Below are 54,336 nucleotides of genomic sequence, written 5' to 3' on the forward strand. Positions count from 1 at the left end.
CGTCGCTGCGCTCCTTCGGTTTCCCTCGCTCGACGCCGAGGCGCCCCAACGCGGCCACTGCCCCGCATCAACTCACAGCAACTTCAATCGTATGATCGCTGGGACGGGCTGCTTGCTTAGGCTTCGTGGGACACCGTTTTTTCAGAACCGAAGATCTTGCAGGGCTGCAATTTTGGTCGCCTACGGGCGCGACCAAAATCGCTATCGGACTGGCCCATGAGAAGGGTTGGCTCGGCTGCCACATCGTGCGCGAGTAAAGAGGGATCGCGCGGCTGTCGACATGAGATGTCAACCTGCCGGCCTCTGAGGACGGTCAAGCAATCAGGGCGCAGCGCCAGCACGCAATGAACCTTGGGCTGGCGCCACGGGATGCGCAGATAATCAGGCCGTTGCGCCGGACTGGTCCAGCAAGGTCTTCAACTCGCCGTTTTCGTTCATCTCGGTCATGATGTCCGAGCCACCGATGAATTCGCCGCTGACGTACAGCTGCGGGATGGTGGGCCAGTTGGAGTATTCCTTGATGCCCTGGCGGACTTCGTCATCCTCGAGCACGTTGACGGTGATCAGCTTCTTGACGCCACAGCCTTTCAGGATCTGAATGGCGCGACCGGAAAAGCCACATTGGGGAAACTGGGCCGTGCCCTTCATGAACAACACCACGGGGTGCTGGGTTACGGTGTCGCGGATGAATTCTTGTACGTCGCTCATGGTGATCTCACAAACATGTAAAACGGATGGATTGCCCCACGTCCTGAATACTGTGCCGCAAAACGATGTGGCGTGGGCTTTGGCCTCAGGGGATAGCTGGAAAGAAGTGGTACCTCATCGCAGCCCCTGATGCTGGCGCGGGGTTTCTCGAAAATTCGGATAAATCCATTATAGAGACCCGCCAGAAATTCGCTCGATTCCCGAAAGGTCGCGCAGACTGGTGACGTTCTTGAAGCCGGCATCCATCAGCAATTGCCGCACGGCCTGCGCCTGGTCCCAGCCGTGCTCCATCCACAGCTCGCCCCCCGGACGCAACCGGTCGACTGCGCCGTTCACGATGGTGGTCAAATCACGCAGGCCGTTGGCGCCGTCTGTCAATGCGCCACGAGGCTCAAACCGCAGATCGCCCTGCCCCAGGTGTTCGTCATCACGGGAAATATACGGCGGGTTGGAGACGATCAAGTCGTAGCGGGCGCGGGGCGGCAAGGCCTCATACCAACTGCCTTGCGCGAAGTCCACGCGCGCGGTCAAACGCGCGGCATTGCGCACGGCCATCTGCAACGCAGTCGCGCTGATATCCGTGGCAGTGACTGTGGCTTGCGGTGCTCCGAGCGCGATGGACACGGCAATCACGCCGCTGCCTGTGCCTAAATCCAGCACGGCGGATTCGGGACGATCGGCGAGCCAGGCCAGGGCCGTCTCAACCAATAGCTCCGTTTCTGGCCGTGGAATCAGCACGTCCGGCGTCACCGCGAAATCGTGTCCCATGAATTCGCGATGCCCCACCAGATATGCCATGGGTTCGCCAGCGAGCCGTCGCGTGACGAGAGTCTGATATTGCTGAGCCTGCCAGGACTCGATCGGATCGGTGTCGTGCGCCAGCATCCACGCGCGCGGTTTATGCAGCACGTGCTCGAGCAGCATGCGCACCTCCAGCCGCGGCAAGCGCGCGTCCCGCAACAGGGTTTGCAGGATGGGGCGGCTCACGTTAAACCTCGTCTCCCAGCGCCGCCAACAACTCGGCCTGGTGTTCGGCGATGAGTGTGCCGGTTAATTCTTCCAAATCGCCTTCCATGATTTGCTGCAGCTTGTACAACGTCAGGTTGATGCGGTGATCGGTCACACGACCTTGTGGGAAATTGTACGTGCGAATGCGCTCGGAACGATCTCCCGAGCCCACCAGGCTCTTGCGCTCTGCGGCCTCTTTGCTTTGGCGTTCACGCAATTCACGGTCTTTCAGGCGCGCGGCCAGTACCTGCATGGCCTTGTCTTTGTTGCGATGCTGCGAGCGGTCATCCTGACACTCCACTACCAGGCCCGTCGGCAAGTGCGTGATGCGCACGGCAGAATCGGTCTTGTTGATGTGCTGCCCACCAGCGCCGCTGGCGCGGAACGTGTCGATACGTAGATCAGAGGGATTGATGATGATCTCGCCCATCTCATCGGCCTCCGGCATCACCGCCACGGTGCATGCCGAGGTATGAATGCGGCCTTGGGCCTCGGTGGCGGGCACGCGTTGCACGCGATGCGCCCCCGACTCGAATTTCAGCCGTCCGTAGGCACCATCGCCGTCGATGCGTGCGATCACTTCCTTGTAGCCGCCCAGCTCTGAGGGGCTTTCCGACATCAGTTCGACGCGCCAGCCGCGTTGTTCGGCATAGCGTGAATACATGCGCAGCAGATCACCGGAAAATAGCGCGCTCTCGTCACCGCCCGTGCCCGCGCGGATTTCCAGGAACAAGCTGCGGCCGTCGTTGGGGTCACGCGGCAGCAGCAGCAACTGCAGCTCGCTTTCCAGGACTTCCAGACGATCCTTGGCCGTTTTGATTTCTTCCTCGGCCATGGACTTCAGGTCGGGATCGCTCAGCATGTCCTGCGCGGTCGCCAGATCGTCTTCCGTCCGTGCAAACTGCCCAAATGCCGATGCAACAGGCTCGAGCTCTGCGCGCTCGCGCGATAGTTTGCGAAAGCGTTCCATATCGGCAGCGGTTTCGGGTTCGGCCAACAGTGCGTCCACCTCGATGAGGCGGTGAGACAACTGTTCCAGCCGACTGCGCATGGAAGATTTCATATACGGATACCAAAGGGACAAAAGGGGATTAGCGAAACGCGGGCGCCCGAAAAGCGAACGCCCGCCGAGAGGCGGGCATTGCGGCAGCAGCGCTAACGGCGCGTATCACGACCCGGGAACAGGCGCGGCATCCAGGCGAGCAATTGCTTGCGCTCGTCGCCTTCGCTGCGGTTCAGTGCCGCCAACGGGCCGTGCAAGTATTTCTGAGTGAGGCCGTGTGCCAACTGCTCCAGCACGGCCTCGGGCGACTCGCCACGCGCCAACATGCGGCGGGCGCGGTCGAGCTCTGCGGCGCGCACGTCCTCGGCGGCCTGATGCAGGTCGCGGATCACGGGCACGACTTCGCGCGACTGCATCCAGTGCATAAAGCCCTGGACACGCGTTTCGATGATGGCCTCGGCTTGTACCACCGCAGCACGGCGGGCATCGGTACCGCTTTGTACCAGGCGGCCCAGGTCATCAACAGAATACAGATACACGTCATCGAGCCGGCCGACTTCGGGCTCGATATCGCGCGGCACCGCCAGATCGATCATCACCATCGGACGGTGACGGCGCTGGCGCGTCGCGCGCTCGACCAGCCCCAGACCCAATATGGGCAGGGAGCTGGCCGTACAGGAAACAATGACGTCGAATTCCGCCAGGCGATCGGGCAGATCGACGAGCTTCATCGTGCTGGCCGAGAATTTTCCGGCCAAGGCCTCGGCGCGCTCTGCCGTACGATTGGCCACCATCATGCTGCGCGGGCGCTGCGCCGCAAAGTGCGTCGCACACAGGTCGATCATCTCGCCTGCGCCGATAAACAGCGTGCGCGCCTGATCCAGATTGCCGAACACGCGTTCGGCCAGTCGCACCGCAGCCGCCGCCATCGATACCGAATGCGCGCCGATCTCGGTCTGCGACCGGACCTCTTTAGCAACGGAGAATGTGCGCTGGAACAGCTGATGCAGCAACGTGCCCAACGAGCCGGCCTCGCCGGCGGCACGCACCGCGTCTTTCATCTGCCCCAGAATCTGCGGCTCGCCCAGCACCATCGAATCGAGCCCGCTGGCCACACGGAACGCATGGCGCACGGCATCGTCCTGCTGGTGGCGATACAAGTGAGGACTGAGCGCCCCCGCCTCGAGGCGGTTATGGTCGGCCAGCCACACGGGCAAGTGCTCGGCTACGTGCGCGTCCGCCGCACAATAGACCTCGGTGCGATTACAGGTCGACAGAATCGCCGCCTCGCGCACCGCCCCGCCAAATGCCGACCGCAGGCCCTCTAATGCCGGCCGCACCAAATCGACGGGCATAGACACCCGTTCGCGCACCGCTACGGGCGCAGACGTGTGATTCAGACCGAACGCAAGAACAGCTACGGACATGGGATACAGAAATAAGCGCCGTCAGGCGGAGCACGACGCATTTGTAACATGAGGTAGATGAAAATTATACAGCCAAGGGTTATCCCTTAGTAAAGCTGATTTACACATGTTTTTTGTCGGTCTGGCACTTTTTTTGGGGATTCGCCTGCACAAGGTCAAAAAATTGTGTATAGTTGCGGACTTCGTTGGCCTGGTAGCTCAGTCGGTAGAGCAGCGGATTGAAAATCCGCGTGTCGGTGGTTCGATTCCGCCCCAGGCCACCAACGAATTCAAAGGGTTACGCAACTGCGTAGCCCTTTTTTATTGCCTAATGTGCGGCGTTTATGTGAGGCGCATCACATATACAGTAGTCGTGAGGCGCAGACTTCTGATAACCGTGGTCTTGCTTTCAACTACCTCGGACGCGCTTTAATCACTGGTGACCAAATCCAGCTTCGGCCGTGAAAGCTAATACGATTTCAGGGGTGGCTCCCTTTCGCAGTAACCTCAAAACCTGTTTCAATCGACCGGTATCGTCTGCTAAATAAGAGTCGGGAACGGAAATCTTGGTTCCGCCATACGTAGGAACGAGAAAACCCTCATCATCACGCTCGATCAATTGACGAGCAGCTTTGAGCTCACCCAGAATTGAATCAATGTGTTCCATGATCGCGCCTTGTTGTAATCGGGCTGTCTAGTGTACGGAAGGTCAGCATGTGCAGCCACTACCAGGGCATAAAAAAGCGCGAGCAGATGGAGAAATATTTCCGGGCTCACGGCATCCCTTTGCCAGCCGATTGGGACATGTGGCCGCGCCGGTATGGTGAGTTTGTGCGCAGACCACCAGAGTGGGATTCTAGCGATGAGGCGGTACCCGAGCGCGAAGTAGAGGTAGGCCGCTGGGGCATGATCCCGCCAGGAACGAAGCCAGACAAACTGGATGAGGCTGGTACGAAAAGTACATTCAATGCTCGATCCGAAACTGCCGATAAGCTCTGGACGTTTCGCGGCGCATGGCAGCGTGGACAACACTGCATCATCCCCGCTGAGGCAATCTACGAACCGGACTGGCGATCAGGCAAAGCTGTGCCGACGCGATTCACGAGAGCCGATGGCGCACCCATGGGCATCGCCGGACTCTGGGACCGATATAAGGATTCGGACGGCAACTGGCGGCTGAGCTACACCATGCTGACAATCAACGCCGACGCTCACCCACTATTCAAGCACTATCACCGCCCAGGCAAAGAAAAACGCATGGTCGTCATCCTGCCAGACGGCGCATATGGTGAATGGCTTGCCGCAGGTCCAGGCGAAACCCGGGATTTCCTGCTGCCCTACCCGGCGGACGCTCTGGTAGCTACGCCCGAACCAATTAAGTGATTTGCTGCTGAAGGGCGACTGCGCCTTCGAGTGAAGCCCTAGAGCCGCGGCACTCTCCGCCACTCCAAAGCTCAAATATCCACCCGCCATTCACGAAGACCCGGCATATGGTCCAGCCACCAGGACCCGACCAATAGTACTCATCGACCTGCTGCCAATCAGTTGCGCTCATTGGTGTCTCGATATTCGTGACGGATCGCCACTGTGGCACCGATTTTATGGCGCTATATACTGTTTATGCAAACAGTGTTTTCAGCCATGCCAGAATCGAAATATCCCCCAATGACTCGCGAGCAGTTGCGCGAAATCATGCAGCGCCGCCTAGGCGACCCAGACATCATGAAGCTGCTGCGTGAGGTCTCGCGATTGCGCGCCCATGCACGCCGGACCCTCTACGTCTACCAACAGTGGATTGTCGTGCGCACCCCTGCGGCTATCTCTTGCGCGGAAAGCCACTTCCGTGAGCTAAAGAAGGAACCATTTGCGCTGGAAGATGATGACGACGAACGGGCAAGATCCCATATTCCTGGGACCAAGTATTTCGTGCCTAAGCAGGTTAAATAGTCCGATCAACACGGGGTAACATGCGATGACCATGATCTACCCCATCCCTGAATCCCTACAAGACTCCCACGACGGCGACGAGTGGGCTATTGCTGCAATCCTGGACGGCCGGGTCGTGGCGCTACGCTATATCTCGGATATAGCGCCCCAGATCGCACTTGAGGCGCAGCCAATCACCGAATGGTTGTACAGCGATCCACTAGAGTTGCGTGAGCTGCAAGCACTGGGGCCAGTCGGCGTCGGGCTCGTTGGACCCGACGGCTTTGAGCTGCAATGGATTCAGGAGCCCGTTAAAAGCTTCAATCTATTGCGTTAAAAGTCCACCAAATAGAAACAAAATAGTACTGATAGAAAAATTACTACTTTATTGCTATTCACTTATCCGCTTTACACAGAGACAGCCACGTCTCGTTGTTGTCGCGGAGAAAGCGCCTCACCGGAGCGGGCGTAGCCTTTATCTGCTCGCTGTCGTCGAACCAGTACAGGTTGGCGTGCTCGCAGTAATCAGCGACGACCCTGACCGGCGGGCTTGCGCACCCAGCGCTCAAGATCAGCAGCGACAGCAGCATCATCCATAGAAGCCGTTTCATTGCGCACCTCTTGAACAATTTGGCGGGCTTCGTCCGCCTGTTTATTGATTTGGGTTTCTCGTTCCTGCCGTTCGATAGCTCGGCCCGTGCTTCGCCCGCGAACATAGACGGCGATCAGCGTCACGATGGCCGCGCCAATGGCAATCAGATAGCCCTTAAATCGCTCAATGATGGCTATCATTGCCACTCTCCCGTACGCATCTGCTTTGACAGCCGCTGCGCCCTGGCTGGAGTCTGACGAGCCCACAGACTGTTGAGCATGCCGTCTGCGGCTTTTGCATAGTCGTGGCGTGCGACCATCGCAAGAGTGTTTTTGAAGCCCAACAGACCATCCACGCCCATTTGAAACGCCATGTTCAACAAAACACCCTTGCGTGCTTCGTCTAGCGCTTCAAACCAGGGCAAACGCTTGCTAACTTCAACTGACACGCGCTTGATGTCATTGGCGAGCAGATAAGCCGCTTCATCAGGCGTTATCCCGCCCCCCTTCCGTTTATCAATCAATCGGCCTATCCCCAAGGTCCAGTATCCGAGGTGGTCCTGATAGGCGTGCAGTACTTCGCCTTCGTCACGACGCAGCTGAGTTGTGAGCTGGTCCTGTAGTGTCATGATCGCCTCCACCGTGACGCATTAATCATCATGTTGAGCAGAATGCAGCCCGCAAACACTGTCGTCGCTACGCTCGGCCACTGACCGAACAAGACTGGCTGCAAGCCGCACGTAACCGAACCGCCCACCATCAACGCATACCGCGCCCTGCGGGCTAGATCATGCTTGCCGACATGCGTGAGTCGGCAAATGCATGACCCGCAAATGGCGATGCAGATCGCCAAATTGATGATGGCCGTGATTTGATTTGTTTCCCAAGTCATTGCGGCCCCCCGCCTATTCGGCGTTCAAACACGCTACCTACGCGGGCAATAATCCAACGGCCTATGCGAGGCCAATCGTCGCCCACGCCCCCAACCAACAAAGCAATAGGGGCCAGCAACCACGACGTATCATCGCCACCGATCCAGCGGCCAACGATATCGGCCAGGCCCGCAGTGATAAGAACCGCCGTAGCATTGAGCCGCAGGAAGTACCAAACGGCTCCGAGCCTGGCCGTAGGGTCGCGCCGCCCTAACGACCACGCAGCCCCCACTGTTGAAGCAATGACAATGACGGCATACGGGCCGATGATCGCCGCCAACGTTGGTCCAAATAGCACCGACGCGACGGCTACAGCAACGTTGACCGGGTCTAAGTTATTCATCCGAATCCCATAAAAAAAGCCCACAAACGTGGGCATGATGAGTTTTTTGAAAGTTCAAACTAGTCGATGAACATTGACTTCATGTGTTTGTTGATACGCGCCAGATGTCCGGCGTTCTGCGGCCGAGAGAGATCAATCGTGGTGTGATAACCGACCGAAAGGAGGAAGCTCTCCAAAGTACCAAAATTCAACTTATTGAATTCATACATGCGGTTTAGTACCGAACCAGGATCTGCAAACGCGGTTGGACTCGAAGAAATCAAAGCTTCGTCCCGAAATAATTTCCCACCGAGATCATTCGAATAAGTGATTACATAGCGAGTAGGTACAGGATTCGACGTAACAGTGTCAGAAACCGGGAATGCTGTACCGTTCGCAATCACCAGCCGACCGGCAGTGTTCACAAGTATGCGGGGGTTGCCGGCAGTGCCGTTCGCCGATGTTAAAAAACCGAGTGTTGACGCTGCGGCACCAGCACGCATCATCACGAAAGCCATCGAGAATTCAGTGGCGGGAAACGGCGATGCACTCACATCGCCTAGCCGCAATACATTCACGCCACTCGGCAAATTGTTGGCTGATGCCAAGATATCAAAACACGGCGCCCCATTAGGGAACGCCCCAATCACAAGCGGGTTATCCACGAGCGCAGTTGGCATGAGTTGGCCTGTGGCTCGATTGATGGGCGACTTCCCATCATTAAAAATATAGCTGGGGTCAATAACTATTCCGAAATCAGGGAATTTTGCGATTGCCTGCGCGTCCGCTGATCTGACCAGTTTTGGCAGATCTGGGTTGTCAGTGACCACGCTCGGATATTGTTGGACTTGCATCATGATTGGTTTACCTTCTTAAATTCAAACGCGAGACAGGGTGACGGTTTCTACGAACGACGGGCAATAGCTACGAAGGCTCCGAAGCTCATCCGAGATGATCACAGTAGTCGGGTCGGTATCACACAGATCACCCGCACCACCGTTCAATACAATGCCCTCAGGCTTGTAATCTCGCGCATAGCGGACAACCAAATCCTCGGGACTTACGCTTTGGGGCAGGGTCAAAATTACGTTCTTGTACTCATCCAACGTAACGACAGGAACGCCAGCGTCCTCTCCCCCAGTCAACACCTTGTATCCGCTCTGCGCGGTGGTCTCAGTCAGCTGCAGAGGAAATCCACTGGCATGCGGAATGCGAATGCGAGTATCAGACTCATACACGGGCTTGCCTGGCATGATGAAGTTGGTCATCGGGCGGCTTAGAACTACGTCAGCCGAGGCGCGACCTAGATAGCAACCCAGTTGCTTGGAACCGATATTGCTCAGATGAGTGCCATCGCTGGCATAGTCGGCACGCGGCAAGTGATACAGCGGAGTAACCAACCTGAAGGTGTTAGGATAATTTCGGGCCAGCCACAAATAGGCCTTAGCAGGGTTACTCGCGTTGCCGGTGGCCCAGTTTTGATAAGTATGCATCGGCGGCGTCCACTTCTGACCAGTAACAGACTTGACGAAGGACACTTGATAAGCGTACAGAGCGAGAAAATAGTTACGCCATACGATCTCATCCATCCCGCCATCAGATTCGCCTTGTCCGTAATGCAGGACGGGAACGATGTACTCTTTCCCCATCTCTTCCGCACGCGCCTTTTGCTGTGTCACGTGATCGCGCCAAACAGCGATCCACGATGAGTTCTCATTTAGCTGCGTAATGCTATAACCGCCATGACCCGCCGTTGATGAGAAAACCGGCAATGCATTAGGGTCGATACCCCAATCTTTGATTTGGACGCTAAAAAAGTTCGCCGCGCCCGAACATGGAGTCTCGCCAGGATCTGGAGATCCGTTCCCAGCGATGTTTGACGTGTTTTCAATCAGCGGAATAGCCGCCTGCGTACCTGTTCCACCACCCGTTCCGCCTGGTCGAGTTGAGCGAGGACCTTGGCCAAACGTCCAATTGGAATATGGCTGATCCGTAGATAGCGGAGGAATCCCTCGGCACCCCATGTATAAGGATTGCCCATATAAGATCTGACCCAACATTTGAGTCAAGGGATTGAGAGGGAATTTGAGGTTCGCCTCAGAGTTTGCAGGTGTGGCCTCGCCCGACCAGTCGCCGACCTGGCTGAAGTTCGCAAAAATGTACTCGTTGCGATCAACAAACACAGACCCCATACCCTCTGTATCGGGGGCATTATGAAATTCATATTGAGTCTCGTCGCCGCTAGAAGCGGAGCCGTTGAACACAAACTCGCCGGACGTGGTTTTGGACTCGATCACGAAATCGGCCGAATCTGTACCCACGTATGCTTTGTCTGTAAAGAACTCCGGTACTGGGTACTCGTTAAAGAATTCGTACTGCTCAACTGGCTCCCCCACTAGAGCGCTATAGGTCTCCAGGGCATAATCCACTTCCTCTCGCGTTGCAGGCTGCGCGGCGGAATAGACCAATTGCCCATTCCTCCATACATAGTCACCGTTTATAGGGTTCTCAACCGTGTGACCTGGATCGTTCGTAACTTTTCCTGGAGTCTCGTCCATCTGCGCAGGAGGGCCTTGCATCGCAGCCAAAAGCTCGGCTTTAGTTGCGCGAAAGATCGTTCGATTTGCCGCAACCGCAGTTCTCGCCGCCTCTTCAGCTGTCTCTACAGCTGCCAATACAGTTCCCGGGTCTGCAAGCCGTTCAATTTCACCGTAGGTTTTTCGCACTCGCCCTAAGCGATCAACCCAATTCGGGTTGACCCGGTCGTTCATTGCGGTGTCGTAATTCTCAGCGTTGTCGAGCAAATCCTTCGGGTTGGTGCTCGGAACGGGGTTCCCAGTGTTATAGGTCGTCATACCGTCGCCCATAAAAAAAGCCCCTCGAAAGGGGCTTGTGTTGATGCAAGTTATCTAATTAATCGGGTGGGAACGCGTCGTCCGATGCGTACTCCCTCCCGTCGTAGTTCTCGGCTTTGACAGATACAGAGTCATTTCCCTTTGGGGAGATGTCGGTGATCCAAGCTGGAAAGCAGAATCTCTCCGACACACCTAGAAAGGCATGTGGCAGCTCCATCGTGAGCGTGACTGTGGGCCAGGGCTGGGGCAGCGGCACGATGACCTCAAAATCGCTATCGCCACGCTCCGCCGGATAAGGCCCAACAAACGTCCCGTCTGGGCGGCGGTACCCAAAGATGTGCGCCTTCCCATCCTCCCAGGTCATTGCGTCATTGAGGACGATCTTTGCTGAACCAGCAGGCGCGGCGCTTACATGGACGATCGGTGACGACTGTCCGAAGCCTGGGATATCGTCGAACAATGGCACATAGCTCTTGTATTCGCTGTTCAGCGCGTCAAGTTCCGTGGAAAAGTTGTAGGTCCATCGCCGGTAACGCAACCGTCTTCGATAACGCATTCCAATACGCCACGCAATCGTGCGGTCAGTCACGCCCTTGACGGTGATCTTTTCCACCTTGAAGAAGTTATCTCCCGGCAGGCCGCAGCGCACGACATCCTTTGCCCAAGTCTTCGAGTTGATAAACTCGACCTCGACCCCATCAGGATCGTTCGGCTGGCGAGACGCGAACTGACGCCTTAGAGGGCTGGTCATGTTCTGCGGCGAGTAGGATTGTTCGAACACCGTCCGAACTCCTTCGCGAATGGGCCTCACTTTCCCATCAGAAATCGTGAACTCGCCCATCCCTGCCTCGACCGCCAACTGAAGCGCCTCCTTCACTGTCGTCTCGTCAAAGACATAGTCCAGTGTTTCACCTCTCGAATACCAAACTGAATGCAGCTGTTGCAGCGCCTCCATATCGATTTGCTCGTCGGTATAGCCGATGGTCGTCAAGATGTACCGAAAGAATGCAGAAATCTGTCGTGTGGCCTGCGGCTCCGTCCAGGTGTTATCCGGGTTGAGCTGCGGCAGCAAGCGCTCTACGACCAGGTTGATTTGGTTTTCAGACTGGGCAGCTATCCGCCCTCCCGAACGCAACGAGACTGACATCGTCGTCCAATCGGGATAAACCGTCCGCGTCGGTATCCGAACCTTCAAGCCGTACCAGGTGCACTGATCGCGCACTTGGTTGTCGATGGCATTGGCAGTGATACGCCGCATCCGACACGACGGACGCATCGGATATGGAAGGTCAATCCGTTCCGTAAAGCCGATCTCGTCTAACGTGGCTTCTGTATAGGTCTTGGTAACGGTTGTCCGCACACCAGTTTCAATGTCGCGATATTGGAACTGAACGCTCACGCTGCGCGAAGAAGTCTTGGCATCGTCCTCTATGTAGGCGAGGCCGTTCTGATAGAAAACGTCATACTCAATTGTTGACGTCTTCTCTTCAGCAGGCGTCGCCACAAACTCGCCCGTCCATTCCCCGTAGGCTGCACCATCGCGATAGCGCACCTTCGCCCCAGCGACAGACAACGGGTCGCCTTCTGTCTGAAAGCGCCCCGGCGCGACTTGAAAAGCGTCTTCGCCTACCGCCGCATATATATTCCGAGATAAGTCGCTCCCAAAACGCAACACCACGGACGGCCCGGGAGGCAGAACGATAGGGTTGCCCGTGCCGACTTGCTCTAAACGAACGGTGTAGATGCCAAGCGTACCGCCCGGCGCTATCGACCGAATGCGGTAGACCTCAACGCTATCTATCGGGCCTAGGCCGATGATCGCATTGGGAGCAAGCAACGTATTCGGCAAATGATGGAACCATCCTGTGATTTCACTGATCTGGTATCCGGGCGCTGACTCTGTAGGCGGCACCGTGATGGTTACTACCTGGTATGGGACAGGGAACTCAACCTGCACATTCGACCCCGGCCCCCAACCACTCGGCCACCCCCCCTCCGTCCGCCGGATGTTGTCCCAGTCAAACACGTAGGCAGCGGGATCAACGTTATCCCGATTCGCGACGTTGGTCGAAAGAACGAGTCCTGGCGTGCCTGAAGAGGTTCCGCCGACTTCCTCAGTCTGGTGCCAATGTTCAGACGCGTAGTCGCCAGACAATTCAACTCCTGGCGGATATATCTGATAGGTCGCATCGTCGCCCAGCGTGTCGAACGGTGTGTCACCTATCTTGACATCCTGCCCATTGACACCATAAAGACCAGGCCCAATACAAACGAGAAACTGCACCCGCTGCGTACGCTGGTTTTCAAAGAATCGATGCGGCGGAACTAAGTAGTCGGGATACCGCTGATGCCTACCCGCTATTTCAGGGACCACCTGACCAAGCTTGGCCTGGTTGGCCTTCGCGTCAACAGTCTCAAGACGCTTACTCTGCTCCGCCGAATTGGAGCCTGAGACGTTCGTCTTCGGAGTAAGCCATCCAAAAACGGCATTGAAAATTTTCCCGATAATGCTGCCGATACTCTTGAACACTCCACCGCGTGGTAGCGCATAGACGCGCACGACCGTTTCCGGCGAAAGCACCTTTTCCCACAAGGCAGGCGGAATCTCTGCATCGTCGATCTTGACAACGACCGGCTGTGAGGTAACGCCTCGCCATTCAATCTTGTTGGCATCCAGGAATCCCGCGAAAGTATCACCGGTCCATTCGTTCGTTTCGAGCACCACTTCGGGCAAGAATGTGGAATACACCTCAATCCGCATAATAGACAACCTTTGTATAGCGCTCTTCGAATTTGCTCGGGCGAGTCAAGCAAGGCCCAGTGCCGATGTCGGTCTCTAGAATCCATTGCATGTTGTCCGCCTCGACAACCAGCCCCACATGCACGCACAACCCTGCCCGCCAGGCGGTAGCGATGGCACCAGGAACTCTTGGTGTGGGCCGTAGACCGTAAGCACCTGCTACCTCTCCACATGCCAACGTGATTTCCTGTAAGGCCCCTGGTTTAGCCGCCGGACACGACGGCAAAAGCGGCTTGTTAAACAGCTCAGCACGCGCATCCCGCGCCATACCCCAACAGTCATACTCATGCGGGCCGCGTCCACCTGCCACGTAACGCGTCAACAGATACCGATTGATCATGTAAACCTAATCCCCGGCGCAGTTTCCGCCGTGTATCTAGGGCGCGGCCACGCCGTGTTCAGAATGTCGTAGTACCCCGCTTCAAATTGCGCCTCGACATCCTCAAAAATGCCACCCCGTATAGTCATAACTGTCGGGGCGCGGGACGGCGCTGACTTATCGCTTTCCAGGTACTCCCGATAAATCAATTTGACTTCTATATCAGCCTCAAGTGCTTGGTCCACATAACGCTGAATGGCTCCGTCTATCGCAGGGACGCCGAAAGTCAGCGTCTGCACGCTCGTGGAGTTCTTAGCTGGCAGGGTGATGCTCAATGAGCCTGCCTCGAACCAAACCATTTCACCGTTAACGCCAAGCAGCTGATCCTCAAAACTGGCGCAGATCCGAATCCATCGCTCTGGCAGCTGTATTTCAAGCGTCGGAATGATGAGTTCGTTCGTAGGCGCGGAGGCGTAGACAACAGATAAGATTGTCATGCTCTAGGCCACTTTTGGTTCATTGCAATATCAAAGATGCTTGCCCCAGTAATGAACTCGGGGAAGTTCCCCCAACCCGGAGGCAACAAAGGACGGCTCCAGACCTCCAATTCAGCCGAGATACGCCACGATGAAAGACCGACAAGTTCCGGCCCCTCGTACACGTCTTTGAAGTGACAGACGGTCGTCACCATCCCTATAGGACTCAACAACTTGAAGTTGAACCAATCCGCACCGTCGTTAATGGAATCTCGATACCATGCTTCAAATGCCGCTGCTTGGTTCTGCCTAAGTATCCAGTACACCGACACGGTGCTCGGTCCAGAGGGAATACGCCTATAGCGTGACCGGCCGGACTGCATCGGCGTGCGCTTGAATGTTTCAGCATGCTTGAACCCGTACCCCTCCCTAAGAGGGAGGGGCAAATCAGCCGGAAAATCAATGTCCGTTGAAATCATCGCCCAACCCTTCTTAATCCATAAGTGCTCTGCATCGCATCAGCTGCATCGCCGCCATTGCGGATGTTCGATACAAAGATTCGTATGACATCCTCACCATCCAGACCCGAAGACTGATCGACTGTCCCTGCGCGCTCCCGATCCTCATTGAGGACCACCGTCACGCCTCGGCCTGAACGGTCCACATTGGAATCAATGCGGCTCAGTACCGAGTCAAGCTTCGCGCTCGTTTCTGCCGTAGTAACGCGCTCGCCCTTCTTCAAAAGCCATGTGCCGGTTTCAGGGACCGCGTCAATACCGTCGTGAGCCATGCCAGCAAGAGACAGCGCCCCCACTGCGGCGGCCAAAGGTGCCGTTGCCGCGATAGCCGTCTCCATAGCAACTGGAGCAAGGGCAGGGCCTACCACCGGTATCGCGGCGGTAGATGCATACGCCGACAGCCCAGCCTGCAATGAGGTAGCAGCTGCATTCGAAGCTAAGGTGCTAGCCGCGCTGGCTTGCGTTGTTCGCCCTACTAAGAGCTGCACTGCTTGATAGACAAGCCATTGCGCGGCCATTTGCGTCAGCGCACCGACAATACTTCGGACCATCGTGGCGCCGATGTTCACAAAAGTGTCACCCAGGGACTGGCCCTCTAATGCCATCGCAGCCAAGTTATTGCCGACAGCGGCTGTCGTGTCGTCGAGCGTTCCAGAAATAAAATCCGCAGCCTGCTGCTGGTAATCAATGGCGGTGTCTCGGTAGTTCTCCCACGCCGATGAGACGCCGTCCAACCAGTTCGCCTGAGCCTCATCTTGCTGTTCGTAGAAATCACGCTGCAAGGCGAGCCGATCTTCAAGAGCCTTACGGAGCACCTCCGTTTCAGCGTCATAAAGGTCCTGGTCGATGTCCCCCCTGTTCAACTGAGACTGGAGATCACTCATCTCACGATTGAATTCTTGCCGGATGGTAAGAATTTCTCTCAACCGTTCCTTGTACTTATCACCCATTCCCGCGCCAGCGAGTTCAAGCTCAAACCCATCACTCGCGGTTTGGTTTCTCTCGTCAAGAGTGGCAGCGTATGAAGCCAACTTGAGCGCGTTCTCGTTCTCGCGCTTGAGCTTCAGCTTTACATCTAGCTCTTGTGCAAGTTGCTTTAAACGCTCCTTCTGCTGCTCATTGATGCCGACCAGCTTTCCGGATTCCAACTCAAAAGCCAGCTTTGCAACCTCGCTGGCATCCTGCTGCCGCTTGCCGGTCGTATTAATTAGCTCGATCTGGCGCTCGTAATCCTTGATCGCTTCAGCTGCCCGCTGCTCGCGGGCTTTGGCCGCACTCGCAGCGGCGCTCTGCGCGGCCTGAGCTGCCGCCTTGGCCTTGGCTTCGCGCTCCCGCTCCTTCTTTTCTTCCTCTGCCTTTTGATCTGCCGTGCGCTGGAGAGCAATCAGCTTCTCCCCCTCGCCATCCTTCAGCCCCTTAACAAGTCCCGCTCCGATGCGCGCCGCTAACCTGTCAGCCTCCGTCCGCTTTCCAGTGAGCAATATCTGCTCATTGATCTTGTCTGACAGCTCCGTAAAAGCCTTGGATGCTGCCACCGCCCCACCGGCAGCGGACGAATCGAAGCCAGCGATGATGGCGGTCAGCTCGACTATGCGATCATTGAGCCTTGCTGCTGCCCCGCTAGCATTGTCAAATTCGCTCTTTGCCTTGATCAGCTTGTCATTCAGACTCTGGAATCGCGAATCGGTATTCGGAATACCAGCCAATTGCGCCGACAGTGAATTAACAGCGTCATTTGCATCAAGCGTCTTAAGCTGAGCCTTCGCCAACTCGTTCCGGATATCAATCAATGCAGCCTGTGCATTGCTCTTGGTGAACCCATCAAACGAGGCGCTCAGGTAGTCAACCTGCTGCCCAAGGTCTTCAGCCTTATCTTTGGACTCACCTGCCGAGGTCGCGAAGTACACCAGCGCTGCGCCAGCCGTGATCGCCGCACCAACAGGCCCGCCAAGAAGTGCCATTGCGCCGGACGCCACCCGCGCAGCAACACCAACAGCCGTGATACCCGCCGCCGCCCTGGTGGTAACGCCAGCCATGGACGCCAAAGCCATCTGATAGCGCACCGATTCCGCGGTGGCCGCGGCGAAACTCACCGCCGATGCTGTTGCTGCTGCGGCCAGGCGTGCGCCGAGGACGACGGCAATCGCCCCAGCTGCTGTAAGAGTCTTATCCCAAGGGATGGACACCAGCGCCCGCACCAGCAAGCCTGCTCCGTCCGCGACTGTGGTGACGAGCGAACTGAAAGCCGCGACGGCCTCAGGGCTCGACAGCTGCTCGTTGAACTCTTCAAGCGCAATCCGAGCCCCATCCAGACTGCCGTCGTCAGCGGTCAGCAGGCCGCTGATCGTATTGCGCAGTCCGTCCAGAGCGCCACCGAACGTAGTACGCGCCGCCTCTGCTGCGCCCCCGTACGTCGCTTCCAACGCCTTTAGGACAATGGCTTGTGCCTCGCTCGCTTTGCCAACCGACTCCAACGAAGCGACAAGTTTCTTCTCGTCCTCAGTAAATCGAAAACCCTGTTTGCTGAGAGAGGCCATCCCCTCAGAAGGCACATCTAGAGCACGGCCAATGGTCTCGGCAGATTGTTGTATCGACATCCCGGTACGAGACGCCATGTCCGCTGCTGCTTTCTGAGCGCGGACGAACTCATTTCCAACGATGTTGGTAAACGCGAGCAGGGCAGTTTGCGCTTGATTAATATCTCCGGCGCTGAAAATGCTCGCGCCCTCAAGCTCTGCCGCCAGTGCGTTCAATTGGTCGCGACTAAATCCGGCTGCCTCACCAGTGGATTTCAGCACCGCCGCAAGCTGTGCCTGCTCACGTTCAGCCTGCTTTGTCTCCTCAATAACTGAACCGAAGATCGTGCCCAGCGATATCCCGGCTATGGTTCCTGCCGCGACGGCAGCGATGGTCGCATACGCTGCTTTGGTTCGTGCTGCGGCTGATTCCGCATCCTTTCCTATCTGGTCGCTCTTGGCCTTGGAGATGCGGCCAGCCCGATCCATTCCGGATTCGAACCCTCCTAGCTTCGCAATCAAATCAAGCGTCAGAGTGCCCAGACTTCGAGAGTTCGACATTTTCAACGCCCAAAAAAAATCCCCGCCGAAGCGGGGTAATGCTTATGCCCATTCCTTCATGGCCTGTTCCAGCGAGATAGCTGGCGCACTCTCATGAGGCATGAAATCGTAGATGGTGTAGCCACCGTTCTTGCTGTGGGAATTGGCGTAAAGCGCCGCAATCGTCGCAGCTGCGCGCTCTACCCTCATGCCTAGGTTCAGGCCTCCCCGCTTAGCCCGGTACTGTCTCCATGTGACAAACTCTCGGTAGCTCAGACGCTCTTTCGCTTCGGCGATTGTGCAACCGCCGATGCCGTTCATTACGAGTTCGCACCAGACCTCTTCCTCTTCGGTGAGGTCTTCAACTTTCCCAGGCCATTCACCTCGCCTATCACAGCAAGAAGCGACGTAGTCAGCTCACCATCCAACGGGCCGCGTTCCGGATCAGCTTCGCCCGTAATATCCCCAACGGTGAAAACAGGCTTTCCATCGGCATCGCAAATGCTCGCTGCAATGCGGCCAGCAACGGCATCCACCTTTCCGGACATCGCCAGCAGGTCGGATACTGCGGCGCTATAACCCAGAGGTCGGACGTAGACGGTAAAGACCAGGTCTTCACCATCCTTATTCCACTTGACCTCTTTTTCAACAGGCTTGCCGGTAAACGCGCCCGCTGTCGCCAAACTCTCTTTGGTCATCAACATGCTTAGGCCACCTTACGAATCCAGGCGGAGCCGCCCGTGCGTTGAAGGGTTGCAGCCGTCGCCACAACAGTGTTTGCCGCGAAGTCGAACGGGAAGTCGGACACGTAAGCGCGGAAAACAAACCAAGTGCGAGTCGCGGGCAGATTGAAATCGTCACCTGCCCCAAGGGTCGCTGTCGCCGCAGCGCCGGTTCCGTCGCCGTCAATAGCAACAGTCGGGGCCGATGTGTACCCGGAACCAGGGTTAGATACAGTGATGCCAGTGATTACGCCGCCTGACACGGTGGCGGTCGCGGTAGCGCCGGTGCCGCCGCCGCCCGAGAGCGTCACCGTCGGCGCGGTCGTATAACCGCTCCCCCCATTCGTCACGGTGATGCCTGAGACGATGCCAGTCGCCATTACAGTCGGCGGCGCTTTGCCATCGGACCAGCCCACAGCCCAGGCCAAATCCTCAACGTTGTCATCCTCAGACAACTGATGCAGGCGGATATGCGACACGTTGCGCGGATCAGCGTTAATGTTCAGCGTCGCCTGCCCAGGCGTACGCAAGCCACGCAGATAGCTGCGAATCTTGTCACTTAGGCACGTGGTTTCGATCTGATCAGCGGGGTTTCCGCCTGGCGAGAACGCTGTTGCGCATTCAATTTCCAAGGCCTCGAACTTAGTCGGGTCCTCAACAGTGGGCGCCAATACATAGATTTGTGTGCCCTGGGTCAAGATGGACATGGTTTCAACTCCAAAGGAACCCGATTCACGGGCAAAAAAAAGCCCCGCGAGGTGCGGGGCATAGGTGAAATAAAGTTGGGTTAGCTATCGAGGCACCCACCACCTAACGTCAAAGCTGACGAAGGCCAAGTCGGTTTCGGTGTCTGTGTCCTCTCCACGCCAAGAGACAATGTGTGCGTGTGGCTCTATGGCATCTCGCAAGGCCTTTGCGGCCTCGCGTGCGTCATCATCGGTGGTCGCGTAGACATCGACCTGCACCAACATGCTGTCAATATCAGGAAGATTTCCAAGGTAGTTTTCGGGGCTACCGCCAGGCACTAGCTGCCAGACTCCATAAGGCGCTGGCGTGCCTTGCGGGACCCTTCCGAAAGGAAAGAGGCGTACGTCCTCACCTAGCACGGCCTGGACAGCGAGAGAGGTCTTTACTGTCGCGTATATGGGCGGATACATCACACCCCCAATTTCTTAACTTCGTTGGTGACTTGCTTATCCAGTTCGGCGGCGACGGCATTAAGCACCTCGTCAACACTGCCCTCACCAGCAGGCCGAATGAACGGCTCAGCACGAACCTTGCTCGTTCCAAGCTCCTTAAGGTGCCAGTGGGGCGTGTTTCCCTTCGGCCCCTCATCAGGATTGCCCCGTGGAATGCGGCCCCTCTTCGTGAGAACACCAACACTGATGATCACGTCTCCAGTACGCCGGGATTCTTTGCTGCGATAGCGCTGGCCGACGTTGTCGGCGATTCTTCGCCCTGTGTCCTTATCGTCAATGCGCAAAGCGTTCTCTTTCGCTCTGCGGCGCAATATCGCAGCTCCCTTGCCAACGGCTTTGCGGCCTGCTGAGCGCCGAATCTTGACGGGCAAGTCCTTCATGTTCTTCAGGGCTTGGTCTAAGCCTGAAAAGCGGTTTTCGGCCATTACGCCCCCTCAAGTTTTATCGCGCACCCCATCTTCACAACGAAGACGCCATTCACGCCGAGCGGTGATATCCGTCTCCGCAGAGACGATCCCAAGTTGGCGACCATCCCAAAGGATGCGCCACTTGGCTAGCTCCAGCCGGTCGACAGGGAACCATCGCAAATTAATGCGCGCCGTGGTTTGTGCTTGCCGTGCATCCGCCGCCATCAGCTCACGGCCAGCGCCGGTCAGAACCTCGGCAGGCACGTCAACCATAGGTTTCCCACCGACGATGGCCACCTCCCAAACCGTGCGAACAGAACCAGTCTCTTCGTTCTTGATATGAACGGGGCGCTCGAATGTGATTCGGTGCCGCAATCGATAAGAAAGCATCACAACCCCGCTGAGCAGCGATAAGGCCGCAATTTGATCTGCGCCGCTCGTCGAAGCTTCTCCGCATCGTCTGGCGAAGCGCCGTAGCTGGCCTGCAACAGGAGGAACACAGCCACCCGCTGACCCGGGGTAACTTCATCTGGGTCAGATACACCAATCAGCGGATCGCCCTCAATAGCCGGACATGCGCCGCTGAAATGGCTGCGCTTCATGAAGCGCAGGGCCTCTTCTTCCGCACCATCCAACAGGTCTTGCAGCTTCTCATCGTCTGAGTCATGGAAGACATCGAGAAACGCCTTAGCTTTGCTCAGGTTGATGACGCTCATGGCTAACCCCTATCGGCCCCGCGTCCTCGGCCTCGTCCTGCGGCCCGCTTGTTTGCCGGGGGCTCGGCCATTTTGTTCTCTGGCGGGTCCTGGCTAGCTCCCGGGTATTTCGCCACACCAAGCTTTACCAGCGCTTCAGCGTAGTAAGTTGGAACATCAGGCTCATCACCGGGCATGAAGCGATCAACTTGATCCGTAATCTTGATTTTCATGGGATCTCCATATACGAAGGGCGGATCAAATCCGCCCTTTCTTGAAAGATGCTGCCGTCGATTACGGAGTCGTGATTACCAACGAGCCCTTAACGAAAGCTTCGGGGCGGTAGATGACCACAATCGTCCGCTCTTCGACGCGGATCGTTGCCAAGTTCTTGACAAAATTGTCCTTGTTCTCAAACGAGATGGAAACGTTCGCATCTTGACGATCCAAGACTTGAGCATGCGTACGGAAGTCTCCGACCAGAGCATTGCCTGCGGCCATCGATTTCGTGGAGACCACATCGCGCCCCCAGAGTCGGCCAGTAGTGGTCGTCTGCGGGTTCGTGAACAGATAGCCCAGCTGCGAGTCTTTCAACAGCTCGATATTGGCCCAGCTAACGGGGTTCAACACCATGCCAGTGGCGAACGCATCTGCCAATTCCACTTGCAACAACATCAGACGCAGGCGGTCAATAGCTTGCTCGTTGGTAACTTCGACGCCAGCTGGCTGTGCATACGGCGTTGCAGCGGTATACAAGCCCAGCATATTGCCCGCAGCGCCCGAGCCGTTAAGGAACTGCTCTTCCTCTTTCAGCTTCAGCAAATAGAGCATCCGGCCTTCGATGTAGCTACGGATGTACGGAACATCGTCGAGCATCTGCAAGGAGATGTCTGTCCAATGGGCGATTGTTGGCACCGTCGCGGTGACGTTTTCAATCTCCACGTTGAACTCGGGCTTCAGTGCGCCTTCAGCCACGATATCCGGACCGCCTGTGTACCCCGTCTCACGCGGGTAGAAGACGACAGGTTTATCGGTACGGCCAGGCATCAGGAGATCGCGCACGACCAGACGCCGGACGGCAGGCTGGACCATGGGCAACTGCTGACCAGGGTAATTCAGAGCCTCACCAGTCGTAGACGACCCGAGCAGCGCCTTACGGCTCATGGGAATGTGAATGCTCTTTCCCTGGCGCGGCGTAGCAAGCAACTGCTTAGATTCAGGATTGTCCTCAAAGAACTTGTCCAGCGCTGCGCCGAGGGTCACATCCTCGCCACGGCCCATGTCCTTCAAGCCTTGGGCGATAACCTGCTCCAGTTCCTTGACCTGCTGTCCCAAGGCGCCCTGCTTCTCCAGCGCCTCATCGACCTTGGCTTTCAATTCTTTGGAGGTGTCTTCGCCGTTGTTCTTCTGGCGCAGGATCTCCGCGCCCATTTCCTTGACTTCTTTGGTGGCCTTGGCAAATTCAGTTGCCAGCGAGGCCAAATCGGAGCCTTGTTCCTCTACGGTGCTCATTTGTTGATCCTTACATTGAATGGAGTCTGAACGCCGCTAGCGCGATGCTCGCGGCCTGTTTCGCCTTTGCGTCGCCGGACTCACTCCGGAGCAACTTCGTCAGGCCGCCGTTGGCGACGGCAGTGGCCTGGGTCTTCGAGAATCCTGCCTCTCGCAGGAATCGCTCAAATTCTTTGATGGTTGGCAGTCCGCCCTCGGACAAGGCAGACTTCACGGCCTCGACCCGAGCAAGATCGTTCATCGGGAACGTCACGGGACTAATCTCGTACAGGTCCAACTCGTGCAGCAGCGAGATGCCCGATTTGCTGTCGTAAGTCTCGCGGATGACGCCATAACCAATCGACAAACCAGTTATTGACCGAGTCTTCATGCCACGATGGGCGATGCGCGCATATGGCGCGTCGTCAATCCAAAGCTCGCCGTTGCCCTTGAGGCCGTGGTCATCCTCCTCTAACTCGGCCCAATGCCCGATTGGCTCATCGGTCTTGTGCTGCCAGAGCATTGGCGTCACACGCCCCATGGACTTCAGCCGCTCGATACTGGCTCCGAACGCACCGCGTTCGACGATATCGTCACCGCCATCCAAGTTTCCGAATACGGAGCCGTAGCCAATGAACGTGCCGACCTCGGTCACATCTTCGGCCTTAAACGCCACGCGTTTATGCCGGAGCACAGGAGATTTTTGATTCATGGTGTTCTCATTGCGATGAAGGCTGTACTACTCGGGAAAGGACTTGCTCCACCTCTGAATCGCCCAGGTCAGGAGCGACCTGACGGATAATGTTTCGCAGCACGTCCTGCGATACGCCGGAGGATTCGGGCTGCACAGAGCCGGAGGCTACTGAGCCGATCATGTTCAGCGGAACCATCGCCGACTGCACTCGGAGTGCTTCTGCGTTTCCACCCATTGGCGGTAGGTTCTCCGCACGCCGCACTTCGTCGCTCGTCATGAGGCCGTTATTGACCATTCGTGCGTAGTACTCGGCCCGAGCCAATGCATTGCCACGCAGAAGGCCCGCGACATTGAACTCAGCGAAGTTCTTTAATTTCTCGGCTGGCGTAAAAAGGTTCTTTCTGATTGACTGCTCAATCTTGCGCAGCCAGGGAGTTAGGCAGTACGCAAGGAATCCGAGATTTTTTTCCTCAAGGCCGGTGCCGTAATTGGACACCTTCTGTCCGTGACCGATGAGACTTGGATCAATACCGAACCATCTGCATATTTCCTCAATGTTGAACATGCGACTTTCGAGCATTTGCGCATCTTCAGGATTGATGGATAGCTGGGCGTACTGCATGCCGCCCTCCAAGACGAAGGCCTGATTTCGACGCGCTCCGCCAGCTCGAAAGTCGTTCATTGAATCGACTAACTTCTTTCGCTCTCCCTCGTCGAGCCACATATCCGGCGGCATCGTAATGACGCCAGCCGCCGACATGCCCGACTCAAAAATGCTACGACTCGCATCATCAGCTGCCATCGCGCCGGAGAAGACGCCCGACCCGTATCGAATCGGCGACAAGCCGAAAATCCCGTCCAAAGTAAATGCGGGGATATGCCACATATCCGCTCTGGAAATCACTCGGCGTTTGCCATTCTCGGTGTATGTGTATTCCGGCTCACCATTCGGGAGCTTTCGGCAGGAAACCATGGACGCCGGAAGCGGGTTCAGGGCCACGATGCGGCCACCAATCCGGAGCTTTTCCGCGTAGCCATTACCTCGCAACATCATCCAAGCAACCATGACCTGCCAAAAGTCAGCGGCGGTCATGTACGCATTGGGTTCGTTATGAAGAAGTTCGTATGCCCAATGCCCCCGAGCCTCTTGCCGAGCGCCGTCACCGAGACGCTCAAATACCCCGAGTGGTAGCGTGGCTATCACCTGGGAGAGCAGCCGGACGCAAGCCATCGCAGCGGACAATCTCAATACAGCATCATCACTCAACGGGCGACCTGTGGCCGAGATTATTTGCCAAGGCTGGTTATAAGAAAAACCATCGCCAGCATCTAATGGGACGTTCGCATGGCGACCAAAAAGCGTCTTTTGGAGAAATCCTGGCCCGGAATCCGCTGTGAGGCCGCTGAAGAAAGCCTTAGATAGAGAGTTAATTTCCACCCTTCATCTCCTTCAGCCCACGGCGCAGAATCTCTGACAGCCACATAAGAAATCCGCCTAGAGATAGGAGAGCCCACCCTGTGCCCCACAGGACATACACGCCAGATACGGTCGCGAGCATGCAAAGCGCGAGAATGAGCGCATATACAGTCAGAACTAATTTCATGCCACCACCGGCTTGTCAAAGAATGAGGATCGGTTTTTGCTTCTGCTGGGCTTCTGGGCCTGAGATAGCCCAACGGCCATGAGCAGAGCAACCATGTCATCGATCTTGTCAGCCGACTTTTTCTTGTTCGGCGACATGTTTAAGTTTTCGTCTCGACGCTCAACGAAGTTCGAGGCACACCAAGTAAGTACAGGATCGCCGCCATGCGCGAACGAGCCAGACACGTAGGCCATTTCAAGCGCGGTCATAGCGGGGTGATACGATTTCCCACCCTGAATGAACTGCACCATTGGCAGGCCAGCTTCGACCAGCCGACTCACTAGGTCTGATGCGTTCCAGCTGTCATACGCAATCGACGAGACCTGAAGTCCCTTGCACAGCGCAATAATGTCCGCGCCAACCACCGCATAATCGGTAACGTCGCCGTCTGTCTGCTTGAGAAATCCCGACTCAACCCAGCTCGCGTACGGCACAGTGCCCCGTTCAGTACGTTGTGCGACCGCGTTTTCAGGCACCCAGCGTAGGCCATAGGTGTAGAGCACACCGTCCACGTTCCAGACAAGTCTAAAAGCGGTCAAATCGGTAGTGCTTGCGAGGTCCAGCCCGCCAGTGCAGGGGTACTTCTTAAGCCAGGACAGGTCTACAGCACCTCCGCACTTCTTCCACTTACCAAGGTCGATCCATCCGCTTGATGTTGAGGCTGGCCGATTCAAACGTTTGATTCGGAACTCGGCCAATTTGGAAGGCATCTGCTTGGCTTCTATCGCCTCCTTCCGAACGGCTGCCATCAAATGGGGGTTGATATCAAGCAGAGGGTTCGCTTTCACCCATTTGCTTTCATCAAACTCATCGTCCTCTTTGTAGCCCTCGGTCTTGTCCTCGTCGTCGAGCGCATATATCAGCGCAAGGTAATGATCTGCCTCGAAAACCCCTAGCAGCAGATTCCTGGCGAACTGGCGAATCTCAGCCCACGGGCCTGGATTCGCATATCCCTCGGTGGTGGTATACAACCACAAAGGATTCGAGCGGGCGCCCGCCGCAGACGTAAGGACGTTTAGAAGATCAGAGGTCTTGTGAGCGTGAATCTCGTCCAGACCGGTGTGCGACGGGTTTAAGCCGTCTTGCGTACTGGCCTTGGCGTGAATCGCCTTAAAACTCCCTCCCGTTTCAAATCTCGTCAGGGCCTTGGCCCAAACTTGCAATCCAAATGCCTCACGCAGAGCCGCCTTCAGCTCAACCATCCGCTTAGCGACCTTGAAGATGATCGCGGCCTGGCCGTAGGTGGTAGCGGCACTCATAATCTGCGCGCCCTCTTCGGGCTCGCAGCACTGGCAATAGAGAAGAATGCCAGCGGATAGCGTGCTTTTCGCGTTCTTGCGCGCTACCGCGAACAGCGCAGACGTAAAGCGCCTGGGCCTGAAGAAGCCGTAATCAGGTATCTCCGTGCCATCGCGCTTGCGGAAGCCGAACAACTGCACAACAAAGAAGATGTGCGACGGGTGCAAAACAAGATTTGGCTGCGGCGTTCCATCCGGATTGACCCACTTACCCTCTACGTGAGGTAGCTTTTCCAGAAAGTCACAAGGGTCATTGGCGTGCCATTCGTCGAAGATGAATGGCGAGTCCTTTCGTTTCGCCCGCTTTAAGTCGTCAAGAAAGCGTTTCGAAGCGAGCCGTATCCACTTACCAAACTTCCTCCGTTTCTTGTCCGCTACCGCAGCCTTCGCATAGTCGATGGCAATTGCCACATAATCACGCGACTCGTCGTTTACCTGGGCGGCCATTTTTGGCGAACTCGTTTGTCGCTGGCACTTCACCAGAGGGCTTAACCTTTCCCTGGGCGACCGGCGTTAGACCAAAGTCGTTTTGATATGCGCGAAGAGCACCGACCATGCTTGCAGTGGGCGCTTCACCAGCGGCGTAGAGTTGTCGAATCTTTCCATGCAGCGCACACATGTGCGCCAACGAGCTAAGGCTTGCCTCTGTTAAAAGTTTGTTTGCGTACAGAATTCGCGCTAAGCGATTCCATTCTTCGACTGCCGCCGGATTGATCAGCCATTCAGGTGCAGGCGGAACGTCATCCACCAAAGGCAGTTCGACGGCGTCCGGGCCGTCCATCCTGCAAGGCTGGTCCGTGCCCGAAACGACCTTGAGGTGGTCAGGTTTACGGGGTCTTGGCATATCGAAAAAACCGTTTTTTTGAATTGCACGCGTAAAAAAAAGGCTGGAGGCGCGGTGTCCGGCAAGAGGGCTCTAGGGTTTGAACCCACCCCTCCCCGCTTCAGGGTCGGACGGTGGGATCACGTCCCGGCGGCGCTGCGCGGCGCTTTGGATACCGCCTGCCGCCTTCACGTTGCGTCTTTGCTTTGTGGCAGTCCCTGTTGATCGCCCGCAGGTTGCTAGGGTCGTCCGTGCCACCACGAGACAGCGGGATGTGGTGATCCACTTCATGTGCAACGAGCACACGGCCAAGCCGTTTGCATTCGTCGCATTGGCATAGCCAGCCATCTCTATTCAGGATCATCAGCCGAAGCCTCCGCCACGGCCTACCGCCTCGCCCTTGTCCATACGATGGGGCAATGGGCTCGTGTCGTGGTGTGCTCTGCCGAACTTTGTGCGTCTTCGGCTTGGTCGGCATCAGCGTGGAGCGCCGCTCAGATACGTAATGCCCAAACCTTGGTCGTCATCATTCAGCTGACCTGCGACGGCGTCGGCTAGGTCGGCTATCGCGTCCGCTTGGCTCACTATCGCTTGTGCCAGTCTGTTCTGGGCCTGCGTGTTCTCCAGCAGTGCCGCTAGGAGTTGTTGAGTTAAAGAGGCTTCGTGCTCGCTCATATGCAAGGTCCGTCCATCGTCGTAGAGTCTCGCGCCTACGTGCGCATCCAAGGCAGGTCATAGCTGAGAGTCCTCAAGTGATCGTGCCGGGTGCCACCAACTGCACGCCGCCCGGCGGCGACGCCCGAACCCCCACACGCCATCCATGACGTGCGGCCCTCGGTAGCAAAGGGAGATTGGTTGCGGCGACAGGGTTCGAACCTGTGACCTCCGGGGCATGAGCCCGGCGCGCTCCCACTGCGCTACGCCGCGAAAATGAAAAGGCCCCGACCGGTTATCCAGTCAGGGCCAATGGGATTCTGCAAAAGAAAAACCCGCCTGTTTTGAGGGCGGGTTTCTGTAGACGGACTAATACACCTTATCCGTTAAGGACGGATATTGCAGGAAAAAACTGCAACCGTCAACATCATTTATTTGATTCGTTGGCTTCGCCCACTAAGCCGCCATTCTGAAGCCGCCTTGTGATTGCTGCGTATGCTTCCTGATGCAGTCCAAGCTTTGAGTCCTCTTCGCTCTTCCCTTGACTTCCAAACAGCCAGCGCTTGATCTTCAGGCTGTGAGCCGTCACCGTGCGCTCGCAAACATCAAACCGCTCTGCTATCTCAGCCAGCGTCACCTTTGCCCCAAGCAAGCGCTGTATCAACGCTGAACGGACGCGCCCATTGGACACGCAACCGGACAACGCAGCACCAGCAGCCAAGGTGGTCAACTGGCTCATCGCAGCCTCCCACTCGGCGTTAGGTTTCCATCCAGAGCAGCAGCTCACCTTGCAACTGCACGGGACTTGCCACGGCCCTACCGAAGCGATCAACACAGCTTTGTGGATAGGCAACAGTTGATCAAGCTCCGCTCGGATCATTCCTGCTTGTCCAGCACCGTCCGTCCCGAAAAGGCCTTTCCCTTCTTGGGAGGATCGCCCTGCCATTGCCCGATTCATTAGGGGCCGGTCGTACTGCTGCATTGAATAGTTCAACGCAAAAGTCAGCGCTGCGTGTGCGCTACGAAAGAGGGGCTCTGCTTCTTGGTGTGCTGCCGCAACACTCGGCACGCGAGAGATAGTCGTGGTATTCATCAGATAATGTCCGGGCTGTAGGTAGTGTTGAACGGGAGCATTTCCCGCATCCATTGCATTGCGGCATCCCAGTCGAGAGTGACGGTGTGACGCCCCCGCACCGGCCAATGCCGAGAATTAACGTGATAAGCATCCAGCATCACGGACTCGCCTCGCGCTCCCGTTTGCCGGTAGATGAGGACGGGTATCCCCTGGTCGCCCGCCTGCGCTTGTGCCTGCCTCCACCACGCGGGCAAGCAAAGCGTGTTGGCATGCTTGCATTCGACAGATATACGGGCGAAAGCGGCGTCATCTGCAACGACATCACTGTCACCCAACGCGTTACGAACTCGTCTGCGCCAAATAGTGCCGGTCGATTCGGTAAGCAAGTTGGCAACCTTGCGTTCGTATGCTGCCCCTTTGTTTCGCTGCATCGCGCTCATGCCTGCGCCCCCCGGCTTTGCATCGCATCGACGGCAGCTTGCGCAAGCTTCACCACTGCGGGCGAGTACCGCCGACCACCTTTGCGCGCCTGCTCAGCCAGCACTCGCCGCGCTCCGCGAGTGGGATCGCGAGCGCTATCGGGGGCCACAGCTCGATTGCTGATTTCCTTGATCGCTTCCGCAGCCTTGGCGTTCGCCCGCTCATCAACCGCAGGAGGCGGCAACGCCTTCGCCGGTGCCGGGATCGGTTCCCACGAGGATCGCGCCAGCTCTTCCGACAATGCTCGCTCCCAACGTGTCTGCATCACTGCATACCCGCAGTTGAGCAAGTCATGGCGCCCGACCCGAACCGCTGCCCAGTACACCGCCGGATGGCTCCAGTTGCCGACCTCGCCACGTTGGCGAGCCGTCATGCCCGCAACCGCGTCGTGAAACGCGTTCTCCGGGATCAGGCCAGGCCGACATGCCTTGATGAACTCGCTGACAGACGGGGGCCAGTCGTACATACGACGGCACGCACGCAGACCCTCGGCAACCTCGTGAGGCGTCAGCCCCTCTTCGTCGAATGCTTCGGCCCATGCCCCCTTCCAGTTCTCGATGCTCTGCATGTCGGGGAAATCCTTAAGCCAGCGCCCCCCGTACGTGCCCGAAAGCCTGTTCCACAGATGGTCGATCAGGGAGATACCCTCAAGCTTCGCCAGCGGCACAGACCAGCCAGCCTGCTTAGATGTCGATTGTGCGACCGTCGTCATGGCCGTTGCCTCCGTGGTTGCGATTGCGATTGACGTACTGCGTCGGGTTGAACTTGCCCGACTGGCTTGCACCCCCAACGAGTCCCGCCCCCTTCGGAACAAACAGGCCTTGCCAGCTCTTGCCGATGGCGTGTTCGATTACATCGGTGGGCGTGTATCCCTGGAGGCGGTATGCAGCCAGGTCTTTCAGCTGCTGTTTTGCAGCCTCTTCGGTCAACGGCTTGCGGAGTTCCACGCGGTGACGTACCCAACGCCCCCACAGGTCTGCATCCAGCCAGTCCGGCAATTCCAAGCTCATCGGGTCGAACCCATGAGGCGAACGCTTGCGTGCGCCTTTGACGGTTCTTGATGGTTCTATGACGGTTATATGCGGGTGCAACCCGTTGCACCCTTTTATGTCGTCATTTGCACCCTTTGCGTCATCAGTTGCACCCTTTATGTCGTGGATTGCACCCTTTTCCGCTGAATTAATGGGTGCAGAATTTGCACCGTTTTCTTGATCTGGATCGGCTGGAGCGAGGGATGCAAAATCTGCACCCTTTATCCAAGCCTCAGAGATACGGTATTCACGACGCTGATTGCGCCCACCATTCCCAGAGTTGACCAAGATCAACCAACCAGCCTTTTCCATGGCACGCAGCTGATACTGCACAGCACGCACGGACTGCCGGGTCTTCTCCGACAGAGACGCGATAGAGGGGTATATCCCCGTCCCTACGTCGTTCGAATGATCAGCGAGTGCCAGCGCAAGCAGCATCTCGCCGCCCCCGTTGGGATAGCGCTTAAACACCATCGTCATGACTTCAACACTCATGCCGACTCTCCATACAAAGATTGATACCCGCTCTCAGCTTGCTCAGGCCATTTGCCCAAGGCGATGATCCGCAGCCGCGTCAGACGCAGAGCAGGCACGAAATAACTCAACTTGATTTCCCGGGATGCCGGGGATTGGTCTATGAACCAGTGACAACCACCACAGCCGAACGCAATAGCCCAGTCATGCGCCTTGATGCCCTTGCCCTTGCCGTCACGCGTACGGTTCGAATGGCACGCCACGGTGGTATCTGTTCCACCCCAGCAGTACACAGGGACCCGCAGCAAGCACTCTTCGCCGTTAGCAAGAGCCAGCAGCTCGGGATTGCGATAAACGGTCTTGGTCGCCCTCTTCCCTTTCCTACGTGCCTTCATCGCGGCACGAGGCGGCTTAATGGCCGTAGCGCGCATCATCGGGGCCTTGGCAGTCAACGGTTTGCCACGCTTGAGCGGCGTGCGTTGCTTCAGTCCGGTTTTGCGGGTCAACGTCATGGCTTGGCCTTTGCCGTCTGCGCACGTCGCCATACAGGCGAACTCAGTCGGCGAGGATGACGCGTAAGCATTCCTGCGCGGGCGTAATCGACCAACAGGGAATCCACCGCGAGGCGAGCAGCCATTTCACGTGTGGTGCTGAACCAGGGATCAACCGCTATAAGCTTGGGCTTGATCACCGAGACCAGAGCGTCAACGTCAACCGTACGCTCAGTGTCGAGGATCATCTGACGAACCTGAGTGATGACCTCCAGAGGCACGCGATAGCCACGGAATACATGCAGGCTAGGCATACGTACCGCTCCACTTGAGAAACGGCTTACGGATGCGGTCATGGAACAGAGCTGCCGCCTGGGCGTTGTGGTCCAGCTCGCTCCGGCTCAAAATACCGCAAGCACGACGTATGTAGTCGGCTGCGTACTCACTCGTTGCCACACCATGAGGGACGGCGCCAGCGCGGGCAATGACCCACTCTTGGAAGCGCTTGTTCGCGCACAACTGGCCCGCCACTCGCGCCAGCGCCGCCCCCTTGCCTACCCCAGGCGCTACACGCGCTCTTACGGGGCTACCTGAACTCGCACGACTCAGCATTGCACCCTCGACGCATTGCGGGCGCCACGGAATGCCAGAACAGCCAAGTCCATAAACAACGTGTAAAGCGCACTGCGTTCGTCAGCGTCAATCTGGCCGTCTGCCATGGCGCTCAACGTCGAAGCGTTCAAGCTCCCAACGGTCATGCCCACCTTGAGCACCTTTTCGTGAATGGCCTTGAGCTCGTCGGCCCAGCCGCCTTCAGGTGGCGGGGGTACGTCCAAACACGTCAAACCATGCTCGACCATGGCGTACGTCTGTGCCCAGCGGTGAGCAGCTTCAACGCCCCCAGCTTTCTGAGACAGCCACTCCGTTAAGAGGTCAGCAATCTCGAAGGTCATGGCCTCACCTTCCTGGCCGTTGAGCTTGGCGCGCAGCGATTCGTAATGAATGGACTTGCCACGGCGCTCACTCAAGAACCGTGCAGCGTCCTTCACGCCTCCAGGCGCATTGCGGACATCGTTGTAAAGGACATCAAGCCAATGATGAGAATGCAGGCGGATGGTCATAAGGCTTACCTTGGTAACTGCGGATATCAGGGTTTCGGGTACACGGCGCTGTCTTTAAGATGCGCAACATGCAAACGAATCAGGAAATGTCTGTTGGTCCGATTTGGATCGCGTTGGGTGGCGGTGGCGATGTCGTGTCACCAGGGATGTGTGCGTCTGCCGCCCGACCCACCGGACAGATGTCCATCGGGTCCACTTGGAACCAACGGCAGATTTCCGTCACAGAGAAAGGACGCGAGGGAATCAGTTGGCACGGATCAGTCATGGCGCAGTCTCCTGATGGGCTGCCGCCGGTGCCGGAATCTCGTTTGGCCGCATTGCATGGAACGCGGTCATCCAGGATCGGGGTATCTCGTTATCAGATACCCATTGAGAAATACGGCCTTTGGTAAGGCCCGTGATTCGCATCACCTCGGCCCGACCGCCCATGATATTGATGACATCGGTAGCGTTCATACGAGGGGAGTTTAGATATTTCTAATCATTAGGTCAAGATTAATCTAAACCATTGTTTAGAAATCTCTTGTTCTAATCGCAGCATGGATAAGCGAATGGATAAGTTTGAGATTCGGCGCAAGCGATTGCGGCAGCTCATTGACGACAAGGCCAACGGGAACAATGCGGAATTTGCCCGCAAGTACGGCTACGAGCGTGCGCAGATATCTCAATATCTCTCGGCCACATACAACCGCGGGCGCACCCCCGGTCAACATGTGGTGGACGAGCTTGAGCGTCGCGTAGGCCTGCCGACCGGATGGTTTGACCAAACAGAAGCGGAGGCCGCCGACCCATGGCCCTTCCCCGCAATTCCAGAAAAGGAAGTGCGCGCTCTCTCTCCTGAAAAGCTGAACGCCCTGCAAGGTGCAATGGCCCTGGCGATTGCCCAGCTCAAACTCGACATCAAGGTTGCGCCCCCGACTCAACCAGCTCAGCCTAGCCATGGTGGTCTGGCCGATCTCGATTCCGCTGCTGATGAGTTCCCAATGAGGATCGATGGCCTACCACCAGCACCATGGGAGCCAGGCGGCGTCACGACCAAGCAAATGGAACGTGAAAGGCGAGTTCAATTCGGCATAGAACTCAGCACCGTCGCTAACGTCACAACCGGTGATCCGGTAGCCGCAAACGAAAAGTTCGAGAAGGTCTTGGAACTGGCTGATGTGCGGCTAGCCGCCGGTGACGGCATCGAAGCGGACAGCGAGTTGGTTACCGGCGCGATTCAGTTCCGACAATCATTTCTTCGCTCCGTCGGCGCCGATCGCGGACGCGGCCGAGTGGTCTACGCCAAAGGCGACAGCATGGATCCGAATATCAAGGATGGCTGGGCACTGCTAGTCGTGCCAGACGACAGCCTAACTATCCACGACCTGGTTCCCAACACCGTTTATGCCATCAACTATGACGGGAAAATGATCGTCAAGGTGATCGACAAGGACAAGCTGACTGGTCAATGGATCGCCAGGTCGGCCAACCGGAAATACCGAGATTTCCCTCTGGAGGCCCAGGGCGTATCGGTGAGAGTGCTGGGCCGGGTCGTATGGGCCGGTGGGCGGCTGCTAGAAGGTGACGCCGCTCGACTTGGGGTTGCTTAGCGTCGCCAATTTCTGACTCATATCATTGCAAGCGCAAATAACCTTCTATATGCACGGCTAAAGCGCAGGAATGCCGAAAAGTGGCGTTAACTCATTGATTTCAAAAACATTTATCTAATTTTCCAACCGAAAAATTAGCGATTAAATAAGATAACCCCTAGAAATCAATGACTTAGACCTTGCTCTCAAAGTCAGCGAGCATTAGCGATTAGATGAGCCTCAGGCCCAAAAGGGGACATATCTGGCGTAACGCTTCGATGTGTTCTCTGGGTCATCCAATTTGATCCATTGTTGTGCTACCGCTTGAGCGATGATCTGTGATACCGAAGCAGACTTCGCTTTACTGTCGTCAAGCCTAAACCGTTCCCTGAGGCTTTGATTGGTCATTTTTTCGTTGCTTACATACCTCAGGCAAGCATGTAAATAGCATGCCCAAACACGATCCGCAGGCTCCATATCTGCAAAATCTTGGTGCGCATACAGAGTCATGGTCGTATGAAAAGGCGTGGCTCGAAACGAAGGTGGCGGCAGCTGATAAAACTCAGTGCTATGGACAACCTTGTCTATGCCGCTACCTTTCTCCTCACAAATCCCCATTCGGCGCATCAGATCGGCCAATCGATCATTTCTGGCCTTGTACTCATCAACGAATCTGTTTGTCGGAATCAATGGCTTGCCAGGGTTTGTAATCTCTATTCGATCAGAATAAATTTCGATGGTGACCGACCCGGACTCTTCAAAATCCTGGTGAACAAGAGCGTTCGCAACCAATTCTCGTATCGCCAGCTCGGGAAACATACGAACTTCATCTCGGAGCGCCTGCCCGATGACCTCATTCATGGGAAGCTGGCTGTTCACGTACGTAATCAAGTTTTCAAATCCGCTCGCATACCCTTTCTGACCGATGATATCCCTCTCGGTTTGCAGTTTGTTTTTTCCCTTGTATTTCACCACTCTGATGGTACGACGCATCAGAGTGTCAAACTCCCTCATATCCTTTGCCAAAAGCAATGCACCTAAGTTCGTAATGCGGTGCATCCCATCACCAACATGACGAATCAACCGCTCGCTCTCTAGTCTTTGCAATACTCCATCCCTAGATGCTGGGAAAGGCAGTTTTAACAAGTCAAAGAAAACCTGGATATCAAGCAGCTTAACTATGTGATCAGAATCAAGGGGATCTGAGGCATCATGCTCTAGAAATCCGGGCCGCCCTTCGCCTAGTATTTTGCGTAGTTGATCCGGGGTCATGGGCTTTAGAGCCTCACCGACTCTCATCAAGTACGCCCCCTCGTACTCCATGGGGTGACCGACAGGTCTCGATGGGATGACAAACGCTACGACTCTCTTGTCATCCAGATAAACTTCAGCCGTTTCAACACGGATACGCAACGTGTCGTGGATCCGTTGCCGAGCCTCACGCAGGTCGCGAAAGGCTTCCGTGCCCACAATAGCTCGGGGATTTTTATCGGTTACCCCGAGAATCAGATGGCCGCCGCCCTCGTTGGCCAAGGCTACGCAGTACTTCATCAACTTCGAATAGTCGAACTGGCTCCGAGCCTCTTTGAATTCGAGTGTTTCATCTTCTCGGGGGCTAGAAATTAGTTTTTGAAGTTGCTCTAGGGTCAACACTTTATTAAGAGCCTTAGGATGAGTTTGCCAATAAACAATAGTTTATCCGGCGTCTCACGCCGTTTCATTTCCGCCGCCCCTTTTTACGATTCAGTCGCTAAAGCAATTCTTGTCGGTAGCCACTTTGTACTTCCCGCACCGCCAGAGCATCCGATTTCCCTGGAAAGTCGCCATTTCGGCTTTAGCCTGAGCATCTGACATGGGCAGTGCTTTGGCCGCAGGCGTACCTCTCTCCCAGAAGTGGGCCACGCACGCCCGCTTACCAGAGCAAAATTTGCTGGCTACGCCTTCCAGATAGCTCGAATCAAGAATCCACGGCTTGGAAACCACAAAGAAGTGGTGTGCCGCCTGACTACTTATCAGTTCTAGGTCTGTTTTCGCTGCCTGGGCGGCGCTTGAGAAGAAAGCAGCCGCAATAGCTGCAATGGTCCAGAACCGCATAGTCCCTCCCGTAACAAATTAATTCTCGATGGTATCCGATTGGCTCGCCCGGATGTTTAGATTTTTATTGACATTAAGTTTAGATATATCTACACTTTTTCTTAACGCAGCAATTCCGCAGAACGGTTTAGGCAACGCCACCCTAGTAACGGAGCTGCAAGCAGTACCCGCTCTTTAACAACCAGCCAAGCGATAGAACAGGCCGATGGCGCACAAGCGTCTCTAGGCACCGGGCGCAACCCTCTACCCCGGAAGCGAAGTTTGCTCAAGACCAGAGGATTTCAACGACCCAGGGGCGGCAAGCACTACTGCTGCGCCCTGCGGCGATTGATGAGCAGTGCATGTCCTGGAGCCGTGATGAACGGGAGTTGTCAGGCGTGCATTGCCCCGGATTCATCCGACTGCACTTTCAACGAGAGTGCAGCCCGATGAACTCATAAGGAAATCAAATGTTCGACGCTAAGCGGTCGATATTCGAAATCATCTACGTGCTGATGTTCGCAATCGGCATCGCCGGATTGGTGGGATGGTTCTTAAATATCGCCAAGATTTTCAAAATCGGATTTGCCGTGGCCGACTGGACCACCTTTGAAGTGGCCCGAATAATCGGCGTCTTTCTTGCCCCGCTAGGGGCTGTGTTGGGCTGGATCTAAGGCTGCACCGCTAGTCACGTGGCAGCTATAGCGAGGGTCAAGCGGAGGGACTATTTCACGTGAACAGGATCGTCCGCTAACACATCCTCGAACTCACCAGATTGTGAAGCAGCAACCGAAAAACGCTTGAACTTCCCAAAAAATTCAACAAGGTCCATTTCAAAGCAAACGGACTGCACCGAGAGTTTGGCACGAGACTTCCTCGCTTCTCCTACGGACGAGGCCGATGCGAAATGCACAGTAACTAACACAAGTCCTGCGGGCCTTACCCGACTTATCTCGCCGCTATAAATCTCCCAACCAACAATCACATCGTCGGCCGCAATCCAACCCTTATCCCGGGCAAATTTGGTCAACGTCAAATCATCATGGTTATCAGCCTGAGCTGTGCCTTTCCAATCGCCGTACTGCGTACCAGCCGCCACTTTTTTTTCGCGAGTCATATTTCCTCCTCCCAGTTGAATGGAGATCTGACTATAGCCAATTCCAGCAGTGATCCAAAGTGCCACAGATTAGACCCTCAGGGCGGCTTCGGAGAGCGGGTCGGCGCTGTTTCGTCACCATCGGAAAAAGTGGCTTTCTCTCTAGATGTGAACTGATCGGGTATTCCAGCCTGCTCTCCGAAGCCGTTCCTCCCACCATCTTGCCCATAACAGGGTTTTCATATGAACAACGACAAAGCACGCCAGCGCATGCTTAAGCTGCTGGCCCTTGCCCGCCGTGGTGAAGGCGGCGAAAGTGATAACGCTCAACGATTCTTGGAATCCATGCTGAAACGGCACGGCATGACGCTGGCCGACCTTGGCGAGGATGATCAGGCTACTGAGTGGATGAAGTTTCCATTCAGAACGGTACAAGACCGCCGGTTGCTCGCCCAAGTTGCGAGCATGGTGCTGCGAACGAATTCACTTCCCTCTCGGGAGTACCGAGGCGAGAAAGCGCTCTGGCTACAGATCACAAAAGCCCAGTTCCTAGAAATCGAGCTTCATTTCCGAGCGTTCAATCGAGACTTGAAGAAAGCATTGGAACTCGCCTTCATCGCGTTCATTAATCGCAACGATATCTTCAGTGGCGTAGCGAGTGACGATAGCTCACCGCCACAGCACTCAATGGAAGACATGGCGGTCGTCGCCGCAATGATGGCGGGAATGCCTCGCACGGCAGTCCATCGTGAATTGACGCATGAAAAGGGAGCCAGGGCATGACGGCTCTCACCACCATTTTGATGTTTCTACTCGCCGCCTTTCTCGTGGCACTCGTGGGCGACTGCCTCACACAGCGTCATGCGGCGAATGATCCTTGGAACCCGACATGAAAACAATCACCGCTATCGCGCCCCCGTGCGCGAATCGAAAACGAATCTCGCCCGCCAAGGTAGTAGATAGGCTGGTGGATTTCATCGCACCAAAGGGCCATGCTGGGCGCGGCAATTGGGACGCCAACGACCGCATACCGCTCGGCGCATGGCTCGGCGCACTGCTGTTCGTCGCCCTCTATCTCGTGGTGCTGCCCTGGCTTGGACGCGGGGCAGGTTTCTGACCATGGACGGTATCGGATTCATCGTCCGGGACATGCTTGGATGGACCCCACCCATACCGCCCCCGACGCCAATCATTCACCCCGAGTTCGCCATACCGGAGCCTCCGCCCAAGGGCGCACCACTCCAAGACGAACACATTGACTACATCACCGCAATGCACGGTGTTCTGCCTGCCCGCGTGCTCGCTGAGCAATTCGACGTGAGCATCACCATCGTCTGCAAAATCTGGAAAGGCCACCCAGGTGCAGGCAGATTTCCTCGCCCCCAAGGACCCAAATGACCCAACCCACAGCCCCCGCATCGTTCCGCACGATGATCGAAGACAAGACGATCAAACGCGCCGATGCGATGAAAGTCCGTTACGCCGATATCCGCGTGAAAGCCGGTTTCAACCTTCGTGACCTTGACGACGAATATGAAGCCGGAATCGAGGAACTGACAGCCTATGTCCTGGCTGGAGGAACCCTCCCTGCCCTGGAAGTCGTGCCAATACCTGATGGTTCCGGTGTCGAGGTCGTAGACGGCCATCGCCGACACGATGCGATTGGCCGCGCCATCGCAGCAGGCGCCCCCATTGAATGGGTATCGATTGTCGGATTCAGCGGCAACGAGCTGGATAGACAGGCCCGCATTTTTACCAGCAACAAGAACGCCCAGCTGCGCCCCCTTGAGGCGGCTAAGGGCTTTAAGCGGTTCCGAGGGATGGGCCTCGACAGCGACGAGATTGCAGCTCTCGTGCATTGCAGCCGTACCCACGTCGAGAACTACTTTGTGCTAGCCGACGCTGAGCCAGACGTTCAAGAGCTCGTGCGGTCGGGGCAGGTCGCCGCCGAGGTGGCCATCGAAGCAGTACGCAAGATGGGCGCGCAGGCTGGCGAGTTTCTCCAGGGCAAAGTCACCCAGGCCAAAGCCGCAGGCAAGTCGAAAGTCACTTCCAGCACTATCCACGGACGGGCACTGCCGAAAAAGGTCGTCGTTCCTCTTGTGTTCCAGGTCGATGCCTTTATTGGCGGTCTGACACCAAACCAGAAAGCGGCGTTGCTCGACCGCCAGGAAGGGCGCGTAGCACCCGAATCCATCCAAGTAGATACGGACCAGCTTCTAGCGCTGCTGTCCGCTCACGGAGCCGTAGAAACCGCCCGCGCCCGACAGGCCGAACGCGACCGCAAGCGCGCAGAAGCTAAGCAACGCTCAACTCAACAAACCATCGATTCTCCCCAGGAGACAGACGAATGAACACCACCGCCATTGAAGGATCAATCGAAGTCGAAATTCAGCCAGACCCGAGAGGTATCTGCATCGGTGTGTGGCAGGGCCAAAACTGCATCTACACCGGCGCTCACGCCCTACCCGCCCCCAACGAAATCGATGCGCGGGACGCAATGCGTTATCGGGCCGTCCGCCTGTCTGTTTCCGATAACAATTCAATGCTGATGATGCAGGCGACCAAGGCCGCAGGAGTCGATGAAACATCGGACATGCCGACAGCCACTCAATTCGACGCCATCGCAGACTATCTCGTCGCACATAGCGACGGCCCTAAAGAATAGGACAAACGGTCGCCTAATTGCCTTGGCCGAAGTAGTGGAAAGACTCTAACGCCTGTTGTCCCTTGCGCAGCGCCTCAGCTTCACTGACAAAACCAAGCTGTGGCCGCTGCTCGCAAACCTTGAAGCCCGTGGCTTCGTTCTCCGTAATGATTGCCCACTCAAAACAATCCGGCCCCGTTTGCTCCACTAGCAGCCTACTGACGCATGGAGTCCCGGCGTGCTGTTTTTCCATAGTCTCACTCCTGTAAGTGAGCGGATCGTACCTCAACTCAATCTGAGTGTCAGCATGACCACAGTAGCTATCCTTTTTGCTCGGGCAGATTCGGTCTACAAGACGCTGCCCGGCTGCGACGTGTACGACATGGAGCGGGATGCTCGTACCTATGACGGCGATTTGCCTGTTGTGGCTCATCCGCCGTGCCGCGCATGGGGCCGATTGCGTGCGTTCGCCAAGCCGCGCCCTGACGAGCGCAATTTAGGCAGATTGGCCGTATCGCTTGTCCGAGAATTTGGCGGCGTGCTTGAACATCCAGCGGGCAGTCTGCTTTGGTCCGCACAACGAATGCCCTATCCCGGAGCTGGCCGCGACCAGTGGGGGGGGTGGACACTCGCCGCCCCTCAGAAATGGTGGGGCCACAAGGCAGAGAAAGCCACTTGGTTCTACATCGTAGGAAGTGACCCCGACGACCTCCCCACTCTACCGCTCGTCCTGGGCGAAGCGGCCTATGTCGTGCAATCGCGAAAACGACATGACTACCGCCCTCACATCACCAAAGCCGAGCGCGAGGCGACTCCGCCCGATCTGGGCCGCTGGCTCGTCGAGGTAGCGCGCCGCTGTGCCATTAAGAAGAGGAACCCCACATGAACACCCACAAGGACGTTACCGCGCACTTTAATCCTGACGGCACATATTCAGTCGGGAAGCGAGCACGCAAGCCAGCCCGTAAGGCCTTACAGACCGAACGTGACAGCGGACTGAACATCCTCCGCGAATTCACCAAAGACGAGATCATTCAGTGGATCAGTGAGAACGGCCTATTCCTACGCGTAAGCCGACGTGAAATGCTGTTTATTCGCTGGAAGATGCAAAGCGAACAACTGTCCAGAGATTTCCAAGCTGAGCTTGATCGATGGGACGACCAGAAGCCCGATTTTGCCAAGCGAGATGCACTCGCCGTCAAGTTCAACAATTCTACGGACCGCAGCGAGCGAATGCGTCTGTTGAAACAGATACAGCCGTACGACAAGGCACTGAAGGATCACATGGTGGTCATGAGGATTCTTGACGAGCGCCAAAAGAAGGTGGACCGCGTGTATCGCAAGATGAAAGAGGCTACTCAATGACTGACAACAAGCAAGACCCTTTAAGCGACGATTACGTCAACTCAGTGATTCATCAGCACGGCTATATGAGTCCTGAAGCGGTTATCGCCCGATTGGATCAATGGATCGGCAAGAACGGCGGTGAAAATGCCACGTCATTGCTCATGTATGAGGCTCGCGGAACAATATCCAAGCTGCGCGGGGCGGGTGAGCCGTTGTTCTATCTCGACCCGGCTGTTCTTGACGAAAAGGGAGAACTCGGCGCGCATGTTCAGACCGCTCTAACGTGGAGCCGGAAATCCCGAGCAGGCTGGACGTTAGCGGTATACGCCGCGCCCCAGGCCAGCGCCGAGGCCCGCCTAGTATTCCCCGCCCATCTTCGGAAAATGTGGTCAGGCGGCGAGGTCCAGGCATGGCTAGATGAGCAGTTGGGCACCACCGCGCCGAAGGCGACAGCCAAAGGCAGTTTGGACAGATACCGGAAGTGGCAAGCGGAACAGGCCAAGGCCCGCGATGACGGTATCGAGGCAGCCGCAGCTTGGGTAGACAAGCGCCGCCACAACTTTGACCATGAAAACGGACGCATGGAGCGAGATACCGGAGCGTGGAGCTTCGGCAGAGGCGCGGCAGCAATTGCAATGGAGGAATACAGCGCCGAACTGGCCGAAATTGCCGAGGGATTACGCGCCCTGAAGTCCGCCCCTGCCGCCGAGGGCGTAGATTTTCCATCTGATCTGCCAGGTCAGCTTCGGGAATACGCCAGCAATAACGGATACAGCCACCAAGACTATGCCGACACCATGCGGCAAGCTGCCGATGCGCTGGACCGCCAGCAGCGCGGCGGGGATGTTGGAAACGACGAGCACGCAACTTTTGTGATATTCACGCAGCCCGGCAAGGTGCCTCAGCGCAAGGGTCCATACCCGACTACGAAATTTGTAGAAGAGGCATTGCGCGAGATACAAGCAGCATACCCGGATGCCACCAGCATGGTCATCCAAATGCCGAACATTTGCCATCCGCAAAGCGGAGTCGAATGGATCGACATGTATGGGGACAAGCGCAAAGGACGCCTCGTTTCCGCCCTGGCCGCGCAGAAGCCGGTAGAGAGGGATGCGCACAAACTGATGGCTGAAGAATATCAGGCGTGGATCGATTGCTACCACTCTGGCGGCGATTACACCGATTTTCTTGCTAAACGGCTGTCCGACATAGCCCAGCAGGGCAAGGAGGGGTGATGCACCAGATCGACCTGTTCTCAGCCGTCAATACGGCGCGCACCCAGGCGTTACCATCTGCGCCTCCCCTCGTGCCTCACACTGACTGGCCGTTCCCCGGATTGTCGCCAGAAGACTCAACAAGGGCCGCTATACGTCTCAGCTCACAGTACACCGAACTACTGTCCACCATCATCAAGCGTCACGGCGGGCCGATTATCGACAGCCATGTCGTGGCGGCACTGCCTGAGGATTGGCGCACCCTGCTGGGCAAATGGGCACACGGAAATCTGAGTTATGGCGAAGCCAAGGCTCATGGCATACACGTCGAATATGTGGCACATGACGGCGATGGTAAAGGTGGCTTCCATTTTCGGTACCGCGCCACAACGAACGATGGGGAGGCTTAGAATGCGTGAGCCTCTAAATTTCCCTTCCGGACCCGGATTCCTTACTCCTTCGTTGCTCTTCGTTGCTCCAAGCGGCATCCACTGCTTTAAGCAGAGCTTTCAGTCGGGCTTCGCCCCCCGGAGTATTGGCGCAGAACGCGTCTTTGACTTCGGCCACACCTGCCCAAGCTTTGACGATTGGTGCCACGTTCGGCTTCAAAGCAAGGTGCAATTCCAGAGCATCCTCAATATAGCCAGCCCTCCATTCGTTGAACGCGCGGTAGTTGACAGGCCCCTCGGATTCAACCTGCTTGATTTGGTTATAGACCGAAGCGAGATAACTCCACTGCGAAGCAAAGCGTGCATAGAGCGCCACGTAAACGCCGCCGAAGACCGCGCCGATCCATGGCCCTACATTGACGAGCTGCTCACGGAATCCGTACCACGACCATGGGCCTGGACGCATTGGATCGATCCATGCAATCAGCCCAATGGCGCAGAAAATCACCCATACCGTGATGAAAGCGCTGCGGAGCACAATGACTGTGCCCCCGTTGTAACCGAACAGACGCACAATCCATTCGCCAATCCAAAAATCGACGAATTTCCGACAACCGTTCTTGAATCTCCTCCGCATGACGTCTCCTGTGGCTCATTGCTATTTGAGCCGCAGTTTACGGCCATTGAAGCTAATGCGCAGGACATAAGCCATGGCTGATCTGCACCTAGCCCTAAAAGGCGAGTACTTCGACCAGATCAAGGCTGGGACGAAGACCGAGGAGTATCGCTTGTTCAACCCCTATTGGTGTCGCCGCCTCGAAGGGCGGTCATATGGACACATTGTGCTGACCAAGGGATACCCGACCCGGTGCGGGTCTATGCAATCAAAGTAGGAACATGACCACCGACGTAATCGAGCGTCTGCTCGACACAACTAGAAAATCTTGGATGCCCGCATAACGCGGGCTTTGTTTTGGAGATTGCATGAACACCCCTCCATACCTTACAGACGAGGAAATCGCCGATATCTGCACGCCACTCACGCAGCCAGCGGCTCAGATGAGGCACCTTAAGCGGCTCGGCCTCAACGCACGAGCCAAACCCAACGGTCGCCCGCTGGTCGCTCGCGCCGATTTCGACCGCGTAATGACATCAGAACAACCGGCACCTAGGCTAGTCGAGGTGCCGATATCAACACCAGCCGCAGACGTGATAGCCCTGCGGCACCATTGGCAGAATAGGAGAAATGGACATGGGGCGGCGGCGCGCGGGCGATGACCCGCTAAATCTCGCAGGCACTCGGCTGTCGTGGCGATGGAATAAGTTCTGGTACCGACATCGCGACGGACGCTGGGAAAAGGTCGGTACCGATGTAGCCGAGGCCAAGAGGAAAGCTGCCATTTACAACGGCGACCGCAGGGATTACGGCACGATGGCCTATTGGCTAGATGAGTTTTTATTGGATTGTGACGCCCGCGTTGCGTCGAACGACCTAGCCAAAAGAACGCGTGACGACTACGAAGAAAACGCCGTCGAGCTGAAGGTATTCTTCGGGAAAATGACACCAGAGGCGGTAACTCCTGAGTTGGTGCAGTTGTATTTAGACGAAGGCAAACGGGCCGGACGCGCCGTGCGAGCCAACCGGGAACGAGCCTGCCTCTCATCTTGCCTGTCGTGGCTCATCCGTAAAGGCAAGACAACTATCCGGATTAACCCTTGCATGCGCGCAAGTGGGATTCAGCGCAACACTGAAAAGCCTCGGGATAGGTATGTGACCGACGAAGAGTACCTTGCCGTCTATGACTGTGCCCCCGCCCCCGTCCGGCTGATGATGGAGTTGGTATACCGTACCTTGCAGCGGCCAGAAAGCGACATGACGGGCTGGACAGCTGCAAACGTCCGGCGCCGTGGGGACCAAAAGGTTTTGCGGGTGACGCAGAACAAGACTGGTCAAGTGTTGGAGATAGAACTCACCGGGAGGCTGCTGGAAATGATCGAGCAAGCAATCGGGCCTAACCCGGTGTTGCACCAACCCATCGTGCACACCGCTGACGGAAACGCCTATACCTACAGCGGAATCACGTCGATGCTCACCCGCGCCCAGGCCAAGGCCCGCAAGCGCAAAGGGTTGGAGAACATGCCATCTTTCGGGTTCCGTGACCTCAAGGGTAAGGGCGCAACTGATCTATGGCTTTCGGGAGAAAGGATCGAACGTATTCAAATGCTATGCGGCCATCGCCACAAGTCCACCACGGAAACATACGTCAAGGCGCGGTGGCGAGAAACTGTGGCTCCCAACTCTATCCAGCCAGGCCAAAAGAACGTCGCATAAACAGTAGTTTTAACGGACTGTTCCCTGGGGAAAGGGATGCAGAACGGACAAGACAAATGTGCGGATTCTTAAGGCCAAACCCTTATCTGGCTTAGTTCTCCGGCCAATTCTGGGGTCGGATTGAAAATCCGCGTGTCGGTGGTTCGATTCCGCCCCAGGCCACCACGAATTCGATGCCCAGCCCTAGAAGCTGGGCATTTTCTTTTGTGCCAAAAAGAATAGGCTCTACCCGCTGACCGGCCCCACTGGATTTGAACGAGTTACTCCGGCACAAATGCATGCCAGGAAAGCTACACTGCGGTCGACGCCCTGCGGCGACCGCGCCTGGCCGTCCTACCCGCGGCCGATCCGGAAACGCCTGCGAAGGTGCTGCAATCTCTCGCCACCTCGGCGATACGGTGCCCCAGCGTCGCATTCGGGTGCTTCAGAAAGCAGCAGGAGTAGCTTACTGATGGCGCCGGCGTCGAGGTCTTGACCAGGTCGAGGGAGCCTGCTCTTATCTCGTTCTTGAAAAGGGCAATCGGAAGACAGCTGACACCCACGCCAGCAGAGATCAAACCCGCCAGGGCTTGCACGTTGTTTCCACCATAGATGCGTTCCGGACGCACCCCGGCACTTTCCCAGAGCCGGCTGCACGCGACCGTAATGATCGAATTCTCCGACTGTTCGATCACCGGCTGCGTCGCCAACTCGTGCATGGTGTGCACATCGCCGGCCCCAAAGACGCCGGGTGCGGCGAACCAGCCGAACTGGACTTCGCCGACGCCCACCTTGGCCATGGAGTCCGACGTACGAAAATCGGGAAGGATGGCGAAATCCAGCCGTCCCTCTTCCACCTTATCTTGGAGCAGGAGCGACAGGTCAATCTCCGGCTGAACCGTGATGGACGGATAGAGCTGCTTCATATGGCGCAGGAAGTCAGCAAACCATGTCAGCGCCACCATTTCGGTGAGGCCGATCCGCAGCAGCCGGACGGGCGGATGACTCAGGCTTTTCAGCGTGTCCAGACCCTGGAGCAAGCCCAGCAGCTTTACACACTCGGCTTCCAGTTCCCTTCCGAATGGGGTCAACTGGCTTTTGCGGCCGTCCCTCTCGAACAGCGGCTGAACTGCAATGGCCTGCAGTTCTTGTATCCGTTTAGTGACGGCCGATTGCGTGACATGCAGTCTTTCCGCGGCACAGTTGAGCGTCCCCAGACGGGCGAGCCAGTAGAACGCCTGCAATTGTTTGATAGTCGGCATGTCCCGCCCTCAACGTCTGGCCACGCGATGCTGAGTCGCCATCGCGCTGTCGAAGTTGCAATTGCGCTTCACCAGATCGGCCACCGTCCGGTGAAAGTCGGTAATCGAGTCTATTTTTATCAGCAGGATGTACGCCATGCTGATTGCGCCAAGCGGAACCGTCACCTCCTGGAGCAACCCTGACGCCACGGCATCCGAGGCAATTGCATATGGGAGGCCGGCTATCCCGAGGCCGGCGGCGCAGATCCCCGACAACGCGGCCAGGCTGTCGCTCTGGATCATGTTTGCGGGCCTTACCCCACGATCGATCAGCCAGTTCACGATCTGGCTTCCCGAGCTGCCGCCCGTGCCTTGCAGCAGAAGCGTCTCCTGCTCGAATTGCGACAGCTTCAATGTCTTGGGCATGGACCGACGGGCTGCGCAGAACCACCCGAATGCCGCGGAGCCGACGGTAATCCTGGCCATGTTCGCCGAACGCGTGGATTCGAGCACAACCGCTATGTCCAGATGACCATCTCGCATCTGCTCGAACAAGCGGATGGACGAATCCACTTTCAAGTCCAGGCGAATGCGGGGATACCGAGCCCGCAAATCCACAACAAAAGATCCGAGCCATGTCACCGCCGCTAGCTCCGTCACTCCAAGACGCAGTGTCGAAGCCACGATTTCCGGGCTGGCGAAACGCTCCATGAGGTTGACACGCTGGCGCAGAATTGCCCGCGCTTGCCGCAATACTTCCTGCCCTTCAATCGTGAGTTGCGCCGACCGATGGTTCCGATTGAACAAAGGGTGCTTGAACTGCCCTTCTAACTCATTGATCAGGCGCGATATGGCTGACTGCGATGTATCCAGGCTGCGAGCCGCTTTCTCGAAGGACCCCATATCCACCACCGCGACAAAAGCCTCCAGTTCCCGGAAGGTCGTCATGGCACCTGTCCTGTTCATACCGATTGGGAATAAGTCTACACCTCCATGGCATGGATCCCGCAGCCAGGCTGACGCACCGGAATGTACGCAACGTCGCGCCGAAGACAGGTGTCCGCAGGGATGTAGCGCATCGCCGCCTCCGAGCGCCGCGCGCTGGCACCGCGTCGCTCGTGACGTTTCAGACTGCGTGCGACCAAAATATAAATCGCCCGGACTCCGAAAACTAGCTGCTTGCCATCTCGCCCGTTCCGAGCAGATCGGCCGCCCAGGTCTTTGTCCTGTCGAACGACTCGCGCATGTACTTCACGGTTTCGTCGGGGTCGAGCGGTGCGGAAATGGCGCCGAGCTGCTCGCGCAGCTTGGCTTGCACATCGGGCATCTGAACCACTTCGGCAAGGTGCTTGCTGAGCGCCTGTGCGCGCTGCTTGTCCATCCCTTTCGGCGCGACGATGATGAAGAAGTCATCGACGACCATACCCGGCACCGACTCGTTCACGGTGGGAATATCCGGAAACAGCGGCGACCTCTCTGCGTTGGACACGCCCAGGATTCTGACTTTTCCGGAATCGAGCGTCGCACGGGTACCCGCGAGATTCTCGAACTTTGCGTCGATGAATCCCCCCATCAAGTCCTGGTTCGCGGGCGCCGAGCCCTTGTAATGCACGATGGTGACATCCAGGTTCGCTGCCTTGACCAAGTACGCGGCAGCAAGGTGGCTTGACGAGCCCTGCCCCACGGTTCCTATCGTTACTTTCTTGGGATTCGCGCGGCAATAGTCGATGAACTGGCGCACGTCGGAAACGGGCAACTGATTGCGTGCCAGGAACAGGTAGGTGTTCACAGACAGCCTGGCCAACGGGGTGAAGTCGGCCACCGGGTCCAGTTTCTGTAGCTCGGGATATACAGCGGGTGCAGTGACCAGCATGGACGAGCTGAGGTAAAGCACCTTGCCGTCTGGAACCTGGCGTTTCACGTAGTTGCTCGCGATCAGGCCGCCGGCCCCGGGACGGGCTTCAACGATGATTGTCTCGTTGATCTTCGAGCCGAGTTTCTCCGCCACAATACGGGCAATCGCGTCCGCGCCGCCTCCCGGAGGCCCTGGGATGACGATGCTGACCGGCGCAGAACTGGCCTGTACGCGCCCCAACGAGGCCCCCGCCACGAGCACACTACCGTAGCCCAGTTTCAGAATGCTCCGACGTGAAATCATTGCGCCCTTCCCGCATTTCGTTCATAAGTAGCAGGGCAGTCTATCAGCGCTGCGAACGATAAAAAATTGAATTTTTTCCGCTGAAAATTATTCCAGGTTGGTATCCATTTTTCGCGTTTACCCCTAGCGTCATCTCCGCAAAATCCCTCATCGATACACGTAGCCGATCAAAGATCTTTTTCAACATCAGCTATCTGGGTAAGCCGGAGTCAATGCAATGAACGACATGCGCCGCCCTAGCAGGGGCGTCGATCCTGCCATCGCCTCTATTACACCTCGGGTAACCTTCGGCCGCACGTAAGGCTCGGATCAAATCGGCAGCGAACTCAACTGCAGATGCCACGGCAGCAGTTTTGGATTTGTACGAACCGCACAAGACGGGAGTGAAGGCCGAGTTATATCCCTGATTAAGAGCCCACCGCTTGCCGAGTGCGGGTCCGACGACCTGCTGTTTCTCGTGAGGTACTGAGATCTCCACTAAGCGCCGTGCGTATTGACCTCTTGCGAGACAGATTGGGACATGCTTTACGAACTCATTCATCCAAGGCATTACCTTGCCACTTCCTGTGCCTGACGACGCCATTGCCCTGGTGTCATGCCCATTTTGTCGGTAAATACCCGGCGGAACGCAGAGACTGACTGATACCCGACGGAGTAGGCGACAGTGTCAGTCGACATATTGGGTTTCTTTAATTCGTTGGCAGCCAGGCTCATACGGATATCGACCAATAGTTCAAAAGCCGAGCGCCCTAAATTGTCCTGAAAATGCCGCATGAAGGTGGCGCGGGACATATTGCATAAATCGGCCAGATTTTGCAGATTCCAGTTTTGGGCAGGATTGGCAAACATCGCGGAAATTGCCGGGGCGAGTCGAGGATGGCTGGCCAGCGCCAATAGGCCTTCCGGGGCTTGCTGCGACTCGCTGGCTGCACGCAACGTCAGCGCGAACAGTGCCGAAGACAACGCGTTGAGGATGGCATATCCACCCACTTTTTCGCCGCTGGATTCCATGCGCATCAGTCCGACCAAGTTGGCCAGGTGGCTGATTGTGGAGCCGGTTTCAGTCTCGTCAGGATCACCTTTTACTCGCACCACGAGACGTCTGGGCAGGTAATTGCGAATCAGCCGGTCATGAGGAGGGGCGATTCGAAATCGCCCACATAACATGTCCAGCCGTTCACCACGGCCCGTGTTCTCGCTCAGCATCCATCCCGCGGAGCCTTGGCGGTCATGCGCCATTCTTGGTTTTTTTCCGCTTCCATCGTGCAGGACGTGGGAAGATCCGTGCGGCAGTAGCACGATATCCCCGCCAATCAATTCCTGTGTTGCTTCTGTTTCCGGGTCTTCAATAATGGCCCGGCCTTGCAGTAGGACGTGATAGGGGATTTCGTAGACCGCGCTGGCAGGCTCGTCCAGCCGCCACGGCGCGTCATAGACACAGCGAACTTCGAGTTGACCCGTAACGGTGAGGAGACGCAGAAGTTGGCTCAGCCAATCGCTTTGAGACATGGCCTGTTATGCGAGAAGGTGGGGATGAGACGATTCTATCGAATTTGATCCTTATTGGTATTTTATTGCAAAGATTTAGGCTCGATATGCGCACCAGGGCCTCGTAAAGTGGAGGCTCTTATCCACTACTTTATGTAAGGAGTCATCTCATGAGCCACGCTACGAGTCCTCTTGGCGTACGCACAACCGGCGCTATTGGTGCAAATCGGCCTCTCCTCCAAGTTGCTGAAAAGGGTACTGGATCCTTCTCGCTTCTGGCATTCAACCGGTGGGCGTTGGTTGTCATCTTTCTTTGGTTTGGCGGGATGAAATTCACCGCTTATGAAGCCGATGGCATCGCGCCGTTGATCGCGAACAGCCCCATCATGAGCTGGTTACATACCCTCTTTGGTGTTCAAGGTGCGAGCTATGTGATTGGCGCCCTAGAATTGTCGACGGCCGCGGCACTGATCCTGGGCGCTTTCAAACCTTTCTTCTCAGCCTTGGGCGCGGCGATGTCGATCTGCACCTACCTGGTCACACTCACGTTTTTCTTGACGACCCCTGGCGTCGCGGAAATGACCGCGGGTGGATTTCCCGCGATTTCAGCTTCGCCTGGCCAATTTCTTCTCAAAGATCTTGTTCTGCTAGCGGCATCGGTTAGCCTTCTCGTGGCATCCGTTCAACGCTCACGTCCGGGCACTTGATTATGTATACAATAGATAATATATAAACTAAACTGCCTCATCATGGACATGATGAACAGATCGACCGTCGTTTTGGACGGTATGCGCCTGCATGCAAATGCCGTGGTCGCAATTGCGCGATTCGGTGCGAAGGTAGCCCTTGACGACGCTACACGCGACGCGTTGAACAAAACACGTGGCTATATCGAGACGCATTGGCTCAATGATTCGGCCCCCTTGATGTATGCGTTCAACACAGGTGTGGGTGCACTTAAGAGCCAGCGCATTGCTCCAGCGGAAATAGCAGATTTCCAGGCTAGCTTGGTTCGATCGCATTCGGCTGGCACGGGCGAGCCCATGCCGGAGGAAGTCGTGCGTGCAATGATGGCGTTACGCGTTAACGCCTTTGCCCGCAATCATTCTGGTGTCCGCGTCGCCATTATCGACAGGCTCGTCGCTATGCTCAATCTGGGCATCACTCCCGTAGTTGCCGCCAAAGGCAGCGTCGGCGCGAGTGGAGATCTGGCACCGCTCGCATTAATGAGCGGTGCCCTGATGGGCTTGGCGGAATCCAGGGTGACCTATCGAGGCAAGGAAATGCCTGCGCAGTGCGCCTTCGCGCTTGCAGGATTGGAACCAACAATCGACGTTCAAGCGAAGGACGCCACAGCGCTGATCAACGGCGCTACCGCCTCGCTCGCGTACGCCGTCTTGGCAGCTCACGACGCTCGCGAGCTATTGACAAGCGCCACGATTTCGATGGTCATGTCGTTGGAAGCGCTACGCGGCGAGCTGTCGTGCTTCGACGACCGAGTCATGCAAGCTCGCCCGCATCGCGGCCAGAGGCGGGTTGCCGCAGCAATTCGCCGAATGGTCGCAGAAAGTCGACGCTGCAGCGAACCGGCCCGCCAAGTGTGCTTGCGCAGCACGCCCGGGCTTGATCCCGCACGTGCCGGCCTGCCCCACATGCCGCCAATTCCGCCGCGCATACAAGATGTCTACTCCCTGCGCTGTGTTCCCCAGGTGTACGGTCCGGTACTTGATGCGCTTGATTATGTCGATGGCATTCTTGCCACCGAGATGAACAGTGCGACCGACAACCCTCTCATCTTCCCGGAAGATGAAGGCTATGCCATCGTCTCAGGTGGACATTTCCATGGGCAGTACATCGCTCAGGCAATGGATTTGCTCGGCCTGGCGGTAACCGATTTGTCCGCAATCTGCGACCGCCGGAGCGCGCGGCTCATCGATCCAGCATGCAATTTCGGTTTGCCGGCCAACCTGATCGCAGAGCGGCCCGGGATCAATACGGGTTTTTCTGTCGTGCAAAGCATGGGTACGGGTTTGGTTCTGGAAAACATGGGCATGTGCAGTCCCGCCAGTGCTACCAGCCTTCCCGCAAAAGGCAATACGGAGGACCACATCAGTAATTCATGTTTCGCAGCACGACGCACGCGCATCGTGGTCGAGAATACTCAGACAGTGATTGCCTCGGAACTGATGCTTGCAGCCCAAGCCTTGGATCTAGCCGAGCCAGACTTGAGCGCCTACCCTGTCGGTGTCGGGACCAGAGTGGCATGGTCTACCGTCCGAGATGCGGTGCCTGCCATGCTAGGTGATGACCGTTGGGTTCACGATGACATCGCCAAATTGAAGCTACTGGTCTCCGATGGCACCCTTGCAGCCAAAGTGCAGTCCGTGAGCGGGGCACTATGGCAAACGGACTCAGTCGAATGAAACCGGCTCATGACACAGTGTCGAATCGTGATGACGCCACCTGGCCTGCGCGAATCGCGCGCGCGCTGATCGACCGCATTATCACAGGCGAGCTTCAGCCCGGGGAGAAAGTGGGCCAGGATGCATTGGCTGCCGAGTTCGGCACTAGTCATGTTCCTGTGCGAGAAGCATTCCGCAGGGTAGAGGCACGCGGACTGCTGGTGAGCGAGCCGCGCAAAGGTGTACGCGTGAGTTTGCTGGACGAGGCATCCATCGTGGAAATCACGCGCATGCGGGGAGCGCTGGAGTCGCTCGCCTTACGTCACGCGATCCCAGCCATGGAGACGGACGACCTGGAGCGAGCCAACGCCGCCATCGAAGCAGGCGACAAGGCACAGGACATGCAGGCATGGGAAGCTGCCAATCGCGCATTCCATGAAACACTATACCGTCCATGCGCGATGCCCCGCCTGCTCGCCAGCATCCACATGCTGCACGAGTCACGCATGCGTTACATGCATGTGACGGCGCCATTTGTGGCCTGGGATCCTGACTCCCAGCGCGAGCACCGGCAATTACTGGCAGCAGTGAAAAAGCGCGACGTAGAACAAGCCTGCCATTTGGTGGAGCGGCACATCGCAGATGCTGGTGCGACTCTTTTGCGGGGTCTTGTGAAATGGCGTTCCACAGTTGCTGGCTCAAACTAACGAAGGGGAACATCAAAAGCACCTCGAATTGAGGTGTTCCACGGGTAACACCAATCCGCCAGCAACGTGTGAACAGATATAACCGGCTTAACTGCTTGTCTGAACCGGAAGCTGGTCTCAGTCCAAACGCTGAGATTCTGCTCGTTCACCGACTTCAAGAAAGCGATCTCTGATCCACATGCCAGCAGGATCACTGTGTGCCCGCGGATGCCATGCCATCGCCAGGCGAAATGATGGAATATCAAATGGGAGAGGGATCAAATCCACAAACGCCGCATAGCGCTGCAGCAATTTCTGCGGAAGACTGGCCACGCCATCAGTCTGAGACAGAACAAGTGCCACTTGGTTGTAACTGGGCACAGTAGCGACTACATTTCTCATCGCGCCGAGTCTTGCCAAGACCGTGTCCACAGGAGTGGAGAAGTCTGCACGGGATGAAACAACGATATGGCGTAGAGCGCAATACTCTGCCAAATCCGGTGTACCGGTCCCCCGAGGATGGCCATGACGTTGCGCCAGCACGAAATCGTCGCTGAGCAGAAACCGTGCCTTCAGAGTCTCCGGCACCTTGTCGATATCCCCGAGAAACAAATCGACCTCACGACGCGCCATGCGCTCGACCAGCCCGGCGTCGTCGGCGGGCACGACGGCCATCCGCAACTCCGGATTGCCATAACTCATCACCTCTGCCATTACGTCCAACGCTACGATCGTAAACACGCTGTCATTTGTAGCGACAACAAAGGTTCTTGCCGAGGTATTGGGATCAAACTCATGCGGCTGAGCCACAGCGTCGCGGAGCCTGACAAGAGCATCGGCCAAGCTCGAACGCAATGCAAGCGCCCGCTCAGTCGGCACCATGCCACGCCCCGTTTCCGAAGGCACGAGCAGCGGGTCCTGAAACAGCTCGCGCAGGCGAGACAGATGGCCCGACAAGGTCGGCTGACTGATGTGCAGACGCTGCGCTGCGCGCGTCACGTTCAATTCGTCCAGCAATGTGTCCAACGAGATCAGCAGGTACAACTCCGATCTTTTCATATCGAACATGCCGATACCTCCCATCGAATCTAACAATTAACGGTCATTTGGGTATCGCACTTAAGCTTTCACGAGCGTCAAAGAAAGTGAGCACGGAACGTCCGTGCAGCAACCCGACAAACAGATCCTATTGAATATGCCTCATACAAACAAGACGTACCAGATCGGTGACGTGACCGTCACAAAGATCGAAGAAATGCGGTTGAATGTCGCTCAGCCGTCTTTTCTATTCCCGGACTGGGACGCTGCAGAGCTGGAAAGAAACCTGCACTGGCTCACACCCAGCAACATGGATGCCGCTACTGGAAATCTGATTCAGAGCATCCATACTTGGCTGGTGCGGACCAAACACCATACGATCCTCATCGACACCGGCTCCGGCAACAACAAGGAACGGCCACGAAACACGGTTTTCCATCGATTGCAGACACCTTAC

General features: G+C 56.6%; 65 protein-coding genes and 2 tRNA genes (1 of these 67 cut by a window edge). 20 read left to right on the plus strand and 47 right to left on the minus strand.

The window, feature by feature from the left end; translation table 11 throughout:
* Window positions 1–381: 381 nt before the first annotated feature.
* The 4 genes from grxD to hemA all read right to left on the minus strand — a co-directional run bounded on the left by grxD (window position 382) and on the right by hemA (window position 4,146).
* Window positions 382–708 carry a Grx4 family monothiol glutaredoxin gene (gene grxD, locus ACNA0J_RS10410; RefSeq protein ID WP_415818790.1) on the minus strand — a complete coding sequence of 109 codons (327 nt, stop codon included), beginning with the start codon at window positions 706–708 and terminating at the stop codon, window positions 382–384.
* Between the two features lie 168 nt (window positions 709–876).
* Entirely contained in the window at window positions 877–1,695 is an 819-nt protein-coding gene (prmC, locus tag ACNA0J_RS10415) for a peptide chain release factor N(5)-glutamine methyltransferase (protein WP_415818791.1), read from the minus strand.
* A gap of 1 nt (window position 1,696) precedes the next feature.
* Window positions 1,697–2,779 (minus strand): peptide chain release factor 1, encoded by a 1,083-nt coding sequence (gene prfA, locus ACNA0J_RS10420; protein WP_415818792.1) that lies wholly within the window; start codon window positions 2,777–2,779, stop codon window positions 1,697–1,699.
* A 92-nt stretch (window positions 2,780–2,871) separates the two neighbouring features.
* The gene (gene hemA / locus ACNA0J_RS10425; RefSeq protein ID WP_415818793.1) at window positions 2,872–4,146 is read right to left on the minus strand and encodes a glutamyl-tRNA reductase; all 1,275 of its coding nucleotides are present in this window, start codon (window positions 4,144–4,146) and stop codon (window positions 2,872–2,874) included.
* 187 nt (window positions 4,147–4,333) lie between these two features.
* Here hemA and ACNA0J_RS10430 point away from each other — a divergent pair.
* Window positions 4,334–4,409 (plus strand) — tRNA-Phe (locus ACNA0J_RS10430).
* Window positions 4,410–4,558: 149 nt separating this feature from the next.
* Here ACNA0J_RS10430 and ACNA0J_RS10435 read toward each other — a convergent pair.
* A complete protein-coding gene (locus ACNA0J_RS10435; protein ID WP_415818794.1) occupies window positions 4,559–4,792 on the minus strand; it encodes a hypothetical protein in 234 nt (77 codons plus the stop codon).
* 47 nt (window positions 4,793–4,839) lie between these two features.
* Here ACNA0J_RS10435 and ACNA0J_RS10440 point away from each other — a divergent pair, with 47 nt between their 5' ends.
* The 3 genes from ACNA0J_RS10440 to ACNA0J_RS10450 all read left to right on the plus strand — a co-directional run bounded on the left by ACNA0J_RS10440 (window position 4,840) and on the right by ACNA0J_RS10450 (window position 6,388).
* Window positions 4,840–5,508 (plus strand): SOS response-associated peptidase, encoded by a 669-nt coding sequence (locus tag ACNA0J_RS10440; protein ID WP_415818795.1) that lies wholly within the window; start codon window positions 4,840–4,842, stop codon window positions 5,506–5,508.
* Window positions 5,509–5,712: 204 nt separating this feature from the next.
* On the plus strand, window positions 5,713–6,072 hold the full coding sequence (locus ACNA0J_RS10445; RefSeq protein ID WP_415818796.1) for a hypothetical protein: 360 nt from the start codon (window positions 5,713–5,715) through the stop codon (window positions 6,070–6,072).
* A gap of 31 nt (window positions 6,073–6,103) precedes the next feature.
* Window positions 6,104–6,388: a hypothetical protein gene (locus ACNA0J_RS10450; protein ID WP_415818797.1), complete on the plus strand. Its 285-nt coding sequence runs from the start codon at window positions 6,104–6,106 to the stop codon at window positions 6,386–6,388.
* A gap of 188 nt (window positions 6,389–6,576) precedes the next feature.
* Here ACNA0J_RS10450 and ACNA0J_RS10455 read toward each other — a convergent pair whose 3' ends face one another.
* From ACNA0J_RS10455 to ACNA0J_RS10610, 32 genes are all read right to left on the minus strand, one after another.
* Window positions 6,577–6,843, minus strand: coding sequence for a hypothetical protein (locus ACNA0J_RS10455; RefSeq protein WP_415818798.1), 267 nt, complete (start codon window positions 6,841–6,843; stop codon window positions 6,577–6,579).
* Window positions 6,840–7,271, minus strand: a complete 432-nt coding sequence (locus tag ACNA0J_RS10460; protein WP_415818799.1) for a glycoside hydrolase family protein — start codon at window positions 7,269–7,271, stop codon at window positions 6,840–6,842. Before ACNA0J_RS10460 ends, ACNA0J_RS10455 begins: the two co-directional genes overlap by 4 nt.
* Before the next feature lie 259 nt (window positions 7,272–7,530).
* A complete protein-coding gene (locus tag ACNA0J_RS10465; protein WP_415818800.1) occupies window positions 7,531–7,917 on the minus strand; it encodes a hypothetical protein in 387 nt (128 codons plus the stop codon).
* 59 nt (window positions 7,918–7,976) lie between these two features.
* Window positions 7,977–8,753, minus strand: coding sequence for a hypothetical protein (locus tag ACNA0J_RS10470; RefSeq protein ID WP_415818801.1), 777 nt, complete (start codon window positions 8,751–8,753; stop codon window positions 7,977–7,979).
* Window positions 8,754–8,774: 21 nt separating this feature from the next.
* Window positions 8,775–10,751, minus strand: coding sequence for a hypothetical protein (locus ACNA0J_RS10475; RefSeq protein WP_415818802.1), 1,977 nt, complete (start codon window positions 10,749–10,751; stop codon window positions 8,775–8,777).
* A gap of 58 nt (window positions 10,752–10,809) precedes the next feature.
* Window positions 10,810–13,512, minus strand: coding sequence for a host specificity factor TipJ family phage tail protein (locus tag ACNA0J_RS10480; RefSeq protein WP_415818803.1), 2,703 nt, complete (start codon window positions 13,510–13,512; stop codon window positions 10,810–10,812).
* 375 nt (window positions 13,513–13,887) lie between these two features.
* The gene (locus tag ACNA0J_RS10485) at window positions 13,888–14,367 is read right to left on the minus strand and encodes a DUF1833 family protein (RefSeq protein WP_415818804.1); all 480 of its coding nucleotides are present in this window, start codon (window positions 14,365–14,367) and stop codon (window positions 13,888–13,890) included.
* Complete coding sequence (locus tag ACNA0J_RS10490) at window positions 14,364–14,825, minus strand: hypothetical protein (RefSeq protein WP_415818805.1); 462 nt, start codon at window positions 14,823–14,825, stop codon at window positions 14,364–14,366. Before ACNA0J_RS10490 ends, ACNA0J_RS10485 begins: the two co-directional genes overlap by 4 nt.
* Window positions 14,822–17,941: a phage tail tape measure protein gene (locus tag ACNA0J_RS10495; RefSeq protein ID WP_415818806.1), complete on the minus strand. Its 3,120-nt coding sequence runs from the start codon at window positions 17,939–17,941 to the stop codon at window positions 14,822–14,824. The genes ACNA0J_RS10490 and ACNA0J_RS10495 overlap by 4 nt, the downstream gene beginning before the upstream one ends.
* Before the next feature lie 42 nt (window positions 17,942–17,983).
* Complete coding sequence (locus ACNA0J_RS29695; RefSeq protein WP_460490294.1) at window positions 17,984–18,241, minus strand: phage tail assembly protein T; 258 nt, start codon at window positions 18,239–18,241, stop codon at window positions 17,984–17,986.
* Window positions 18,241–18,624, minus strand: coding sequence for a phage tail assembly chaperone family protein, TAC (locus ACNA0J_RS10505; protein WP_415818808.1), 384 nt, complete (start codon window positions 18,622–18,624; stop codon window positions 18,241–18,243). Before ACNA0J_RS10505 ends, ACNA0J_RS29695 begins: the two co-directional genes overlap by 1 nt.
* 2 nt (window positions 18,625–18,626) lie before the next feature.
* Window positions 18,627–19,349, minus strand: coding sequence for a phage tail tube protein (locus ACNA0J_RS10510; protein ID WP_415818809.1), 723 nt, complete (start codon window positions 19,347–19,349; stop codon window positions 18,627–18,629).
* A gap of 84 nt (window positions 19,350–19,433) precedes the next feature.
* Window positions 19,434–19,799, minus strand: a complete 366-nt coding sequence (locus tag ACNA0J_RS10515) for a DUF3168 domain-containing protein (protein WP_415818947.1) — start codon at window positions 19,797–19,799, stop codon at window positions 19,434–19,436.
* Window positions 19,799–20,266, minus strand: a complete 468-nt coding sequence (locus tag ACNA0J_RS10520) for an HK97-gp10 family putative phage morphogenesis protein (RefSeq protein WP_415818810.1) — start codon at window positions 20,264–20,266, stop codon at window positions 19,799–19,801. Before ACNA0J_RS10520 ends, ACNA0J_RS10515 begins: the two co-directional genes overlap by 1 nt.
* Window positions 20,267–20,275: 9 nt before the next feature.
* Window positions 20,276–20,638 carry a head-tail adaptor protein gene (locus tag ACNA0J_RS10525; RefSeq protein WP_415818811.1) on the minus strand — a complete coding sequence of 121 codons (363 nt, stop codon included), beginning with the start codon at window positions 20,636–20,638 and terminating at the stop codon, window positions 20,276–20,278.
* On the minus strand, window positions 20,638–20,964 hold the full coding sequence (locus ACNA0J_RS10530; protein ID WP_415818812.1) for a head-tail connector protein: 327 nt from the start codon (window positions 20,962–20,964) through the stop codon (window positions 20,638–20,640). Before ACNA0J_RS10530 ends, ACNA0J_RS10525 begins: the two co-directional genes overlap by 1 nt.
* 2 nt (window positions 20,965–20,966) lie before the next feature.
* Window positions 20,967–21,176 carry a hypothetical protein gene (locus ACNA0J_RS10535; RefSeq protein ID WP_415818813.1) on the minus strand — a complete coding sequence of 70 codons (210 nt, stop codon included), beginning with the start codon at window positions 21,174–21,176 and terminating at the stop codon, window positions 20,967–20,969.
* A gap of 61 nt (window positions 21,177–21,237) precedes the next feature.
* A complete protein-coding gene (locus tag ACNA0J_RS10540; RefSeq protein ID WP_415818814.1) occupies window positions 21,238–22,455 on the minus strand; it encodes a phage major capsid protein in 1,218 nt (405 codons plus the stop codon).
* 10 nt (window positions 22,456–22,465) lie between these two features.
* Window positions 22,466–23,146: an HK97 family phage prohead protease gene (locus ACNA0J_RS10545; RefSeq protein ID WP_415818815.1), complete on the minus strand. Its 681-nt coding sequence runs from the start codon at window positions 23,144–23,146 to the stop codon at window positions 22,466–22,468.
* 7 nt (window positions 23,147–23,153) lie between these two features.
* Window positions 23,154–24,566, minus strand: coding sequence for a phage portal protein (locus tag ACNA0J_RS10550; protein WP_415818816.1), 1,413 nt, complete (start codon window positions 24,564–24,566; stop codon window positions 23,154–23,156).
* A gap of 162 nt (window positions 24,567–24,728) precedes the next feature.
* A complete protein-coding gene (locus ACNA0J_RS10555; protein ID WP_415818817.1) occupies window positions 24,729–26,516 on the minus strand; it encodes a terminase large subunit in 1,788 nt (595 codons plus the stop codon).
* Window positions 26,485–26,850, minus strand: a complete 366-nt coding sequence (locus ACNA0J_RS10560) for a hypothetical protein (RefSeq protein WP_415818818.1) — start codon at window positions 26,848–26,850, stop codon at window positions 26,485–26,487. The genes ACNA0J_RS10555 and ACNA0J_RS10560 overlap by 32 nt, the downstream gene beginning before the upstream one ends.
* 163 nt (window positions 26,851–27,013) lie before the next feature.
* Window positions 27,014–27,370, minus strand: coding sequence for an HNH endonuclease (locus ACNA0J_RS10565; protein ID WP_415818819.1), 357 nt, complete (start codon window positions 27,368–27,370; stop codon window positions 27,014–27,016).
* Window positions 27,371–27,744: 374 nt separating this feature from the next.
* Window positions 27,745–27,819, minus strand: a tRNA-Met gene (locus ACNA0J_RS10570).
* A gap of 154 nt (window positions 27,820–27,973) precedes the next feature.
* The gene (locus ACNA0J_RS10575; RefSeq protein ID WP_415818820.1) at window positions 27,974–28,285 is read right to left on the minus strand and encodes a hypothetical protein; all 312 of its coding nucleotides are present in this window, start codon (window positions 28,283–28,285) and stop codon (window positions 27,974–27,976) included.
* A 353-nt stretch (window positions 28,286–28,638) separates the two neighbouring features.
* Window positions 28,639–29,061 (minus strand): putative PDDEXK endonuclease, encoded by a 423-nt coding sequence (locus ACNA0J_RS10580; protein WP_415818821.1) that lies wholly within the window; start codon window positions 29,059–29,061, stop codon window positions 28,639–28,641.
* Complete coding sequence (locus ACNA0J_RS10585) at window positions 29,058–29,813, minus strand: replication protein P (RefSeq protein WP_415818822.1); 756 nt, start codon at window positions 29,811–29,813, stop codon at window positions 29,058–29,060. The genes ACNA0J_RS10580 and ACNA0J_RS10585 overlap by 4 nt, the downstream gene beginning before the upstream one ends.
* On the minus strand, window positions 29,785–30,627 hold the full coding sequence (locus ACNA0J_RS10590; protein WP_415818823.1) for a helix-turn-helix domain-containing protein: 843 nt from the start codon (window positions 30,625–30,627) through the stop codon (window positions 29,785–29,787). Before ACNA0J_RS10590 ends, ACNA0J_RS10585 begins: the two co-directional genes overlap by 29 nt.
* Entirely contained in the window at window positions 30,624–31,151 is a 528-nt protein-coding gene (locus ACNA0J_RS10595) for a nuclease domain-containing protein (RefSeq protein WP_415818824.1), read from the minus strand. The genes ACNA0J_RS10590 and ACNA0J_RS10595 overlap by 4 nt, the downstream gene beginning before the upstream one ends.
* Window positions 31,115–31,411, minus strand: a complete 297-nt coding sequence (locus tag ACNA0J_RS10600; protein WP_094837133.1) for a hypothetical protein — start codon at window positions 31,409–31,411, stop codon at window positions 31,115–31,117. The genes ACNA0J_RS10595 and ACNA0J_RS10600 overlap by 37 nt, the downstream gene beginning before the upstream one ends.
* Window positions 31,404–31,709 (minus strand): hypothetical protein, encoded by a 306-nt coding sequence (locus ACNA0J_RS10605; protein WP_415818825.1) that lies wholly within the window; start codon window positions 31,707–31,709, stop codon window positions 31,404–31,406. The genes ACNA0J_RS10600 and ACNA0J_RS10605 overlap by 8 nt, the downstream gene beginning before the upstream one ends.
* Window positions 31,703–32,218, minus strand: coding sequence for a phage regulatory CII family protein (locus tag ACNA0J_RS10610; RefSeq protein WP_415818826.1), 516 nt, complete (start codon window positions 32,216–32,218; stop codon window positions 31,703–31,705). The genes ACNA0J_RS10605 and ACNA0J_RS10610 overlap by 7 nt, the downstream gene beginning before the upstream one ends.
* 551 nt (window positions 32,219–32,769) lie before the next feature.
* On the opposite strand from ACNA0J_RS10610, the gene ACNA0J_RS10615 reads away from it, so the two are divergent.
* On the plus strand, window positions 32,770–33,810 hold the full coding sequence (locus tag ACNA0J_RS10615; RefSeq protein WP_415818827.1) for a S24 family peptidase: 1,041 nt from the start codon (window positions 32,770–32,772) through the stop codon (window positions 33,808–33,810).
* A 219-nt stretch (window positions 33,811–34,029) separates the two neighbouring features.
* On the opposite strand, the gene ACNA0J_RS10620 is transcribed toward ACNA0J_RS10615, so the two are convergent.
* Window positions 34,030–35,442: an ATP-binding protein gene (locus tag ACNA0J_RS10620; protein ID WP_415818828.1), complete on the minus strand. Its 1,413-nt coding sequence runs from the start codon at window positions 35,440–35,442 to the stop codon at window positions 34,030–34,032.
* A 90-nt stretch (window positions 35,443–35,532) separates the two neighbouring features.
* Window positions 35,533–35,883: a hypothetical protein gene (locus ACNA0J_RS10625; RefSeq protein WP_415818829.1), complete on the minus strand. Its 351-nt coding sequence runs from the start codon at window positions 35,881–35,883 to the stop codon at window positions 35,533–35,535.
* 449 nt (window positions 35,884–36,332) lie between these two features.
* Between ACNA0J_RS10625 and ACNA0J_RS10630 the strand changes: the two genes are divergently transcribed.
* The gene (locus tag ACNA0J_RS10630; RefSeq protein ID WP_415818830.1) at window positions 36,333–36,536 is read left to right on the plus strand and encodes a hypothetical protein; all 204 of its coding nucleotides are present in this window, start codon (window positions 36,333–36,335) and stop codon (window positions 36,534–36,536) included.
* Window positions 36,537–36,586: 50 nt separating this feature from the next.
* On the opposite strand, the gene ACNA0J_RS10635 is transcribed toward ACNA0J_RS10630, so the two are convergent.
* Entirely contained in the window at window positions 36,587–36,979 is a 393-nt protein-coding gene (locus ACNA0J_RS10635; RefSeq protein ID WP_415818831.1) for a hypothetical protein, read from the minus strand.
* 222 nt (window positions 36,980–37,201) lie between these two features.
* Between ACNA0J_RS10635 and ACNA0J_RS10640 the strand changes: the two genes are divergently transcribed.
* From ACNA0J_RS10640 to ACNA0J_RS10655, 4 genes are all read left to right on the plus strand, one after another.
* A complete protein-coding gene (locus tag ACNA0J_RS10640; protein WP_415818832.1) occupies window positions 37,202–37,741 on the plus strand; it encodes a hypothetical protein in 540 nt (179 codons plus the stop codon).
* Window positions 37,742–37,847: 106 nt separating this feature from the next.
* The gene (locus tag ACNA0J_RS10645) at window positions 37,848–38,075 is read left to right on the plus strand and encodes a hypothetical protein (RefSeq protein ID WP_415818833.1); all 228 of its coding nucleotides are present in this window, start codon (window positions 37,848–37,850) and stop codon (window positions 38,073–38,075) included.
* A 313-nt stretch (window positions 38,076–38,388) separates the two neighbouring features.
* Window positions 38,389–39,312: a hypothetical protein gene (locus ACNA0J_RS10650; RefSeq protein WP_415818834.1), complete on the plus strand. Its 924-nt coding sequence runs from the start codon at window positions 38,389–38,391 to the stop codon at window positions 39,310–39,312.
* Window positions 39,309–39,626, plus strand: coding sequence for a hypothetical protein (locus ACNA0J_RS10655; protein ID WP_415818835.1), 318 nt, complete (start codon window positions 39,309–39,311; stop codon window positions 39,624–39,626). Before ACNA0J_RS10650 ends, ACNA0J_RS10655 begins: the two co-directional genes overlap by 4 nt.
* Before the next feature lie 13 nt (window positions 39,627–39,639).
* Here ACNA0J_RS10655 and ACNA0J_RS10660 read toward each other — a convergent pair whose 3' ends face one another.
* Window positions 39,640–39,858: a hypothetical protein gene (locus tag ACNA0J_RS10660; RefSeq protein WP_415818836.1), complete on the minus strand. Its 219-nt coding sequence runs from the start codon at window positions 39,856–39,858 to the stop codon at window positions 39,640–39,642.
* A 54-nt stretch (window positions 39,859–39,912) separates the two neighbouring features.
* On the opposite strand from ACNA0J_RS10660, the gene ACNA0J_RS10665 reads away from it, so the two are divergent.
* Genes ACNA0J_RS10665 through ACNA0J_RS10680 form a run of 4 tightly spaced genes read left to right on the plus strand, consistent with a single transcriptional unit; the run spans window position 39,913 to window position 42,576 of the window.
* Window positions 39,913–40,491 (plus strand): hypothetical protein, encoded by a 579-nt coding sequence (locus ACNA0J_RS10665; protein ID WP_415818837.1) that lies wholly within the window; start codon window positions 39,913–39,915, stop codon window positions 40,489–40,491.
* Window positions 40,488–40,970 (plus strand): hypothetical protein, encoded by a 483-nt coding sequence (locus ACNA0J_RS10670; protein WP_415818838.1) that lies wholly within the window; start codon window positions 40,488–40,490, stop codon window positions 40,968–40,970. Before ACNA0J_RS10665 ends, ACNA0J_RS10670 begins: the two co-directional genes overlap by 4 nt.
* Window positions 40,967–42,187, plus strand: coding sequence for a hypothetical protein (locus ACNA0J_RS10675; protein WP_415818839.1), 1,221 nt, complete (start codon window positions 40,967–40,969; stop codon window positions 42,185–42,187). The genes ACNA0J_RS10670 and ACNA0J_RS10675 overlap by 4 nt, the downstream gene beginning before the upstream one ends.
* Window positions 42,187–42,576 carry a hypothetical protein gene (locus ACNA0J_RS10680; protein WP_415818840.1) on the plus strand — a complete coding sequence of 130 codons (390 nt, stop codon included), beginning with the start codon at window positions 42,187–42,189 and terminating at the stop codon, window positions 42,574–42,576. The genes ACNA0J_RS10675 and ACNA0J_RS10680 overlap by 1 nt, the downstream gene beginning before the upstream one ends.
* Window positions 42,577–42,589: 13 nt before the next feature.
* Here ACNA0J_RS10680 and ACNA0J_RS10685 read toward each other — a convergent pair whose 3' ends face one another.
* The gene (locus ACNA0J_RS10685; RefSeq protein WP_415818841.1) at window positions 42,590–43,192 is read right to left on the minus strand and encodes a hypothetical protein; all 603 of its coding nucleotides are present in this window, start codon (window positions 43,190–43,192) and stop codon (window positions 42,590–42,592) included.
* Between the two features lie 347 nt (window positions 43,193–43,539).
* On the opposite strand from ACNA0J_RS10685, the gene ACNA0J_RS10690 reads away from it, so the two are divergent.
* Entirely contained in the window at window positions 43,540–43,833 is a 294-nt protein-coding gene (locus tag ACNA0J_RS10690) for a DUF4224 domain-containing protein (protein WP_415818842.1), read from the plus strand.
* Entirely contained in the window at window positions 43,802–44,887 is a 1,086-nt protein-coding gene (locus ACNA0J_RS10695) for a tyrosine-type recombinase/integrase (RefSeq protein ID WP_415818843.1), read from the plus strand. The genes ACNA0J_RS10690 and ACNA0J_RS10695 overlap by 32 nt, the downstream gene beginning before the upstream one ends.
* Before the next feature lie 290 nt (window positions 44,888–45,177).
* Here the strand turns inward: ACNA0J_RS10695 and ACNA0J_RS10700 are convergent, their stop codons facing one another.
* The 4 genes from ACNA0J_RS10700 to ACNA0J_RS10715 all read right to left on the minus strand — a co-directional run bounded on the left by ACNA0J_RS10700 (window position 45,178) and on the right by ACNA0J_RS10715 (window position 49,774).
* Complete coding sequence (locus ACNA0J_RS10700; protein WP_415818844.1) at window positions 45,178–46,128, minus strand: LysR family transcriptional regulator; 951 nt, start codon at window positions 46,126–46,128, stop codon at window positions 45,178–45,180.
* Window positions 46,129–46,137: 9 nt separating this feature from the next.
* Window positions 46,138–47,055: a LysR family transcriptional regulator gene (locus ACNA0J_RS10705; RefSeq protein ID WP_415818845.1), complete on the minus strand. Its 918-nt coding sequence runs from the start codon at window positions 47,053–47,055 to the stop codon at window positions 46,138–46,140.
* 223 nt (window positions 47,056–47,278) lie between these two features.
* A complete protein-coding gene (locus ACNA0J_RS10710; protein ID WP_415818846.1) occupies window positions 47,279–48,265 on the minus strand; it encodes a Bug family tripartite tricarboxylate transporter substrate binding protein in 987 nt (328 codons plus the stop codon).
* Window positions 48,266–48,814: 549 nt separating this feature from the next.
* On the minus strand, window positions 48,815–49,774 hold the full coding sequence (locus ACNA0J_RS10715) for an AraC family transcriptional regulator (protein ID WP_415818847.1): 960 nt from the start codon (window positions 49,772–49,774) through the stop codon (window positions 48,815–48,817).
* 149 nt (window positions 49,775–49,923) lie between these two features.
* Here ACNA0J_RS10715 and ACNA0J_RS10720 point away from each other — a divergent pair, with 149 nt between their 5' ends.
* The 3 genes from ACNA0J_RS10720 to ACNA0J_RS10730 are packed head-to-tail and all read left to right on the plus strand — an operon-like array spanning window position 49,924 to window position 52,862.
* Window positions 49,924–50,460 carry a YkgB family protein gene (locus ACNA0J_RS10720; RefSeq protein WP_415818848.1) on the plus strand — a complete coding sequence of 179 codons (537 nt, stop codon included), beginning with the start codon at window positions 49,924–49,926 and terminating at the stop codon, window positions 50,458–50,460.
* Between the two features lie 51 nt (window positions 50,461–50,511).
* Window positions 50,512–52,176, plus strand: coding sequence for an HAL/PAL/TAL family ammonia-lyase (locus tag ACNA0J_RS10725; protein WP_415818948.1), 1,665 nt, complete (start codon window positions 50,512–50,514; stop codon window positions 52,174–52,176).
* Entirely contained in the window at window positions 52,173–52,862 is a 690-nt protein-coding gene (locus ACNA0J_RS10730; protein ID WP_415818849.1) for a GntR family transcriptional regulator, read from the plus strand. Before ACNA0J_RS10725 ends, ACNA0J_RS10730 begins: the two co-directional genes overlap by 4 nt.
* 117 nt (window positions 52,863–52,979) lie before the next feature.
* Here the strand turns inward: ACNA0J_RS10730 and ACNA0J_RS10735 are convergent, their stop codons facing one another.
* Complete coding sequence (locus ACNA0J_RS10735; RefSeq protein WP_415818850.1) at window positions 52,980–53,909, minus strand: LysR family transcriptional regulator; 930 nt, start codon at window positions 53,907–53,909, stop codon at window positions 52,980–52,982.
* A 94-nt stretch (window positions 53,910–54,003) separates the two neighbouring features.
* On the opposite strand from ACNA0J_RS10735, the gene ACNA0J_RS10740 reads away from it, so the two are divergent.
* Window positions 54,004–54,336, plus strand: partial view of an MBL fold metallo-hydrolase gene (locus ACNA0J_RS10740; RefSeq protein ID WP_415818851.1) — the beginning only. The gene runs 594 nt beyond the window's last position; the window shows 333 of its 927 coding nt (coding positions 1–333); it begins with the start codon at window positions 54,004–54,006; its stop codon lies off the right edge, out of view.

It is taken from the genome of Bordetella tumbae, from assembly GCF_965139195.1.
In the GTDB taxonomy this organism is placed as follows: Bacteria; Pseudomonadota; Gammaproteobacteria; order Burkholderiales; family Burkholderiaceae_B; genus Bordetella_A; species Bordetella_A tumbae.

Coding starts and splice junctions, on each gene's coding strand:
- grxD (WP_415818790.1), bottom strand. CDS start 708: ATGAGCGACGTACAAGAATTCATCCGCGACACCGTAACCCAGCACCCC.
- prfA (WP_415818792.1), bottom strand. CDS start 2,779: ATGAAATCTTCCATGCGCAGTCGGCTGGAACAGTTGTCTCACCGCCTC.
- hemA (WP_415818793.1), bottom strand. CDS start 4,146: ATGTCCGTAGCTGTTCTTGCGTTCGGTCTGAATCACACGTCTGCGCCC.
- ACNA0J_RS10435 (WP_415818794.1), bottom strand. CDS start 4,792: ATGGAACACATTGATTCAATTCTGGGTGAGCTCAAAGCTGCTCGTCAA.
- ACNA0J_RS10440 (WP_415818795.1), top strand. CDS start 4,840: ATGTGCAGCCACTACCAGGGCATAAAAAAGCGCGAGCAGATGGAGAAA.
- ACNA0J_RS10450 (WP_415818797.1), top strand. CDS start 6,104: ATGATCTACCCCATCCCTGAATCCCTACAAGACTCCCACGACGGCGAC.
- ACNA0J_RS10455 (WP_415818798.1), bottom strand. CDS start 6,843: ATGATAGCCATCATTGAGCGATTTAAGGGCTATCTGATTGCCATTGGC.
- ACNA0J_RS10460 (WP_415818799.1), bottom strand. CDS start 7,271: ATGACACTACAGGACCAGCTCACAACTCAGCTGCGTCGTGACGAAGGC.
- ACNA0J_RS10465 (WP_415818800.1), bottom strand. CDS start 7,917: ATGAATAACTTAGACCCGGTCAACGTTGCTGTAGCCGTCGCGTCGGTG.
- ACNA0J_RS10470 (WP_415818801.1), bottom strand. CDS start 8,753: ATGATGCAAGTCCAACAATATCCGAGCGTGGTCACTGACAACCCAGAT.
- ACNA0J_RS10475 (WP_415818802.1), bottom strand. CDS start 10,751: ATGACGACCTATAACACTGGGAACCCCGTTCCGAGCACCAACCCGAAG.
- ACNA0J_RS10480 (WP_415818803.1), bottom strand. CDS start 13,512: ATGCGGATTGAGGTGTATTCCACATTCTTGCCCGAAGTGGTGCTCGAA.
- ACNA0J_RS10485 (WP_415818804.1), bottom strand. CDS start 14,367: ATGACAATCTTATCTGTTGTCTACGCCTCCGCGCCTACGAACGAACTC.
- ACNA0J_RS10490 (WP_415818805.1), bottom strand. CDS start 14,825: ATGATTTCAACGGACATTGATTTTCCGGCTGATTTGCCCCTCCCTCTT.
- ACNA0J_RS10495 (WP_415818806.1), bottom strand. CDS start 17,941: ATGTCGAACTCTCGAAGTCTGGGCACTCTGACGCTTGATTTGATTGCG.
- ACNA0J_RS29695 (WP_460490294.1), bottom strand. CDS start 18,241: ATGAACGGCATCGGCGGTTGCACAATCGCCGAAGCGAAAGAGCGTCTG.
- ACNA0J_RS10505 (WP_415818808.1), bottom strand. CDS start 18,624: ATGTTGATGACCAAAGAGAGTTTGGCGACAGCGGGCGCGTTTACCGGC.
- ACNA0J_RS10510 (WP_415818809.1), bottom strand. CDS start 19,349: ATGTCCATCTTGACCCAGGGCACACAAATCTATGTATTGGCGCCCACT.
- ACNA0J_RS10515 (WP_415818947.1), bottom strand. CDS start 19,799: ATGTATCCGCCCATATACGCGACAGTAAAGACCTCTCTCGCTGTCCAG.
- ACNA0J_RS10520 (WP_415818810.1), bottom strand. CDS start 20,266: ATGGCCGAAAACCGCTTTTCAGGCTTAGACCAAGCCCTGAAGAACATG.
- ACNA0J_RS10525 (WP_415818811.1), bottom strand. CDS start 20,638: ATGCTTTCTTATCGATTGCGGCACCGAATCACATTCGAGCGCCCCGTT.
- ACNA0J_RS10530 (WP_415818812.1), bottom strand. CDS start 20,964: ATGAGCGTCATCAACCTGAGCAAAGCTAAGGCGTTTCTCGATGTCTTC.
- ACNA0J_RS10535 (WP_415818813.1), bottom strand. CDS start 21,176: ATGAAAATCAAGATTACGGATCAAGTTGATCGCTTCATGCCCGGTGAT.
- ACNA0J_RS10540 (WP_415818814.1), bottom strand. CDS start 22,455: ATGAGCACCGTAGAGGAACAAGGCTCCGATTTGGCCTCGCTGGCAACT.
- ACNA0J_RS10545 (WP_415818815.1), bottom strand. CDS start 23,146: ATGAATCAAAAATCTCCTGTGCTCCGGCATAAACGCGTGGCGTTTAAG.
- ACNA0J_RS10555 (WP_415818817.1), bottom strand. CDS start 26,516: ATGGCCGCCCAGGTAAACGACGAGTCGCGTGATTATGTGGCAATTGCC.
- ACNA0J_RS10560 (WP_415818818.1), bottom strand. CDS start 26,850: ATGGACGGCCCGGACGCCGTCGAACTGCCTTTGGTGGATGACGTTCCG.
- ACNA0J_RS10565 (WP_415818819.1), bottom strand. CDS start 27,370: ATGCCGACCAAGCCGAAGACGCACAAAGTTCGGCAGAGCACACCACGA.
- ACNA0J_RS10575 (WP_415818820.1), bottom strand. CDS start 28,285: ATGAGCCAGTTGACCACCTTGGCTGCTGGTGCTGCGTTGTCCGGTTGC.
- ACNA0J_RS10580 (WP_415818821.1), bottom strand. CDS start 29,061: ATGAGCGCGATGCAGCGAAACAAAGGGGCAGCATACGAACGCAAGGTT.
- ACNA0J_RS10585 (WP_415818822.1), bottom strand. CDS start 29,813: ATGACGACGGTCGCACAATCGACATCTAAGCAGGCTGGCTGGTCTGTG.
- ACNA0J_RS10590 (WP_415818823.1), bottom strand. CDS start 30,627: ATGAGTGTTGAAGTCATGACGATGGTGTTTAAGCGCTATCCCAACGGG.
- ACNA0J_RS10595 (WP_415818824.1), bottom strand. CDS start 31,151: ATGGCGACGTGCGCAGACGGCAAAGGCCAAGCCATGACGTTGACCCGC.
- ACNA0J_RS10600 (WP_094837133.1), bottom strand. CDS start 31,411: ATGCCTAGCCTGCATGTATTCCGTGGCTATCGCGTGCCTCTGGAGGTC.
- ACNA0J_RS10605 (WP_415818825.1), bottom strand. CDS start 31,709: ATGCTGAGTCGTGCGAGTTCAGGTAGCCCCGTAAGAGCGCGTGTAGCG.
- ACNA0J_RS10610 (WP_415818826.1), bottom strand. CDS start 32,218: ATGACCATCCGCCTGCATTCTCATCATTGGCTTGATGTCCTTTACAAC.
- ACNA0J_RS10615 (WP_415818827.1), top strand. CDS start 32,770: ATGGATAAGTTTGAGATTCGGCGCAAGCGATTGCGGCAGCTCATTGAC.
- ACNA0J_RS10625 (WP_415818829.1), bottom strand. CDS start 35,883: ATGCGGTTCTGGACCATTGCAGCTATTGCGGCTGCTTTCTTCTCAAGC.
- ACNA0J_RS10630 (WP_415818830.1), top strand. CDS start 36,333: ATGTTCGACGCTAAGCGGTCGATATTCGAAATCATCTACGTGCTGATG.
- ACNA0J_RS10635 (WP_415818831.1), bottom strand. CDS start 36,979: ATGACTCGCGAAAAAAAAGTGGCGGCTGGTACGCAGTACGGCGATTGG.
- ACNA0J_RS10640 (WP_415818832.1), top strand. CDS start 37,202: ATGAACAACGACAAAGCACGCCAGCGCATGCTTAAGCTGCTGGCCCTT.
- ACNA0J_RS10645 (WP_415818833.1), top strand. CDS start 37,848: ATGAAAACAATCACCGCTATCGCGCCCCCGTGCGCGAATCGAAAACGA.
- ACNA0J_RS10650 (WP_415818834.1), top strand. CDS start 38,389: ATGATCGAAGACAAGACGATCAAACGCGCCGATGCGATGAAAGTCCGT.
- ACNA0J_RS10655 (WP_415818835.1), top strand. CDS start 39,309: ATGAACACCACCGCCATTGAAGGATCAATCGAAGTCGAAATTCAGCCA.
- ACNA0J_RS10660 (WP_415818836.1), bottom strand. CDS start 39,858: ATGGAAAAACAGCACGCCGGGACTCCATGCGTCAGTAGGCTGCTAGTG.
- ACNA0J_RS10665 (WP_415818837.1), top strand. CDS start 39,913: ATGACCACAGTAGCTATCCTTTTTGCTCGGGCAGATTCGGTCTACAAG.
- ACNA0J_RS10670 (WP_415818838.1), top strand. CDS start 40,488: ATGAACACCCACAAGGACGTTACCGCGCACTTTAATCCTGACGGCACA.
- ACNA0J_RS10675 (WP_415818839.1), top strand. CDS start 40,967: ATGACTGACAACAAGCAAGACCCTTTAAGCGACGATTACGTCAACTCA.
- ACNA0J_RS10680 (WP_415818840.1), top strand. CDS start 42,187: ATGCACCAGATCGACCTGTTCTCAGCCGTCAATACGGCGCGCACCCAG.
- ACNA0J_RS10685 (WP_415818841.1), bottom strand. CDS start 43,192: ATGCGGAGGAGATTCAAGAACGGTTGTCGGAAATTCGTCGATTTTTGG.
- ACNA0J_RS10690 (WP_415818842.1), top strand. CDS start 43,540: ATGAACACCCCTCCATACCTTACAGACGAGGAAATCGCCGATATCTGC.
- ACNA0J_RS10695 (WP_415818843.1), top strand. CDS start 43,802: ATGGACATGGGGCGGCGGCGCGCGGGCGATGACCCGCTAAATCTCGCA.
- ACNA0J_RS10700 (WP_415818844.1), bottom strand. CDS start 46,128: ATGCCGACTATCAAACAATTGCAGGCGTTCTACTGGCTCGCCCGTCTG.
- ACNA0J_RS10705 (WP_415818845.1), bottom strand. CDS start 47,055: ATGACGACCTTCCGGGAACTGGAGGCTTTTGTCGCGGTGGTGGATATG.
- ACNA0J_RS10710 (WP_415818846.1), bottom strand. CDS start 48,265: ATGATTTCACGTCGGAGCATTCTGAAACTGGGCTACGGTAGTGTGCTC.
- ACNA0J_RS10715 (WP_415818847.1), bottom strand. CDS start 49,774: ATGTCTCAAAGCGATTGGCTGAGCCAACTTCTGCGTCTCCTCACCGTT.
- ACNA0J_RS10720 (WP_415818848.1), top strand. CDS start 49,924: ATGAGCCACGCTACGAGTCCTCTTGGCGTACGCACAACCGGCGCTATT.
- ACNA0J_RS10725 (WP_415818948.1), top strand. CDS start 50,512: ATGAACAGATCGACCGTCGTTTTGGACGGTATGCGCCTGCATGCAAAT.
- ACNA0J_RS10730 (WP_415818849.1), top strand. CDS start 52,173: ATGAAACCGGCTCATGACACAGTGTCGAATCGTGATGACGCCACCTGG.
- ACNA0J_RS10735 (WP_415818850.1), bottom strand. CDS start 53,909: ATGTTCGATATGAAAAGATCGGAGTTGTACCTGCTGATCTCGTTGGAC.